Below are 55,817 nucleotides of genomic sequence, written 5' to 3'. Positions count from 1 at the left end.
AGCCAGACTGCCTGTGAAAGCTGCGACGGACACGGCTCGCAGCGCGGTGTTGAGATGTGACATTTTCCTGACTCCCTGCGGTTGATGGAAATAAAGACGGGCGAACGTTTCTCGGTTACTGTTCAGATTGGTTGCGGCCCAGCGGGACTGTCACCCGTTGGCGCGCCACCATTGGTAGAGGGCCGCAACGTCGGTGTTGGACGCGCGCAGGTAGCTCAACGTGTTCTTGGCGTCCGTGGTCCAGATGATCTCGGCTCCGTTCTGGTATGTGCCGCACGCCGCCTGCCCGGCGCTGGCGGTCGAACCGTCCTTATGCCAATTCGACGGCGACTGGTTGGCGTCCCCGCATGGGGTCAGGACGTCCTCTTTGATGGTGGCCCTGAACGAGGTCGCCAAGTTGTCGGCGTTGGTGAACAGGACGTACTTGGCCTGGACCGGACCGCTCGGGTCGGGGCTGTGCCCGCAGGTGAGCACCGCCAGTTGCGTGCTGCGGTCGATGTTCTGGGCGGTGCAGTTGTTCAGGCCGTAGCCCTTCGACAGCGAGGCCGCAAGCTTGTTGATATCCGACGGGCTACCGGCGGCGGGATCCGCGCTCGCCGTAACGCTGCCCGCTAAGGCCACACCGCCCGTCAGCGCGGTTGCCGTCGCCGCCCGCAGCACGTTGCTGAAATCAGACATGAATGGCTCCTTAACGGCCGCTTCTAAATACGGATAGTAGGGCTATGTCGTGGTAAAGCAACACATTCCGCAGGCAATTATCTGTGTGGGCATCCTTCCCGACTTAATACGCAGAGGTCCAGGCAAATCATAGTGGCGCGGCACTGATCGCGCCGGATCTCGAATTATGTTGACGCCCGGCCGTAAACCAGCATTTCGGCGACCCGCAGCGGTATCGCCGATACGTCGCGCCCGGGGTGCCCTAAACCAGATCTTTTTATTGCTAGTGCCGATCAGAGTCCACTCGGGTAGGGTTAGCAACGCTTTACGCCAGCTAACTTCCATTGACTGGAGAATCCATGACACAACCCCCTCCCCCGCCGCCCGGGTATCCGCCGCCGCCTCCGCCGGGATATCCGCCGCAGCAGCCGGCCGGCCAAGCGCCGAATAACTATCTGGTGTGGTCGATCCTGGTGACCCTCTTCTGCTGTCTTCCCTTCGGAATCGTGGCGATTGTCAAGTCGAGCCAGGTCAATGGGTTGTGGGCGCAGGGCCGTTACGCCGAGGCGCAGGCATCGGCCGACAGCGCCAAGAAATGGGTGATCTGGTCGGCGGTCATCGGCGTCGTCGTCGGCGTCATCTATGGAATCTTGATGGCGGCCGGTGCGCTGAACACGAACACCAACGCGGCACTCGCCGCGATGTTCTAAAGTCGTTCGATCATGGTGACCCGCTGGGGGGCGGCGGCGCACGCGAATCTGGGTGCGCCGCTGGTGGTGGCCGCATCCTCAACGCTGATGTGCGCTGCCATCTGGGCGAGTGACCCGACCACCCCGAACGGCCCGCTGCCGGTATGCCCCACCAAGGCGTTGTTGGGGATCGACTGTCCCGGCTGCGGCAGCTTACGCATGCTGTATTCGCTCATGCACGGCAATGTGTTGGCGGCTGCCAGGTTCAATGCGTTGGGCCTGGTGGCTGTCGTGCTGTTGGTGTGGACGTACTTTTCCTGGACTTACGGGCGCCTGGTGGGTCGGCGGATCCGCGGTTGGCAGCACCGACGGTGGGCCGCCGTCGTGACACTGTCATTGGTGCTGGCCTGGTTCGTGGTGCGCAACATCCCTTTTGCGCCCTTCAGCGCACTGCACGTCTGATACCCGCCGTGTCCTGATCCGGGCCGCTCGGGCCGCGGTCTAACCTGGGGCGCGATGGTGAACAAATCCACGACGATTCGGGCGTTGCTCGCGGTAATCGCCGTAACCGTATTCTCAGCCGCCTGCTTCCATCGGTCGTCTGACTCGCAGCAAACGAGCGGGGACCCCGCCGCCGGAAAGTTTGCCTCCGCATTGCGGGGCAAGGTCACGGCTGACGCGATGATGGCTCACCTGTCCAAGCTGCAAGACATCGCCAATGCGAACAACGGCACCCGGGCGGTGGGGACGCCCGGATACGAGGCCAGCGTCGACTACGTGGTAAACGTCCTGCGCGGCAGTGGATTTGACGTGCAAACCCCTGAATTCTCGGCGCGAGTGTTCCACGCCGAAAAGCCGGTGCTCACCGTAGGTGGCAGGCCGGAGGAGGCGCGGGCGCTGGACTTCAGCCTGGGCACCGGGCCGGACGGGGTGAGCGGGCCACTGGTCGCCGCGCCGGCGGACAACCTCGGCTGCGCGCCGGCCGATTACGCCAACCTGCCGGTGCGGGGCGCCGTGGTGCTGGTGGATCGGGGCACGTGCCCGTTCGCGCAGAAGGAAGACGCTGCCGCACAGCGTGGCGCGGTGGCGATGATCATCGCCGACAATGTCGACGAACAACAGATGGGCGGCACGCTCGGGCCGGCCACCGAGGTGAAGATTCCGGTGCTGAGCGTGACCCGGTCGGTGGGAGTGCAGTTGCGCGGGCAGCCGGGGCCCACGACGATCAAGCTCAATGCCAGCGCCCAGAGTTTCCGCGCCCGCAATGTGATTGCGCAGACCAAGACCGGATCGGCGACCGACGTGGTGATGGCCGGGGCGCACCTGGACAGCGTGCCCGACGGACCGGGGATCAACGACAACGGATCGGGTGTGGCCGCCATACTGGAAACCGCTGTGCGGCTTGGAAGTTCGCCGCAGGTGCACAACGCGGTGCGGTTCGGCTTCTGGGGTGCAGAGGAGCTCGGGTTGATCGGTTCGCGCAACTACGTCGAGTCGCTGGACCTGACGGCGCTGAAAAACATTGCGCTGTACCTCAATTTCGACATGCTCGCGTCGCCGAACCCCGGCTACTTCACCTACGACGGCGACCAGTCGCTGCCCGTGGACGCTCGCGGGCAGCCGGTGGTGCCAGAGGGGTCGGCCGGTATCGAGCGCACGCTGGTCGCATACCTGAAGTCGGCCGGAAAGACCGCGCAGGACACGTCATTCGACGGCCGGTCCGACTATGACGGATTCACCCTGGCGGGCATCCCCTCCGGCGGCCTGTTCTCGGGCGCCGAGGGGAAGATGTCTGCCGACCAGGCCAAGTTGTGGGGTGGCACCGCCGACCAACCGTTCGACCCCAACTACCACCAGAAAACCGACACCCTCGACCACATCGACCGCACCGCACTGGGAATCAACGGTGGCGGCGTGGCTTACGCGCTCGGCCTCTACGCGCAAGACCTCGGCGGCCATAACGGCGTCCCCATCATGGCGGACCGCACCCGACACGTGCTCGTCAAATCATGATCTCCCGGCTGGCTGCGACTCTGCTGCTGATCGCCGCGGTGGCCGGTTGTTCGTCGACTCGGCCGGGGCTGCCGACGGTGGCCCCGGACCTCGGGCACAGCCTGGCCAAACGAGTGAACGCCGAGGGCATGCTGACCCATCTGCGCGCCTTGCAGAACATCGCCAACTCCAACGGCGGCAACCGCGCGGACGGGACACCGGGTTTCAACGCCAGTGTCGACTACGTTGCTAAAGCGTTGCACGACAAAGGTTTCGACGTACAGACGCCCCAGTTCGACCGTCTCTACACCGTGTCGCTGGGCAAGCCTTCGCTGACCGTCGCGGGCCGCACCTATCCCGTGGACCAGGCCTCGCTGCTGGTTCAGACACCGCCCGGCGGACTAACCGGACCGCCGATCCGGCCGACACAGCCGTCGGGTTGCGCAGCAGGCGATTACCCAGTGACCGTGCCCAAGGGGGCGATCGCCATCGTCGACGACGCGCACTGTTCGGTGGTCGACAAACAGAACAGCGCAGTGGCCAGGGGCGCGAGCGCGCTGATCGTGCTCAGTTCTCCCACCGGGCGGGGCGCTCCGCCCACGCTGTTCACCCCCGGATACTTCAAGCAGCTGACCGTGCCGGTCGCCGTGCTGGGTTCGTCCGGCGCTGGGGCGTTGACCGGTGTCACCGCGCCGATACGTCTGGTGCTGGACACGCAGAACGTCAAGATCACATCCCGAAACATCATGGCGCAGACCAAGACCGGGTCGGCGCATGACGTCGTCGTGGTGGGCGCGCATCTGGACGGCTCGCGCGCCGGGCCCGGGATCAACGACGACGGTTCCGGGGTGGCGGCCGTGTTGGAGACGGCGCTGCAGCTGGGCCCGCTGGCGCCGGTGAACAACGCGGTGCGGTTCGTGTTCTGGGGCGCCGAGGAGGACGGGCGCAACGGCGTCATGGACTACGTGTTCGGCATGGACCGCGACCAACTCAACGACATCGCGCTGTATTTGAACTTCACCATGCTGGGTTCGCCCAACGCGGGATTCTTCACCGACGACGGCGATCAATCCGGTCCGCCCGGGCCGGGCGTCTCCGCCGCGGACGTGCCGGAAGGCTCGGCGGGCATCGAACGCACCCTGGCCGGTTATCTGAACCTCGCCGGCAAGCGTCCCGCGGACATGCCGCTGGACACCAGGGCCGACTACCACCCCTTCATGGTTGCGGGCGTGCCCATCGGGGGCATGACCACCGGCGCGTCGCAGCCGAAAACCCCCGTGCAGGCCCGATTGTGGGGCGGCCAGGCCGGCGTGCCGTTCGATCCGAACTTCCAGAGCCCCCGCGACACCGTCGACAACATCAACCGGGAAGCGTTGGCGGTCATGGGTTCTGGCGTCGGGTTCGCCGTCGGTAGCTACGCGGAGTCGATCGGCGGGGTCAACGGTGTGCCGCCGCACAACAAGAGACATCGCACCCGGGTTCCGTAACGTGTCGTAGGCATCTGGCATGATCGAATGTATGTTCGAAGAGGCGATTGCTCGGCTGGACGAGTTGTTCGAGCGACAGCATCCGTCGGTGACGCCGGTCTCGGCGGCCCTGTTGGAGCGGATCGGCGTGTTTTCGCGGGTCGAGAACCGCGCGGCGGCTGAGCAGTTGACGGCGATCGGCGACTTGTTTGCGCATCGGCTGTCGCGCTGTTCGGAGTGCGAGGAGTGGGCGGTCGACACCGAGGCGGCGGTGAGCGCGGAAGTGGCCGCCGAGCTGCGCATCGGTCAGGGGCTGGCGGGCAGCAAGGTCCGCTATGCCCGGGCGATGCGGGAGCGGTTGCCGGAGGTCGGCGCGGTGTTCGCGGCCGGGGATATCGACTACTCGATGTTCCAGACGATCGTGTTTCGCACCGGTCTGATCGATGACCCCGAGGTGCTGGCGAGGGTGGACGCCGAGCTGGCGGTGAACGCGGCGCGCTGGCCGTCGATGACCCGGGGGCGGCTGGCCGCGCAGGTGGACAAGATCGTGGCGCGGGCCGACGCGGATGCGGTGCGCCGCCGCAAGGAGTTGGTGGCCGACCGGCGGGTGTGGGTCGTCGACGTCGAGGGTGGCTGGTCGCACATCGAGGGCAGCCTGCTCGCCCGGACGCGCACGCGCTGGACAAACGGCTGGATGCACTGGCGGCCACGGTGTGTGCCCACGATCCGCGCAGCCGTGAGCAGCGCCGCGCCGACGCGTTGGGGGCGTTGGCGGGCGGGGCGGACCGATTGGGATGTCGCTGCGGGTGCCGCGATTGCGCGGCAGGCACGCGGCCCGCCGCGGGACCGGTGGTGATCCATGTGATCGCCGAGGCGGGATCCCTTGACGGCCGCGGCGGCGGCGCACCGGCCTGCGAGGTGGGCGCCGAGGGTTTGATCCCACCGGACCTGGTCGCCGAGCTGGCCGCGTCGGCGAGGCTGGCACCGCTGGTCCACCCGGGGGCTGCGCCGCCCGAGCCGGGCTATGTGCCGTCGAAGGCGCTGGCCGATTTCGTGCGCTGCCGCGACCTGACGTGCCGCTGGCCCGGCTGCGACCAGCCCGCCGTCAACTGCGACGTGGACCATACGATCCCGTACGCCGACGGCGGGCCCACGCACGCGTCGAACCTCAAATGTTATTGCCGCACACATCATTTGGTGAAAACGTTCTGGGGCTGGCGGGAACAACAGCTGCCCGACGTGACGCTGATCCTGACCTCACCGGCCGGGCTTACCTATGTCACCACGCCGGGCAGCGCCCTGCTGTTCCCGAGTCTGTGCCGCGGCCTCGGCGGGGCGCCGGCCACCGAGGCCGACGTGGTGCCCGATTACTGCGCCGACCGCACGGCCATGATGCCCAAACGACGAAGGACCCGCGCCCAGAACCGCGCCGCGCGAGTGACCACCGAACGCCGCCACAACCGCGACACCCGCCTGGGCCGAGCCGGTCCGTCGGTGGGCTGTGCCTGGCCCACCACCTGGGAGCCTGACGACGAACCGCCGCCATTTTGATTGCGGGGCAATAACTTACGAAGAAGCGACGACGAACAGGCGCCATTCGCCAGGCACGCCCTCGAGTCCTGACCCGAGCACGAGGCCGCGAAACCTGTGCCTAGTTGGTAGCCGGAAGCACACCAATCTGAGTTATTACCGTGGGCTTGTCGAGATAGACCTTCTCGCATAGGAGTCGGTCCTCGTCGAACTCGAAAATTCCGACTGCAGAAGAAGCGCATAGCTGCACGCCGTTGGACTAATTTCCCTAAAATCCTGTGCAGTCAGCCATATCAACCGACATCGTCCACAAACAGGTACCGAACATGACTAGTCCCGGCCCGCCTCGGACTCCCATCACGCTTGTCATATACCGTGACTTACGCGTCGGCATGGTCGTAATACTGGTGACGCTCGCTGCGGCCGTGATCATGGAGAGATTACCGGCAACCTGCTGGCAAACGGCCATCAGCTCTTACTATTACACCTCCGCGCACAACATCGTCACCGCCGCGCTCATGGCACTCGGCACGCTATTCATCGTCTACAAGGGCAGCAGCGACACCGAGGATGTCTTGCTGACTTTGGCCGGGGTGTGCACGTTCATCGCCGCGATGGTGCCGCAGCTGCCTCGACCCAAGCCGCTGTGCTGGCCGGAAGGTGATCTGCCGGAGGAATACACAGTCGAGCCCGCCATGCTGCTCAATGTCAAGGCGCTCGTCATCGCACTGGGTCTGGGCTGGGTCGTGACGCGGCTGGTGCAATGCTGGCGCGGCAGAACTTCGCATCCACGAACCGCGGTGAGCATGCTTTTGTCGCGGTTTGTTTTCTGGCCGATTATGGCGCTCGGCCTTATTACCCTGATCTTCTTTCCGGACACGTTCAAGGGCTTGGCACACGGCACAGCCGGGATACTGATGCTCTCCGCCTTCATCGCTACCACGTTCTGCACCGCATACATCGTCGGGCGAGAGGACGTGTCGTTGTCACCGCATCTGCGCGGTTATCAGCTGTGGTACTGGGGAATTGCCTTTTTAATGCTGGTGACGTTGATTTTTGTTGTCTTCCTGCATCTCGTACAACACAGTTGGGCGCAGACAGTTTGGGGCCTTGTGATCGAAGCGGTGCTGATCCTCGAGTTCGCCGCATACTGGGTGGTTCAAACTTTCGAGCTGTGGAATACGGCTGACCGGACGGAGTTACTTGCCCCAGCCACCCGAAATCAGACGAAATATGTCCTAACGCTAAGGGAAGCATTATCCGACCTGGCCGCAGCATGGCGAAACGGTCGGGGGAAAAAAGGTGGGGGCAAATTTTGGCCGTTTCTGTAGTGCGGGCGGTCGCGGACGCATTGTCGTTCCGGCGTCAACGCAAGCTGGCCTGCGTCGGTGGAAGGTGTGGTGTTCATCGGCGGTGTCTGTAATCGAGCCAGTCGGTAGCACCATTCGATGAAGACTTTCTAGGGCTGGGGGATCAGCAGCTGCAAGACGGGACGGTCATCTGGACCCTGCCCGACGAACACACCTAGGTGACCACCCCGGGCAGCGCGCTGGTGTTTCCCGGTTTGTGCACCCCGACCGGTGACGCGCCCGCAGCGTCCGCGCCCAGACCCGACCCCTGCGCCGAGCGCACCGCCATGATGCCCACGCGCACCCGCCCCCGCGCCCAAAAAACCGGGCCGCCCGCATCGCCACCGAACGCCGTCGCAACCGGCAAGCACGGTTAGCCGCCTCGGCAATACATGTGGGGCAGCCGGTCGAAGGCGGCGGCGAACCACCGCCTTTCCAGCGACTCCGCGCCCGCAGCGTGTTTGCTGGGTACCTCAATTTCTACTGCCGCGTATCGCCAATGCCTCTAGAATGAGTTGCTTTGGTGCTGTCCTGTAGCCGGTCGGGATGAGGTTGGTCATGAATTGCCATGCGCTCAGGTCGGCACTCGTGTGGGCAGCGACGGTACTCGTGGCGGCCGGCTGCTCGACGTTCGTCGAGGGACGCGCGCTGTCGATGCTCAACGACCCCTTTCTGGTCGGGGGCCTCCCCGCGACCAACGGGCCCAGCGGGATCCGTTCCAACGCACCCAGTCCCACCGGCAAGGTGCTCAACACCGACAACCGGCCGATCGACGCCTTGGCCCTGCTTTCGGTCAACGACATCGAGGACTACTGGCAGTCGGTCTACGACCAATCGCTGCAGGGCAAGTTCGTTCCGGTCAGCAAGATGGTGTCCTACGACTCGACCAATCCGAGCAGCCCGATCGTGTGCCACAACGACACCTACAAACTGGTCAACGCCTTCTACACCGGCAAGTGCAACCTGATCGCCTGGGACCGCGGCGTATTCATGCCCATGGCGCAGAAGTACTTCGGCGACATGTCCGTCACCGGTGTGCTGGCACACGAATTCGGACACGCGCTGCAGCAGATGGCGAAGCTGGTGACCAGGCGGGACGCGACCATCGTTCGCGAGCAACAGGCCGACTGCTTCGCGGGCGTCTACCTGTACTGGGTCGCCGACGGCAAGTCGCCCCGTTTCACGCTCAGCACCGCCGACGGGCTCGACCACGTGCTGGCCGGGATCATCACCACCCGTGACCCGGTGATGGACAGCGAGACGGAAAACGACGACGCGCACGGGTCGGCACTGGACCGCATCAGCGCCTTCCAGATGGGTTTCCTCAACGGCGCGTCGGCCTGTGCGGCGATCAACCGCCACGAAATCGAGCAGCGCCGCGGCGATCTGCCCAACGCCTTGCGGGTCGACTCCACCACCGGGTCACCCGAGACCGGTGAGGTGTCGACCAACAAGGACACCCTGTCGAATTTGATGGAGCTGCTGGGAAAGATCTTCTCCCCGACCAGCCCGCCGGCGCTGTCCTACCAGCCGGCCGATTGCCCGGACGCCAAGGCCACCCCACCGGCGTCCTACTGTCCGGGGACCAACACCATCGTCGTCGACCTGGCCGGGCTCGCCGCCTTGGGCGCGGTCGCCGACGAGAAGCAACAGACCCTGCCCCAAGGCGACGACACCGCGCTGTCCGTCGTGATGTCGAGATACGCGCTGGCGGTGCAGCATGAACGCGGCCTGCCGATGCAGAGCCCGTGGACCGCGTTGCGGACCGCATGCCTGACCGGTGTCGTGCACCGCAAGATGGCCGAGCCGATCGACCTGCCCTCACACAACCAATTGATCTTGACCGCAGGTGATCTCGACGAAGCGGTTGCCGGTCTGCTCACCAACCATCTGGTCGCCAGCGACGCGGACGGCACCAGCGTACCGGCCGGTTTCACCCGGATCGCGGCCTTCCGTGGTGGCGTGACCGGCAACGCGGACGCCTGCTATTCGCGCTATCCCGGATAGCGGTATCAGTCAGGGGTACTAGTCCTCGCCGACGACATCGGTCGCGTCATCAAGCCCACGGGACTAATTCGTAAACCTTCGCGGTTGAGTGAGCTGTCTGCCCGGGCGCCGGACTGCCGACATGCAGGGGAACCCGGGGGCTTGAGAGGAGAGCTGATATGAAGGCGTGGCTGTGGGACGGACAAGCGGGATTGGACCATCTGCGCCTAGAGGAAGTGCCCGATCCGGTCGCGAAAGAGGGCGAAGTGGTGATGGAGATCCATTACGCCGCCTTGAATCCGGCCGACCGGATGATGGCAGAGAGGCGCTACCCCTACCCTGTCTACCCCCCGGTGCCACACGTGTTGGGGCGGGACGGCGTGGGGACCGTGGTTCAGGTCGGTGACGGCGTGGAGGATGTTCACGTGGGGGACCGACGTGTCCTGCTGCGCAGCGAGGTCGGGCTTTTCCGCTGGGGCATGTTCGCCGAGCGAATGTCCTTGCCGGCCAATGCCTTAGCCGAGATCCCCGTTGGCTGGAGCGAAGACGAGTCGTCGGGCGCCGCTGTCGTCTATCTGTCGGCGTATCGCGCGCTGACCATGTGGGAGCCGCTGAAGCCGGACTCGGTGGTGCTGGTCACCGGAGCATCGGGAGGGGTGGGAGTCGCGGCGGTCCAACTGGCGGCGGCGTGGGGCCACACGGTGGTAGCGCTCTCGCGCAGCGAAGAAAAGCAGCGGCGTCTGCAGGAGCTCGGCGCCACCTTCACGTTCAATCCCGACGACCCGCAATGGCTGGCCGGCGCGAAGGACGCGCTGGGTTCGCGTGGCGTGAACCTGGCGGTCGACACCATCGGGGGCAAGCTGCTGCCCGACGTCATCGACACCATGGGCGATTTCGGCAGGATCAGCTTGGTGGGCGAGCTCGGCGGTCCGGTGCCCAATTTCTATACCGGAACCCTCTTTTCGCGCTGGCTGAGGATCGGGGCGATGGCCCTGAGCCAGTACGCACCGGAGGAACATCGCGCCGCCTGGCACGATCTGCTGGCCATCTTGGCCCGCTCCGGGGCGCGCCCACTGGTAGACCGCGCGTTTCCGTTCGAGCAACTGCCCCAAGCCTTCGAACGCCTGGCCGCCGGCCCGATGGGGAAGGTGACGCTCAGGGTCAAGCCCTGAGGCGGGTCGGGGCCCCCGTCAACCTATCTCGGCAAGCCGGGGAATCACTTCGTCACCCAGGCGGCGAACAAAGCCGACCGGATCCGGATTGCCCGGCAGCGGACCGATATTGATCATGTCGACACCGAGCCCGGCGTAGCGTTCGACCGTCTTCAGGAACTCGTCGGTGTTCTCGAAGGGGTCGGTTCCGGCGAGGCCGCCGGACGTCAATCGGATATCAGCGCGGTCCCTGCCCACCGTGTCGCAGTGCCGGTTCAGCACCTCGATCTTGTGCTCGAGTTCGTCGACGTCGGTCGACATGCTGTTCCAGATGTCGGCGTATCGCGCGACCAGGCGCAGCGTCTTCTTCTCACCGTCCCCGCCGATCAGGATTGGGGGACGCCGAATCGGTTGCGGCGCGCAGATCGTCTCGTTCAGCCGGTAGTGCTCACCGTGATAGGGCCCGTCGTTGTCACTCCACATCTGCCGGCAGATCTGCAGCGTCTCTTCGAGCATCTCGAAGCGGGTGCTCAGCGACGGATACGGGATGCCCAGGGCGGTGTGCTCGCGTTCGTACCAGGCTGCGCCCAGCCCCAGCATCGACCGGCCCTGCGACAGCACGTCCAGGGTGGTGACCGCCTTGGCGAGCACGCCGGGGTAGCGATAGGTGACCCCGGTGACCAGCAGGGCCAGGTCGATCGTGGTGGTCTGGGCGGCCAGGAATCCCAGCGACGTGTAGCCCTCGAGGAACGGATTCTCTGCGGGTGCAAGCTCTTCCATCTGAAAAAAGTGGTCGGCCAGGGTGAACAGTGTGGCGCCGCCCTGCTCGGCCGCGGTGGCCGCACCGGCCAGCGTTGGGCCCAGTCGGGCTGGGTCTCCCGGCAGAAAGTCGATGAAGTGCAGTCCTACTTCCATTGTGGCACCTGTCCTTTCATTGCTCAGTCAAGCGCTCGAGTAATGACAACGCGCGGACGATGACGCGCCGCTCCGCCTCGGTGTAGCGCTCCTGGATGGCGCGGGCCAGCCACTCCTCACGCGCGCGCCGGTCGCTTTCGGCTCGCTTCTTGCCGGCCGAGGTCAGCGAGACCACTTGGCGCCGACCATCATTCGGGTCCGCCGCGCGCTCGATGAGCCCGCGCTGGCGCAGGGCGGCCAGGATGGTGGCCATCGACTGGGGACGCACCTGCTCCGCGCCGGCCAATGCGCTGGCCGACGACGGGCCTTCCTTCCACAGCCGGGTGAGCACCGCCGTCTGTGACGGCGTCAAACCGTCGACAGCGATGTCTTTCAACCGGCGCCGTAGCCGGCTGAACACCACCCGGATATCGCGTGCCGCCGCTACCGCGGAGTCGCTGACGCCATCCACGCCACCACTCTAAATTGGACAGTTAAAACTGTCCAGTTGTGGCTGTCTAATTCCGCCCGAGTAGCTGCAGCGCGGCGTCGACGGCCAGCGCCGGCACGTTCAGGGTCTTGGATCGCAGATCGTGCCGGGCACCGGCGATCTCGACGACCGCGGTCGTTCCGGTGACCAACGCGGCCGCGGCGCGCAGTTCGTCGGGCGAGCCGAACGGATCCGACGTCCCGTGGGTGAACACCGTCGGCACGGTGATGTCGGGCAGGTGCTCGGTGCGGGCGCGTTCGGGCTTACCCGGGGGATGGACCGGATAGGAGAACAGCGTCAGCACGTCCACCGCCGCCTCTCCGGCCGCGACGACCATGGATGTCTGGCGACCGCCGTAGGAATGTCCGCCCGCGATCAGCGGCCCGCCGGCAAGGCCGCGGCACAATTCGATGGCCTCGACGATGCCGGCCCGGTCGGTGGCGGCCGAACCGGACGGCGGTCCGGTGGGCCGGCGCCGCCGGTAGGGCAGGTTGTAGCGCACCGCAAGCCAGCCCCGCTGCGCCCATTCGTCGCACACCTGTTGCAGCAGAACGGAATCGCGGTTGCCGCCGGCGCCATGCGTCAAGACGACCACACCCTTGGGGCTACCCGAGGGTTCGTGCGCGATACCCGCGATCTGATCGAGGAGGCGGGCGTTCATGACAGCCGAAACAGCGGGGAGACGGGGCCGTGGCCGTGGCCCAACGGGTAGGCGGCGCGCAGACATTCGGTGACCCACCGCTTGCCGAACGCGACGGCATCCGGCACCGTGAAGTCGTGCGCCAGCGCGCACGCCACGGCGCTGGCGAGCGTGTCGCCACCGCCGTGGTCGTTGCCGGTGGCGACCCGCTGCGCGTCGAACTCGTGGAAATCGGCGCCGTCATAGAGCAGGTCGCAGCTGCGATCCGACGTCCGCAGGTGGCCGCCCTTGACCAGAACCCACTGCGGGCCCAGCGCGTGCAGGGCCTTGGCCGCCGCGCGTTGTGAATCGCCGTCCACCACATCGATGTCCACCAGCAGTCGCACCTCGTCGAGGTTCGGTGTCGCCAGCGTCGCCAACGGAAATAGTTGAGTGCGAAGCGAATCCAGGGCCGCCGGCGCCATCAGCGGATCGCCGTGCATGGAGGCTGCCACCGGGTCGACGACCAACGGAACGGTCAACCCCAGCCGGCGCCACGTGGTGGCCACGGTGTCGATGATGCGCGGCGACGCCAGCATCCCGGTCTTGGCCGACTGGATGCCGATGTCGCCGACGACGGCTTCGATCTGGCCGGCGACGACATCGCCGGGCACCTCGTGAAAACTCTGCACGCCCAACGTGTTCTGCACGGTGACCGCGGTAACCGCGATGCACGCATGCACACCCAGCAGCGCCATCGTGCGCATGTCGGCTTCGATGCCCGCGCCGCCCCCGGAGTCCGATCCGGCGATCGACAGCACCCGCCGCGGCGTCATTCCCGGCGCGGGCAGCGGCAGGAACGTCACTGGGCCAGCGGTAGATACACCCGGTTGCCGTGCTCGGCGAACTCGCGAGACTTCTCCGCCATGCCCTCGCTCATGGCCGCCTCGATCGCCTCCTCGCTGTCCAGGCCGTGTTTGGCGGCGTAGTCGCGGACGTCCTGGGTGATGCGCATCGAGCAGAACTTCGGCCCGCACATGGAGCAGAAGTGCGCGGTCTTGGCGGGCTCGGCCGGCAGCGTCTCGTCGTGGTACTCGCGTGCGGTGTCCGGGTCCAAAGACAGCGCGAACTGGTCGTTCCACCGGAACTCGAAACGCGCCGTGCTCAAAGCGTTGTCGCGTTCCTGCGCGTGCGGATGCCCCTTGGCCAGATCGCCGGCGTGCGCGGCGATCTTGTAGGCGATCACCCCGTCCTTGACGTCCTTGCGATCCGGCAGCCCCAGGTGTTCCTTGGGGGTGACGTAGCACAGCATCGCCGTGCCGGCCTGGGCGATGATGGCCGCGCCGATCGCCGAGGTGATGTGGTCGTAGGCCGGCGCGATGTCGGTGGCCAGCGGGCCCAGCGTGTAGAAGGGGGCCTCCTCGCACCACTCCTCTTCGAGCCGCACGTTCTCGACGATCTTGTGCATCGGGACGTGGCCCGGGCCCTCGATCATCACCTGCACGCCATGGGATTTGGCGATCTTGGTCAGCTCACCCAGGGTGCGCAGCTCGGCGAACTGCGCGGCGTCGTTGGCGTCGGCGATCGAGCCCGGCCGCAGGCCGTCACCGAGGGAGAAGGTGACGTCGTAGCGGGCGAAGATCTCGCAGAGCTCGTCGAAGTTGGTGTACAGGAACGACTCCCGGTGATGCGCCAGGCACCAGGCCGCCATGATCGAGCCGCCGCGGGACACGATGCCGGTGACGCGCTTGGCGGTCAGCGGCACGTAGCGCAGCAACACCCCGGCGTGCACGGTCATGTAGTCCACACCCTGCTCGCACTGCTCGATCACGGTGTCGCGGTAGATCTCCCAGGTCAGTTCGGTCGGATCCCCCTTGACCTTTTCCAGCGCCTGATAGATGGGCACGGTCCCGACGGGCACCGGCGAGTTACGCAGGATCCACTCGCGGGTTTCGTGGATGTTCTTGCCGGTGGACAGGTCCATGATGGTGTCCGCACCCCACCGGGTGGCCCACACCATCTTGTCGACCTCCTCCGCGATCGAGGACGTCACCGCCGAGTTGCCGATGTTGGCGTTCACCTTGGTCGCGAACGCCTTACCGATGATCATCGGCTCGATCTCGGGGTGGTTGTGGTTGGCCGGGATCACCGCGCGTCCGCGGGCCACCTCGTCGCGCACCAGCTCGGCCGGCATGCCCTCGCGGGCGGCGATGAACGCCATCTCGGCGGTGATCTCGCCCGCGCGGGCGCGCTGCAGCTGGGTGCCGCGATCGCGGACCACGCCCGCCCGCGCCGGCAGCCCGGCCGTCAGATCGATCGTCGCGTCCGGATCGGTGTAGGGCCCCGAGGTGTCGTACAGGTCGAAGTCGTCGCCGGTGGACAGGTGCACCCTCCGCAGCGGCACCCGCAGGGTGACCCCGTCCGGGCCGTCAATCTCGCGGTAGGCCTTGCTGCTGCCCGCGATGGGGCCGGTGGTCACGGCGGGCTCGACGCCGGGCGAGTCCGTGCCCGAAGCGGTTCCGGAAAGGACATCAGTCATTTTTCATCTCCCTACGCCGGCATTACCCGGTCAGGTTCGTACGGTCGACGGCCCCGAGCCGTCCTCTCAGCGCACTCGGCGTGCGCTCCCGTGTCTTATGGATGGGTCCGCACGCGACGTTACCCCCACCCCGGACCGCATGGCATGGTGACGGCCTTTTCACCCGGGACGGTAGCCGAGGGCCTTCCCTTAGTGGAAAAATGCAAACGTGCAACAGCGCAGGCGAACAGGGGAATCGTCATCCAATGGGGGCGGCGTGCGATTTTCCGAGGCAATCGATCCAGCCCCCGGATACCTGAACGTCGGTGCCTTCCGCTTCTGGTTCGTCGGTCAACGCTGGGAATGGTCCGACGAGGTGGCCAGGATGCACGGCTACGAACCCGGGGAGGTCCAGCCGACGACCGAGCTGCTGTTGTCGCACAAGCATCCCGACGACCGTGCGCATGTTCAGGAGTTGCTCGACTACGCCTTGCAGTCCGAAGAGTCGTTCTCGAGCCGACATCGGTTCATCGACACAGCGGGCACGGAGCACGACGCGATCGTCGTCGCCGACCGGATGCTGGACGACTCGGGCGCCGTGCTGGGCACCGCCGGCTACTACATCGACCTGACAAACACGTTCGACGAGACGCGTCAAGCGGTGCTCGACACGGCGTTGCCGGACCTGTTCGAAAGCCGCGCGGCCATCGAACAGGCCAAGGGCGTGCTGATGTGCATCTACCGGGTCAGCGCCGAGCAGGCGTTTCGCGTGCTGCAGTGGCGGTCGCAGGAGACCAATGTGAAACTGCGTGCCCTGGCCAGGCAGCTGCTGACCGAAGTGCCCACTCTGCCGCCACCGACGGCCGCCGTGCAGAGCCAGTTCGACCATTTGCTGCTGACGGTGCACGAGAGGATTCCTCCCGAGCACATCGGGTAACCAGCGAATCGGCAAACGAGCAGTTCGGGTACAGGTTAATCTCTGGTGATCTGCGATGCGCGACCGCGCATTCCTGCCGCGTCGTCGGGCTTAGCGGCTGCAGATCCCCGTTGGCTGCGGCGAAAGGCACGAGGTTGTTGGCGGTCGAACACGAGGCTCACGAAGACGTGGTGATCGTGAGCGTCAAAGGCGATGTCGACTCCAGTAATGTCGGTGAGCTGTCCGCTCATCTGACCACCGCGCTCGAGCTGGCCTCGGCGCAGCCGGTCCGACCGGTGGTGATCGACTTGCAGGCTGTTGATTTCTTCGGGAGCGCGGCGTTGAACGCCGTGCTCGACTGCCACGAGGACGCGAAAGCCGGCGGGACGTCGGTTCGGCTGGTCGCCGATCACGACCAGGTGCTGCGGCCGATCCGGGTCACCGAATTAGACCGGGTCTTCGACGTCTACCCGACGTTGTCCGCAGCCTTGCAACGAAGACGGCAGTGATCAACTCGCGACTGCCGGCTGATCTGGCCGCTGCTGTTTCATTGGGCGGCGAGATGGGCCGGCGGTTCGCCGAATACGACTGGGACGCGCACCCGCTGGGACCACCGAGTGACTGGCCGGCCGAATTCCGCGCAGCGGTGGCGACCGCGCTGACGTCGCGGTTTCCGATCGTCCTGTGGCTGGGGCCGCAGGATCTCTTCCTGGTCTACAACGATGCCTACATATCTGCCCTGGCGGACAAACATCCCGCTGCACTGGGCCGGCCCGGCCGGGAAGTGTGGTGGGACATTTGGGACTCGATCGGCCCGATGCTCGCCGGGGTCGTCGCGACGGGCGCGGCCACCTGGTCCCGCGACCTGTTGCTGTCAATGGTGATGGAAGGCCGGCGGCAGGACCGATATTTCACCTTCACCTATGGCCCGATGATCGCCGCTGGCGGAGAGGTCTCCGGCATTTTCTGCGCGGTCACCGAGACGACCGAGCGGGTGATGGGCGAACGGCGGCTGCATGTGCTCAATGCCGTCGCGTCCGCGGTCATGGAAACACAGACCATTGATGAGGCGGTCAGCGCGACCGTCGAGGTATGTGCGGCACAGCCGGCCGACCTCCCATTGATCGCCATGTATGTCGCCGACGCGGAGGGTGACACCACTCTGCGGGGCGCTACCGCCTCCGCGCTGGCGATCCTGCCGAATTCGCTCGCTCAGTTGACCGACTCGGACCCGGCTTCGCGGTCTCGGGGCGACGTACAAGAAATCGGTGATATCGCGGCAAGGGTCCCCGGCATCAAGGTGGCTTTGGGCGACGACTGCCCGGACCGCGTGCTGGTGCTACCGGTGGGTGAGGGCGCGACCGCCGGCGCCTTAGTCGTCGGCACGAATCCGCGCTGTCCCCTGGACACGCAGTACCGCGGTTTCTGCAAACTGTTGGCCGACCAGTTGACGTCGACATTCGCGTCGATCGTCTCCTACGAGCAGCAGCGGCACCGCGCCGACGCACTGGCCGAACTGGACCGGGCCAAGACCGCGTTTCTGACCAACGTCAGCCACGAGTTCCGGACCCCGCTGACGCTGCTGCTCGGGCCGCTGGACGACGCGCTGTCCGATGCGGCACCGGAAAGCGTTCTCGCCGAGCGGCTTACCACCGCGGGACGCAATGCGCGGCGTCTGCAGCGCCTGGTCGACTCGCTGCTCGACTTCTCCCGCATCGAGGCCGGCCGGGCCAACGCGAAGCTGGTTTGCACCGACGTCGGCGCGCTCTCCGCCCAGATAGCGTCGTCGTTCACCGAGCTGTGTCACCGGGCGGGGCTCGAGCTCGCGCTGGACTGTGCGCCGGCGCTCGCCGACGTCGACCCGGGCATGTGGGAGACGATCGTCCTCAACCTGCTTTCCAATGCGGTCAAATACACGCTGCAGGGCACGATCTCGGTGCAGGTGCGGACCGACTCCACGCACTGCGAGCTCGCCGTGCGCGACACCGGAGTCGGTATCGGCGCCGAGGATCTGAACATGCTGTTCGAGCGCTTCTACCGGGCCGACAACGCGCGCGGCCGCAGTGTGGAGGGCACCGGGATCGGACTGTCTCTGGTGCGGGGGCTGGTCGACCTCCATCGGGGCACGGTCCAGATCGACAGCGAACTGGACCGCGGCACCACCGTGACCATCCGGGTGCCGCGATCGGTCTCGGACGCGGCGGTCCACCCGGCGCCCGCCGGGCTGGACGAGACCAATCCTTACGTTGCCGAGGCCAGCCAGTGGGTGATGTCGGTTGCCGAACCGGTCGCCGCCGCGCCCCGGACCAACCGCCAGCTGGTGCTGATCGCCGACGACAACGCTGACATGCGAGCCCACCTGGACCGGGTGTTGTCCAATCGCTGGGAGACGGTTCTGGTCGCCGACGGCGAGTCGGCGCTGGCCGCGACCCGAAAGCTGCGCCCGGACGCGATCGTCACCGACGTGATGATGCCGGGGCTCGACGGTTTCGGATTCGTGGCCGCCGTTCGTGCGGACCCGGACCTGGCGGCGACGCCGATCCTGATGCTGTCCGCCCGGGCGGGCGCGGAAGCCGTCAACGAGGGCTACGCCGGTGGGGCGGACGACTACCTGCCCAAGCCGTTCCGGTCACAGGAGCTGATCGACCGGGTGGCGTCCAGGCTGTCCGCGGTTGGCCGCGAGCGCGACCGGCAGCGCCGCGAGGCGCAGTCGAGCCTGGCCTCGGACCTGGTGCACCTCGACTCGGCGCTGCAGACGACCAACTCGATCTCCGGGATCATGGACGCCCTGCTGGGCTCCTCGTTCGGCTCGGGAGACGCCGGCGCCGTCGCGATCGGAGTGGTCGACGGCGAGCAGTATCTGCGGTTCGAATACGCCGGCGATCTGCCCGCGGAGTTCCGCGACCGCTACCACATCGTCGCGCTCGATGCCCCGCTGGTCGGCGCCGACGTCGCCCGCACCGGCGAGTCGATGATCGTCACCGACACATTCGAACTGCCGGAGCGCTACGAACTCGCCGTGGCGGACAGCGCGGCGAGCATCCGCGCGTGCGTCACCCACCCACTGCGGGACGGCTCCGGCCGCATCCTGGGCGTGCTGGCTTTGCTGTGGCCGGCGCCGCGCCAGTTCGACCCCGCCGAACTCGATGCCTTCGCCGGCATGGCCGAGCTGACGTCCTCGGCCCTGGACCGAGTGCGCCTGATGGCCCGCGAACACGAGATCGCCGTCGACTTCCAGGAGCACCTGCTCGACCTGGACCGCGGCTCCACCGCGGCCGTCGTGGCGGCCATCTATCAGCCGGCCGGGGAGGCGATGCGGGTCGGCGGCGACTGGTATTCGGTCACCCCCCTGGACCAGGGCGGCAAGATCGCGATATCCGTCGGTGACGTGGTCGGACACGGCCTGCCCGCGGCGATCGTGATGAGCAGACTGCGCGCCGCGGTGGCCGCCGCGGCGCTCACCGCGGGGGAGCCGGACGCAGTGCTCGGCGCCCTGGACAGATACGGCGCCAGCGTCGACGGCGCGCGTTGCGCGACGGTGGCCTACGCGCTGATCGATACTGAAGGCCCCGCCGGGGGCGCCACCATCAGCTACAGCTGCGCCGGCCACCCATATCCGCTGCTGGTGCTGCCCGACGGGCAGGCGATGTTCTTGGAGTCCGGTCGGCGTACGCCGGTGTCGGTGACCGGCCACCCTGTCGCCGCCACCGCGGACGACCCGCCCGGCGCCACCGCAAGGGCCGAGCTGCCACCGGGCGGGCTCCTCCTGCTCTACACCGACGGACTCATGGAACGGCCCGGCGAAACGCTTGACGACGGCTTCGCCCGTCTGCAAGCGGCGGCGGCGCAGTGCGCCGGCCAGCCGGTGGAATCGATCTGTGCGGAGTTACTGTCCCGGATGGCCCCGCCGTCCGGCTACCGCGATGACGTGGTTGTGCTCGCGTTGCGGCCAAGCCACCTCGCCGCGGGTAGCTTCGCCACCGTGGTGTCGGCCGCGCCCGCTCAGATCCCCGTCGCACGCGAACAGCTGCGGGACTGGCTGCGCAGCATCTTCGTCGTGCCGAGTCGCGAAACGGACATCCTGTTGGCCACCGGCGAGGCGGTCACCAACGCGATCGAACACGGCAGCCGCAACGAGTCACGTCAGACGGTGTCCGTCGAGGCCTTCCTGCATCGCGACACCGTCGTCATCACCGTCAGCGACACCGGCCAGTGGATCGGCGATTCGTCGGCCAGCCTGCGCAGCCGTCGCCGCGGGCGCGGGCTCACCCTGATGAGCGGATTGGCCGACGACGTCGAAACGCTGCGCACCCCGGCCGGCACCCGGGTCACGCTGCGATTCGCCAGTGCGGTCGCGGGGAGCTCTGCGGCGAGCTGACCGGCTAGGCCTCCTCCATCGCCTCGCCGAGCTCCTCCAGGATCTTGTTGTGGTGGCTGCTGGCCAGTAGGTGACCGGCGGCGATGACCACGGCCACCGGCCAGTCGATGAGTTCGAGGGCCGCCAGGGCTGCGAGTCCGCCGAAGTACGCCAACTGCTCTGGCCGGGGGATTTCCACCTGTCCGATCGCCGGCAGATTCACCACAAAGGTCTCGCCCTCGCGGATCTTTTGCACCGCCTCGCGCTGGGGAGTGCCGCGCCGCGACTTCTTTTCCGCCATCATTTGCCTTTCGGTAACGAAGGGTTTCCCGTCTCGCTGGGTCGAGCGTTCACCGTCGGTCTTATGTCGACGATGACCGACGCCGGGGGCGATCCGCTAGTTTCATCGTTCGCTTTGGTGCTGAAAGTGCCGCTACTCGAACTCTATGCGTTGTTGTGGCGCGTCGGGGTCGTCGAGATTCGGCACAGCGATGGGGCGTCTCGTCGCGGTGCGAAGGCGCCGTCCCGGACGGTTCGGGGTCCGATCTGCCCGGATCCGTCCGCTCACGAGACGGATCGCGTTGCGCGATGGACATCGCGGCAGGTAGCCCCGGCATGTGGGACCAAACGACCGGCTGATCAGCGGCGGCTCGCCTAGTTGGTGCTGCGCAACCCCGTGGTGCCCGCCCGGCGTCCGGCTGTTTTCTTGGCCGTCGACTTGCTGGCGGCTTTCGCGGCCGCCGGTTTCTCCGGCGCCGGCTCCACCGGCACCGCTTTCAGATTCGCCTTGACCGCACGCGACTCGCCGTTTTGTCTGTGGCTCAATCTCTGAATCAGCAGGGCGCTGCCCCCGACCGCCAGCAGCACCGGCCACTCGACCAATCCGGCGACGCCGAGCGCGCCGAAGGCCAGGGCGGCCGCGGGCGCCGAGTGGCTCCCGCTGCTCATGCCGCGCTTGACGCCCTCCGCCGCTCCGGTCACGCCGCCGATGACTCCGTTGACCGCCGCGCCACCCACGGCACCGGCGGCCGCGGTCGTCGCGGTCGCCGCGCGGTTCACCGCCTGACTCACGCCCCGGACTGCTCCGCCGATGACACTCATGATGACTCCCTGCTTGTGCTGCTGAATATCCAAAGCCTGCCACCTTGCCATCGCGCTGACAACGAGAAGCCTGATCAAATTTGCCTGAGGTTAACGCGATGTCGGGCCCGGCCCGGCGGCCATGATCGCGGTCAGTCGCGCCTCACGTCGATGAGCACTGGTGCGTGATCGCTGGCCGCCTTGCCTTTACGTTCTTCGCGGACGATCTGCGCGTCGGTCACGCGGCCGGCCAAAGCCGGTGAGCCCAGGATGAAATCGATGCGCATGCCTTGCCGTTTCGGGAACCGCAGCTGGGTGTAGTCCCAGTACGTGTAGACCCCGGGGCCCGGCGCGAAAGGACGCACCACATCGGTGAATTGCGCCTCGACGATGGCGGCGAACGCGCGGCGCTCCGGCTCGGAGACGTGGGTGGCGCCGGCAAAGAACTCCATGCTCCAGACGTCGTCGTCTTGCGGAGCGATATTCCAGTCGCCGGCCAGCGCGATCGCGGCCGTGGGATCGTCGCGTAACCATCCTGCCGCCGAATCACGCAGTGCGGCAAGCCATTCAAGCTTATAGGTATAGTGCGGATCGCCCAGGGCGCGGCCGTTGGGCACGTAGAGGCTCCACATCCGGACGCCGCCGCACGTGGCGGCCAGGGCGCGAGCCTCCGCGGTGGCGGCGACTTCCGGCTTGCTGCTCCAGGTGGGCTGGCCGTCGAATCCGACCTGTACATCGTCGAGACCGACGCGTGAGGCGATCGCCACGCCGTTCCACTGGTTGAAGCCGACGTGGGCGACCTCGTAGCCGAGTTCAAAGAACGGCAGGGTGGGGAACTGGCCGTCGGCGCATTTGGTCTCCTGCATCGCCAGCACGTCGACGTCGGCGCGGGCGAGCCAGTCGACCACGCGGGGCAGTCGGGAGCGAATCGAGTTGACGTTCCAGGTGGCCAGCCGCAGTGGCGCTCGCGAGGGCGGCGCTGCCGGGCGCAGCGGATCGCCGCCATCAACTCCGCGTTGCGAGTCGTTCCCGTCGGGCATGGCTAGACGCTATCCCAGCCGCCCGGGGGCACCGGGACGTAGCGGCGGCGGTGGTGCAGCCGGAATCCCAGCGCCCCGGCAAGCGTCGTCGCGCCGGTGTCCGGCACCGCCATGTAGCCGCGCGTCGCGCCGCAATCGGCGCCCCACGCCAGCAACGCCTCACACAGCTGCGCTGCCGATCGCTCGTCGGCATGCTCGGTGGAGCGCACCGCCGCGATGCCCAGCCACCGCGCGCCATCGGGTGCGTCGGTCACCGCGGCACGCGCGACCGCGGCCTCGCGGTGCGTGCCGAATGCGAGCTCGCCGTCGATGACGGCGGTCAGCACCTCGACGGGAAACTCACCGCCGGATATTTGCAGCCACGCCTCGTCGGGGCGCGGTGACAAGGTGATGGACGGATTGGCCTCGCGGGCGGCCAAGCCGGAAAGGTCGCGCACGACAACCTTTTCCGTGCGCTCGCCGGTCACCCCCGGCGGCAGCGCCAGCAGCCGATCGGGCACGGCCAGTCGCGGCGGCAGGTCGCGGCGCTCATACCAGTCGACGATCGCCGGTATAACACTGGGTTGAGCCGAAAAATCCAGTGGTACAGCGGAATTCGCGGCCAGCCCGCCGGCGTTGCCGGTCGGGGTGCCGGCCCGCAGCAGCCAGCCGTCCAGCCAAACATGCTGCGCGCCCGGCCAGGCCGCGGCCGCGGCATGCTCGAGCGCGCGGATCTGCGAGGTACGGACGGGGGTGTCGGTCAGCACCCGCAGCGCGACCGCTTCGGAGGGCGCGAATTCGACGACCGCGCCGGTCTTCGTCCGCACCCGCACCATCGGGTCGACCGCCAGCAGGTGCCCCACCGCATCGGTCAGCGGCGGCACGGAACCGGCCGGGCGCCGGTAGCGAACCGTCACCCGCGTTCCCGGGTCGGGCCACGAGAACATCAGTTACCGAACGGGTCCGGCCCCTCGCCGGGCATCCAGGAGAGGCCGGGGACACCCCAGTTGTGGGATTTGACGGCGCGTTTCGCGCTGCGCGCGTGCCGGCCGATGAGGCGGTCCAGATAGAGAAAGCCATCCAGGTGCCCGGTCTCGTGCTGCAGCATCCGCGCGAACAGGTCGTTGCCTTCGATGGCGACCGGCTTGCCGTCGGCGTCGAGTCCGGTGACGCGTGCCCACTTGGCGCGGCCGGTGGGGAACGACTCGCCGGGCACCGACAGGCAGCCCTCATCGTCGTGGTCCGGGTCGGGCATGGTCTCGGGAATCTCGGAGGTCTCCAGCACCGGGTTGACGACGACACCGCGCCGCCGCTCGGTGCGACTCCGGTCGTCGGCGCAGTCGTAGACGAAGACCCGCAGGCCGACCCCGATCTGGTTGGCGGCCAGCCCCACCCCGTGCGCGGCGTCCATGGTGTCGTACATGTCTGCGATCAGCTCGGCCAGATCCGCCGGCAGCGAACCGTCGGCAGCGACCGGCACCGGCTGTGTCGGGGTATGCAGGACGGGATCTCCCACGATGCGGATCGGAACGACTGCCATGGTCGGCTAAGCTACCGCACGCCCGCGGGCTGCTCGGCCGGCGATCTTCAGTCCGGGCAATCTAGGTCAATCCGCCGACTCGCGGGTCTGGATGACGGCTTGAGGGTTTGCAGCGTGTTTCAATATTCGCCGAAACACGCCCTTAGCTAAGTCAAGTCATTCGAGCAGTTCGGAATTCGCCGGAAGGGTCCAGGGGAAGCGATATGGACAGCGCCATGGCGCGGGCAAATCGATCGGGGGACGACTCTGAGATCGCAGATGGGCTAACCCGCCGCGAGCACGACATCCTGGCCTTCGAACGCCAGTGGTGGAAGTTCGCCGGTGTGAAGGAAGAGGCCATCAAAGAGTTGTTCTCGATGTCGGCGACGCGTTACTACCAGGTGCTCAACGCGCTTGTCGACCGGCCCGAGGCGCTGGCCGCCGACCCGATGCTGGTGAAACGGCTGCGCCGGCTGCGCGCCAGCAGGCAAAAGGCACGCGCGGCGCGGCGCCTCGGCTTCGAGGTGACCTGACTCGTTACAGTAGGGCTCGATGAAAGAACGAGTTCCCGACTCCACCGGGCTGCCCCTGCGGGCCATGGTGATGGTGCTGTTGTTCCTCGGCGTCATTTTCCTGCTGCTCGGTTGGCAGGCGCTGGGGTCATCCGGGAGCTCTGACGACGATTCGGCGTCGCCGGCGTCTAGTGCGAGCACCACCACCTCGGCCTCCACGTCGCCCACCAGCAAGCCGCCCAGCACCCAGGCCGAGGTGCAGATCTACAACATCTCCTCGAAAGAGGGTGTCGCCGCGCGTACCAAGGACCAGCTGACGTCCGCCGGATTCAAAGTCACCAAGGTCGACAACATGACGGTGCCCGACGTTTCGGCCACCACGGTCTACTACACCGATGCCGGCGACGAGCACGCCACCGCCGACGCGGTGGGCAAGAACCTGGGCGCACCCGTCGAACCACGGATCCCCGCGCTCAGCGGCGAGCCGCCGGGCGTCATCGTCCTCGTCGCGGGTTAGTCGCGCCGGGGTGATCGCCCGACTCCTCAGCGAGCCGTTCCGGCTCGCATTGTCGCCGGGCTAGGCTGCTGGCTATGCCTAAGCTGCCCCCATTGGTTCTGGCCGGTTGCGTCGTGCTGCTGGGCGCCTGTTCGTCACCCGAGCACGTGTCGTCGGTTCCGGGTACCACCCCCGCGGTCTGGACCGGATCGCCGTCGCCCTCGGGCGCCAAAGCCCCGGAGCCCGGGCCCGCGGCGGCACCGAGCATCACCACGCACCTGAAGGCTCCGGACGGCACCCAGGTCGCCACCGCGACGTTCGAATTCAACAACGGCTATGCCACCGTCACCATCGAGACGACCGCCAACGGTGTGCTCGCGCCCGGCTTCCACGATGTGCACATCCATAAGGTCGGCAAGTGCGAGCCCAACTCGGCAGCCCCCAGCGGCGGCGCGCCGGGGGACTTCCTGTCCGCCGGCGACCACTTCCAGGCGCCCGGGCACACCGGTGAGCCCTCCAGCGGAGCCCTGCCCTCCCTGCAGGTGCGCCAGGACGGCTCCGGAACGTTGATGACCACTACGGACGCGTTCGCCATGGAGGATCTGCTCACCGGGCAAAAGACCGCGATCATCATTCACGCCGGGGCGGCCAGCTCCGCCACCCCCGCATCAGGGGGCAACACTCAGACCAGTGGCACGCCGGGCGCCAACGACATGACGATGAGTACCGGTGACGCCGGCAAGCGGGTGGCGTGCGGTGTCATCGGTGCCGGCTAAAAAGGCCATCACACACATCGATTTCGCCCGTTCGCCACGGCCGACCCTCGGGGTGGAATGGGAGTTCGCACTCGTCGACGCGCACACCCGCGACCTGAGCAACGAGGCCACCGCGGTGATCGCCGAGATCGGCGAAAACCCGCGCGTACACAAGGAATTGCTGCGGAACACCGTCGAGGTCGTCACCGGCATCTGCCAATCCGCCGGCGAGGCCATGGAGGATCTGCGGCAGACCCTCGGGCCGGCGCGCCGCATCGTCCGGGATCGCGGCATGGAGCTGTTCTGCGCCGGTGCACACCCGTTCGCGCAGTGGACTTCTCAGAAGCTCACCGACGCCCCGCGCTACGCCGAACTGATCAAGCGCACTCAATGGTGGGGACGGCAGATGCTGATCTGGGGTGTGCACGTGCACGTCGGCATCTCCTCGCCGAACAAGGTGATGCCGATCATGACGTCGCTGCTCAACTACTACCCGCACCTGCTGGCCCTGTCGGCGTCGTCACCGTGGTGGACCGGCGTGGACACCGGGTACGCCAGTAACCGGGCGATGATGTTCCAGCAGCTGCCCACCGCCGGGCTGCCGTTCCAATTCCAGACGTGGGCGGAGTTCGAACGCTTCGTCTACGACCAGAAGAAGACCGGCATCATCGACCACGTCGACGAAGTCCGTTGGGACATCAGGCCTTCGCCGCACCTGGGCACGCTGGAAATGCGAGTCTGTGACGGCGTTTCCAACCTGCGTGAGCTGGGCGCGCTGGTCGCGTTGACGCATTGCCTGGTGGTCGATCTGGACCGCAGGCTGGAAGCCGACGAGTCGCTGCCCAGCATGCCGCCCTGGCATAACCAGGAGAACAAGTGGCGCGCGGCCCGCTACGGCCTGGATGCGGTGATCATCCTGGACGCCGACAGCAACGAGCGGTTGGTCACCGAGGACCTCGACGACGTGCTGAACCGGCTGGAGCCGGTGGCCAAAAAATTGAACTGCGCCGACGAGCTGGCCGCGGTGGCCGACATCCCCCGCCAGGGCGCTTCGTATCAGCGGCAGCGCCGAGTGGCCGAAGAACACGACGGCGATCTGCGGGCGGTCGTCGACGCGCTGGTGGGCGAGTTGGACATCTGATGACGGAACCCCTTGAGCTGGCGATGTTTCCGCTGGAGTCGGTGCTGCTGCCCGACCAGGATCTGCCGCTGCGGATCTTCGAGCCACGCTACGGCGCGCTGGTGCGGCACTGCCTGGACACCGGGGACCCGTTCGGGGTGGTACTGATCTCGCGCGGACGTGAGGTCGGCGGCGGTGATGCGCGTTGCGACGTCGGCGTCTTGTCCCGGATCGTCGAATGCGCCGACCAAGGTGCCGGGCGTTACGTGCTGAATTGCCGTACCGGGGAACGAATTCGGGTGTCCGAGTGGCTGCCCGACGACCCCTATCCCCGGGCGCGGGTCACCCCGTGGCCCGACGAGCCCGGCGATGAGGTTTCGGACGCCCAGTTGCTCGAGGTCGAAGACCGGGCCATGGCGCTGTTCGAGCGCATCGCGCAGGCGCGCGACATTCAGCTCCCGGGCCGCGAGGTGATCCTGGGCCACCCGGCGACCGACCCGGCGGGAAAGCGCCTGTTCGCCTTGGCGTCTCGCATCCCGATCGGCACCGCCGACCGCTATTCGGTGCTGTCGGCGCCGACGCCCGGCACCCGCCTTGTGGCGCTGCGCGAAGCCGTGGACGCGGTCGCAGAAGTCGTAGAGTTTCAGCTTTCCGAATGACCGGGCGTGTTAAGGACGGGCGCATGAAGGTTCAGCTTCAGGTCAGCGGCTCACCGGCGGAGGCGGCGGCGAGTGCCGCCGACATCGCCGCGACGGGTGCGGACGGGCTGTTCACCTTCGAGGGCCAGCACGATGTCTTCTTCCCGCTGCTCATCGCCGCCGGAGCGACCGGCCTGGACTTGATGACCAACGTCGCGATCGCCCCGCCGCGCAGCCCGCTGCACTTGGCGCACTCCGCCTACGACCTGCAGCTCTACAGCGGCGGCCGGTTCCGGCTCGGCCTTGGCTCGCAGATCAAGGTGCACATCGAAAAGCGTTACGGCAGTAGCTGGGACAGGCCGGCGGCCCGGATGGCCGAAGCCATCGCCGCGATCAAGGCGATCTTCGCCGCGTGGGAAGGCCAGGCCCGGTTGGACTTTCGCGGCGAGTTCTATACGCACACCATTATGGCGCCCAATTTCAACCCCGGCCCCAACCCGTTCGGGCCGCCGCCGGTGCTGCTGGGTGCGCTGGGCCCGGTGATGACGCGCACCGCCGCCGAGGCTGCCGACGGCCTGTTGGTGATGCCGTTCAACAGCGCCCGCCACTTCGCCGAACGCACCGTGCCCGCCATCGGCGAGGGGCTGCGCCGCTCGGGGCGGGCGTTGGGTGAGTTTCAGATCATCGCCCAGGCCATGGTCGCAGTCGGCCGCGACGAGGCCGACCTGACGACCGCGGTCAACGGGGTGGCTTCCCTCATCGCGTTTTACGGCTCGACGCCAGCGTATTTGCCCGTCTTGCAGGTCGAGGGCTGGGCCGACGTCCAGCCCGAGCTCAATGCGCTGTCCAAGCAGGGCCGCTTCGCCGAGATGCGCCGGCTGATCACCGACGAGATGGTGGCCCGGATCGGGATCGTCGGCACGCCCGAGCAGTGCGCAGAGCAGATCGCCGCGCGGTTCGGTGAGCACGCCGGCGAGGTGTGCTGTTACTTCCCGGGCTATACCCCCCGTCCCGCGGACGTCGCCGACATGATCGGCGCCCTGCACCGGGTGCCGGCGCTGCGATGAGCACCGACCTGACGGTCGACATCGATTCGGGCGTGGCGGTGCTCACGCTCAATCGGCCCGACCACCTCAATGCCTACACCGCCGAGATGGGCACACTGCTCAGCCGCGCATACCGGGACTGCGACGAGGACGACGACGTCCGGGCCATCGTCCTGACCGGCGCCGGCCGCACCTTTTGCGCCGGGGCCGACTTCTCGGGCGGCGCAAGCCCATTCGACGCACCCCCGGACCCCGGCCCAAAAGGCACATTCTCGGCCTCGCCGATCACCCCCGCGGCGTTCGAGTTGCGCAAACCCGTGATCGCCGCGGTCAACGGCCACGCCATCGGCATCGGGCTGACCATCGCGCTGCAGGCCGACATCCGCATCGTCGCCGAGGACGCGAAATACGGTGTGGTGCAGGTCCGCCGCGGCGTGCTACCCGACTGCATGGCGCACTGGACGCTGACCCAGCTGACCAACCTGGGGGTGGCCGCCGACATCCTGCTCACCGGGCGCACGTTCGGCGGGACGGAGGCCGCCGCGCTCGGCATCGCCAACCGGGCCATGCCCGCCGGGCGGGTGCTCGACCACGCGCTGACCGTCGCCCGCGACATCGCGGTCAACGTGGCGCCGATGTCGGCGGCGCTGTGTAAACGCCTGTTGTGGGACAGCGCGATCAATCGCTACACACCGCGACAGGTCGCCGTGCTGGAAACCCTTCTGCACGAACGGGTGATGGGCGGCGCCGATGCGGCCGAGGGCGTCGCCGCGTTTCTCGATCGCCGGCCGCCGCGCTTCACCTCGCGGTTGTCCCGCGAATGGATGCCGCTTCCCGAGCCGTAAGGCGGCGTGCGATCAGGTTGTGGCACAAAGCCTCTCGGAGAGCTCCCACAGTTCGGCCGCGCGCCCCGGGTCGCGAGCGTGGGGTGCGGCTTCACTGATTCGGCAGTCTTCCAGGTAGAGACCGCCCCAGTCGGCCAGCTCTGGGCCGACCGCGGCCCACACCTGCGTCGCCGCGCCGTGTTCGGGCATCACGAAGTCAAGGAAGCCGTCGGAGGGTTCGGGACTGTTCTGCGCGGCGAGCTTACGCAACTGCGAGAAATCCGTGCGCGACATGTACCGGGCGAGCGAGGTGGCCACGGTGCCGGGATGCACCGCGTAGGCGCGGATTCCGAATTCGCGCAGGCGCCGGTCGGCCTCCATCGCGTGCAGGACGTTCGCCGTCTTGGAGGCTCCGTAGGCGGCGAACTTGTCGTATTCGCGTCGTTCCCAATTAGGGTCGTCGAAGTCGACGTCGCCCATGACGTGGCCCCCGGAAGACAGGGCGACGATCCGGGCTCTGCCGGTGGCGGTGAGCTGGGGGAACGAGCAGCCGGGCGAATTCGAAGTGCCCGAAATAGTTTGTCCCGATTTGCAGTTCGAAGCCATCCCGGGTGCGGGCGAACGGCGTGAACATGACGCCGGCGTTGTTCATCAGCACGTCGACGACCGGGGTGATGCCGCCGATTGCGGCGGCCGCCGCGCGAACACCGGACAACGCGGTGAGGTCGAGCTGCACCGTGGAAGTGCGGGCTCCGGGTACCTCGGCCGCAATCCACCGGGCCGTCTCCGCGAGCGCCTCGCGGTTGCGGGCGGCCGCGATGACGTGGGCGCCAGCGGCGGCCAGCGCCCGGGCCGACTCGCGGCCCAGACCCGACGACGCGCCGGTGATCACGAATGTCTTGGCGGACAAATCGATTCCCTCGACGACCTGCAGCGCGGTCGGATGTTCAATCATGTGGACTAACTTATCTCCGCCAGGGCACCACCCTTGTGAGCGCTGCGCTGCATCAGCCGCGGCGCCACGGCCCGGTGTAGAGGGCCGATCAGCGCCCAGACCGCCCGGGCGGCGATCCGGTGGCGGTAGTGCAGCCGGGTGGTGAGCACGGCGCGCCGGCCGTCTTGGCGGCGCAGCGTCAGCTCGCCGCGCATCAGCGGTCCGCGCGTCGAGAGCACCAGCTCGTCCGGATCCGACCGAACGATCGGCCAACCGATCAGGTGATCGGGGGAGCGGGGCGGGCCCAGGCGCAACCTCAGCACGTTGCGGTGGATCCACAACACCAGGCGTCCGCCGGCACCCGGCATGTCGCCGAGGCCATCGCGAAACGCTTGCTCGGCGGTGCGCACGTCGCCGGCGGAGATGGGGACTTCGAAGACGTCCACGTAGTCGGCCGCGGTCTCACCGGTTTGCGTGCGGTCGTCGAGCACCGCCGCGGCGACGCGTTTCAGGGTTCGCCGCACGACGACACGGTGCCCGCCGGTGCCGATCACCAGCGCCCGATAGGCCTTGCCGTGCAGGCCGGGGAAGTCCGCCCAGGTGGCCGCGCGCAGCCGGGTGCGGGCGGAGTCGAGGGCGTCCAACTCGAACACCCAGCGGTAGACCGCGAACGGGTGTCGGCCCTTGAGCGCGAACCGCTCCGGTGGCCGGGCCTCGTCCAGGACGAAGCCGAAGGGCACGGGCGACGGGTCGTGCGGGTCGCGGCACATCACCCGCAGCAGCGCCGACCACGTGTCGTCGCGCGTGGCGTCGATGGTTATGGCATGCTCATCGATATAGGGTAATCGTTCCATATAGAAGGAATGTACTAGATCGTGGCACCTCCGCGGAAGCACGGAACCGATGTGATCCTCGACGCAGCCCGAGGGCTGGTGCTCGACGGCGGACCGCGCGCGGCCAGCGTGGCCGCGATCGCGAAAGCCAGCGGCGCACCGGCGGGCACGCTGTACCACCGGTTCGGCAACCGGGACGGGATTCTGACGGCGGCGTGGCTGCGCGCGCTCGAACGCTTCCAGCAGCGCGCGCTGGCCGCCGACGGCGGCACCCCTCTTGACACCGCCGTCGCGATGGCCGTCGCCGCCGTCGGCTTCGCGCGCGCCCTCCCCGAAGACGCCCGGCTCTTGTTGACGATCCGCCCGAACGACCTACTCGACGACGAGCCCGACGCGGCATTCCAGCAGACGCTCGCCGCGATGAACGCCCCACTGACGCAGCGCATAGCGGTGTTGGCCCGGCAGCTATACGGCAACAGCAAGCCGCGATCCGTCGACGCCGTCGCGCGGGCGGTCGCCGACCTTCCCTACGCCGTGGTGCGGCGCCACGCGCGGGACGACCCGATGCCGACCTGGCTGGAAAAGGACGTCGCGGCGTCGGCCCTGGCCGTGCTACAGAGCTTTGGCGAACGCCCGTAGCGACTCGATCTCTACGGGATCCAAAGAGGGCCGGACGTTTTCGCGCGCCGCCGCGAGGTCGGCGGCCGTCACGTCGGTGGCGTCGATCGACCGGCGCATCGCCGTCAGCGCGGCCTCGCGCAGCAGCGCCACGCAATCGGCGGCGCTGTACCCGTCGAGTCCGGCGGCCACGTCGTCGAGGTTGACGTCGGCGCTCAGTGGGATGGATTTGCCTGCGGTGCGCAGAATTTCGCGGCGGGCCGCGGCGTCGGGAGGTTCGACGAAGACCCGGCGCTCCAGCCGGCCCGGGCGCAGGAGTGCGGGGTCGATGAGATCCGGCCGGTTGGTGGCACCCAGCACGACCACGTCGCGCAACGGATCGACACCGTCGAGCTCGGTCAACAGCGCGGCGACCACCCGATCGGTCACGCCCGAATCGAAGCTCTGTCCGCGTCGCGGCGCCAGCGCGTCCACCTCGTCGAGGAAGATCAGTGCGGGCGCCGAATCCCGGGCGCGCCGAAACAGTTCGCGCACGGCCTTTTCCGAACTGCCCACCCATTTGTCCATCAGCTCGGAGCCCTTCACGGCGTGTACGGACAGCTGCCCGGTGCTGGCCAGCGCACGCACGATGAAGGTCTTGCCACAGCCCGGCGGCCCATACAGCAGCACCCCGCGCGGCGGCTGCACACCCAGCCGGGCGAAGGTGTCCGGGTGTTGCAGCGGCCACAGCACGGTCTCGGTCAGCGCCTGTCTGGCTTCGGCCATGTCACCGACGTCGTCGAGCGTGATGTCGCCGACGCTGACTTCCTCACTGGCCGAGCGGGACAGCGGCCGGATGACGGTCAGCGCGCCGGCCAGGTCCTCCTGCTTCAGCGCGGGCGACCGGCCGTCGGTGCTGGCCCGCGAGGCCGCCCGCAGTGCCGCTTCGCGAACCAGCGCGGCAAGGTCAGCGACGACGAAACCCGGTGTACGAGACGCGATCTCATCGAGATCGAGATCGCGAAAGGGAACGTTTCGCAGGAGCGACTCCAACAGTGCCTTGCGGGTGCCGGCATCGGGCAGCGGCAGGCCCAGCTCGCGGTCGCACAAATCGGGGGCCCGCAGCCGGGCGTCGAGCTGGTCGGGCCGCGCGGAGGTGGCGATCAGGGCGACGCCCTCGGTGGCCACCGCGGTCCGCAGCTCGCCCAGGATCAGCGAGGCCACCGGCTCGGCGATGGCCGGCAGCAGGGCATCGACGTCGGTGATCAGCAGGACGCCCCCACCGTCGCGGACCGCCTGCACCGCCGAGGCGACGGCCTTGAGCCGGTCTTCGGCGCCCAGCGCGCCGACCTCCGGGCCGTCCAGGGTGACCAGCCTCCGGTCGCCGCACACCGCGCGCACCAGGGTCACCTTGCCCACGCCGGCCGGGCCCGAAACCAGCACGCCGAGGTTGGCGCCGGCGCCCAATGTCTTGAGCAGGTGCGGTTCGTCGAGCGCGAGCTTGAGCCATTCGACGAGCTTGGCGGCCTGCGGCTGGGTGCCCTTGAGTTCCTCGACGACCATCTCCGGCCTGGCGACTTCGACGGATATCCGCGACGAGGCGCCGGACGGGACACCGGTGCCCCACGTGACCAGCGAGTTGGGCTGCACGCTGACCGGCCCCTCGGGGTCGACGCCGGTGACCGTCAGCAACTCCGAGGTCCAGCTGATGCCCACCGCGGTCGCCAGCGCGCGGGTGGCCTCCGACGTCGAGGTGCCCGGACCCAGGTCGCGGGGCAGCAACGACACGGCGTCGCCGACGGTAAGCACCTTGCCCAACAACGCTTGTCGCAGCGTGACCGGCATGACCGACTGGGTGGCCAGCGCCGAGCCGGACAGCGTCACCGACCGCGCGCCGTAGACGGTGACCGCGCCGACGATCACCGCCGTGCCCTCCCGCAGCCCCGCGTTGGACAGTGTGACGTCGTCGAGCAGCACGGTGCTGACGGGCGTGTCCGGGCCGGCGAGGCCGGCGACAGCCGCCGTGGTGCGCGACCCGATCAGGGATACCGCGTCCCACTCCCGAATCCCCAGTGCGGCAACGGCGTTCGGATGCAACCGGATGACCCCGCGGCGGGAGTCGACGGCGGAGGCGTTCAGCCGCGCGGTCAGCGTGAGCTGACGGGCCGGGCCGGAGCCGAGGGCCCCGCCGCTGCCCGGGCCGGAGCGGCCCGCATCGTCGCCGGAGCGACTCACGGCAAGCGCCTGCCCGGCTTGTGCAGGCCCAGCCGCGCCACCGACCGGCGGTGGGGCTCGGCCCGGCGGATCGCCCGCCGGGTGGCGCGGCGCTGCTTGGGTGCGTCATCCCACGCCTCGGGGTGCGCGGCCAGCCAGCGCGAGTTGCGGATGGCGAACGGCACGTGGCACAGGTAGGCGACGATGATCACCCAGATCAAGACATACGGCGCCAGCACCGCCGCCGCCGCGCAGATCGCCAGCACCGCCAGCAGGGGTGCGGCCCAACTGGGCGGCACGGCGACCGCGTGCATCTTGCGCATCGGGATCTTGCTGACCATCAGGATCGAGGTCCCGGTGATCCAGATGCACAGGAACAGCGGCGACGTCCACCAGCCGTCACCGAACTGCAGCTTGAGTCCGATGAGACCGATCATCGAGATGGCGCCGGCCGGCGCGGGCATGCCGACGAAGAACTCGTGCGCGTAGGACGGCTGGCTGCCGTCGTCCTGCAGCGCGTTGAATCGCGCCAGCCGCAACACCACGCAGACTGCGTAGAGCAGGATCACCACCCAGCCGGCCGGCGACTTCGTCAGCAGCGTCACGTAGAGCACGATCGCCGGGGTCACGCCGAAGTTCACCGCATCGGCCAGCGAGTCGATCTCCTCGCCCATCCGCGACTGGGCGTCCAGGATGCGGGCCACCCGCCCGTCGAGTCCGTCCAGAATGGCGGCCGCCGCGATGAGCGCCATCGCGGCCTTGGGCTGGTGTTCGAGAGCGAACCGGATCGAGGTCAGTCCCGCGCAGACGGAGAGCACCGTCATCGCGCTCGGCAGGATCTGCAGATTGACCGCCGGCCGCCCGCGCGGCTTGCTGATCATGGCAGCTCGGCCAACACAGTCTCGCCGGCGATCGCGCGCTGGCCGACTTTCACCAGCGGCTCGGCGCCCGCAGGCAGATAGGTGTCCAGGCGGGAACCGAACCGGATCAGGCCGTAGGTGTCACCGATGGACAACTTGTCCCCGACGTGCGCGTCGCAGATGATGCGTCGGGCCAGCAACCCGGCCACCTGCACCGCGACGATGTCCGCGCCGCCGGCGGTGCGGATGCGCAGGCTGGTGCGCTCGTTTTCCGAGCTCGCCGCGGCCAGATCGGCCGAGCCGAATCGGCCCGGCCGGTGCTGCACGGCGATCACCTCGCCGCTGACCGGGGCGCGCTGCACGTGGGCGTCCAGCAGGGACAGGAAGATGCTGATCCGTGGGAGGGGCGCGTCGCCCATGCTGAGTTCGGCGGGCGGGGCGGCGAAGTCGATCACGCAGACCTCGCCGTCGGCCGGTGCGACGACCGCACCGGGCCGGGTGGGTGGCACCCGAGGGGGGTGACGGAAGAAGCCCGCGCAGGCGCCCGCCGCCAGCAGGCCCGCGCGTCGTATCCATCGGTGCCGGCGGCCGACGAGGGCCAGCGCCAGCCCGGCGCCGATGAACGGTCGCCCGGCCGGATGCACTGGTGGGACGGCCGAGCGCACCAACTCCAGCGCATGCTGCGGGCTGAAGCCCGGGTCCGAAGCCGTGGGGCCGATAGTGCGGGGGCGTCGTGCCACGCGGCCATCTTACGGAGCGCGCGGCTGATTCGTAGACGCCCGCAGAGGGAACGCCCACCTTCGACATGCAATCCCAGAGCGCCGATCGGCCGGCAACACACGTGGGCCGGGCGAAAGTCGCGGTCACCACCGTATTCATCGCGCACGGTGTGGTGTTCTCGTCCTGGGCCGCCCACATTCCCCACGTCAAGGCCGGGCTCGGCCTGTCCGACGCGGCACTCGGCACGGCGCTGTTCGGCGCGCCGCTGGGATCGGTGGTGGCCACGCTGCTCAGCCACTGGGCGCTGCCCCGCTGGGGGAGCCACCGGCTGATCCCGGTCACGGTGGCCGGTTATGCCCTGGCCGGAATGACGGTAGGCCTGGCCGGATCCGCGGCCTCGCTGTTCGGTGCGCTCGCGCTGTGGGGGCTGTTCCAGGGGGCGCTGGACGTCGCGATGAACACCCAGGCGGGCACGGTCGAGCGGCTCGCCAAAGCCCCGATCATGGCGCGATTCCACGGCATGTGGAGCGTCGGGGCGTTGGTGGGGGCGGTGATCGGTGCGGCGTGCGTCGGCGCGGGTGTCGGCCTGGCCGTCCAACTGACGGTGCTCGGGCTGGTGGTCCTGATCGTGGTGGAAACCCTGTCCCGTCGCCTGATCTCCGACGCGGTGGACGCCTCGGCCGCGTCTCCGGAGCCGACCCCGGGGAGGCGGGCCTGGATGACGCCGACGGTGGCAATCCTGGCGGCGGTGTCGTTCGCGTCGTTCCTGTGCGAAGGCGCCGCCACCGACTGGTCGGCCAATTACCTGCGCAACGTCATCGGCGCCGGCCCGAGCGTCTCCGCGCTGAGCTACGCCGCCTACACATGTGCGATGGTCGTCACCCGGTTCGGCGCACCCCGGCTGCACGCGCGGGTGTCCAGTCGCCGGCTGCTGCCGGCGCTGGCGCTGGTGGCCGTCGTGGGCATGAGCGTGACCTTGGCCGCCGCCAACGCCTGGGTCGGCGTGCTCGGTTTCGCGGCGCTGGGCGCCGGCGTGGCGCTGCTGGTGCCCACCGCGTTCAGCGGGGCCTACGGCGCGAGCGACGGCAAATCGGCGGTCGCCATCGTGGCAGCGACCGGGTGGCTGGGCTACCTGCTGGGGCCGCCGCTGATCGGCCAGCTGTCCGGTCGGGTCGGGCTGGCGGCGGCGCTGGTCACCATCCCGGTGATGATGTCGATCGTCGGCATCGCCATCCGCTGCACCCCGGCCTTCGACAAGGCCGACGAATTCCATCGGGACGTGGCCACGCCCGCGGCCTGAACGCGGTCGGCGCTAGCGCAGATCCCAGACCTGCAGCTGGGTTCCCTCGGGCACCTCGACGACGTCCTCCGGGATGTCCAACAGCCCGTTCGCCGACGCCAGCCAGCGCAGGTGATGCGATGCCGGCGGCCCGTAACTGGTGACGCTCCCGCCGTCGTCGCTGAGCACCGCGCGCCGGAACTGGCGCTTGCCGCGCGGCGAGGTCAGCGACTCGGCGAGCACCGCGGTGCGGTGCGGGCGTTCCGGGTCCGGCAGGCCCATGGCTTTGCGCAGGGCGGGCCGGATGAACACCTCGAAGGACACCAGCGCGCTGACCGGGTTGCCGGGCAGCGTGACGATGGTCGCGCCGGCCACCCGTCCCACGCCTTGAGGCATCCCCGGCTGCATCGCGACCTTGACGAATTCCACGCCCTGGTCGCCCTCGCGCCCGAAGGCGTCCTTGACCACCTCGTAGGCACCGGCGCTGACGCCGCCGCTGGTGATGATCAGATCCGCGTCGCCCGCGTATCGCTCGATGATCGAACTGAATTGGGCCACTTCGTCTTCTGCGGTTGCCACGGCGACCAGCTCGGCGCCCGCATCCCGAACGGCGCCGGCCAGCATGATCGAGTTGGACTCGTAAATCTGCCCCGGCCGCAGCGCGGTGCCCGGCGTCACCAGCTCCGACCCGGTCGAGATCACCAGCACCCGCTGGCGTGGGATCACCGGCAACTCGGCGATGCCCAGCGCCGCCACCAGCCCGAGCACGGCCGGCGTCACCACCTGGCCCCTGCGCAAGACCGTGGTGCCGGGCGAGACGTCCTCGCCCGCGCGGCGAATGTGCTTGCCGGCCTCGCGGGGCGCGCGGATCGACACGGTCTCCACGCCGCCGTCGGTGTCCTCCACCGGCACGACGGCCGTCGCGCCGGCCGGCAGCGGCGCGCCCGTCATGATCCGGTGGGCGGTGCCGGGTTGCAGCGTGAGTTCGTCGGTGCGCCCGGCCGGAATGTCCTCGGCGACGGGCAACACCACCGGATGTTCGGGCGTGGCGCGCGACGTGTCCTCGGCGCGCACCGCGTAGCCGTCCATCGCGGAGTTGTCGAAGACCGGAAGCGCGAGCTGCGCCACCACGTCTTCGGCCAGGACCAGGCCCTGGGCCTCGGCCACCGGGACCGCGACCGGGGGCCGGGCACGAATCAATTCGGTGACGACCCGTTGATGTTCGGCGACTGAGCGCATCGGAGCCATTATCCGCGCGTCAGACGGGGAAGCTGACGCCGGTGAGTTCTTCTGAGACGGCCCAGAGCCGGCGCTGCAGCTCCGGGTCGTGGGATTGGGCGCTCGACTCGACGAGCTTGGGGCGGCCGCGCTGCTCGAGGAAGCCGGACGGGCCGTAGTACTGGCCGCCCTGGACGGCTGGATCGGTGGCGGCCCGCAGCGTCGGCAGCGCGCCCATGGCCGGGCTCTGGAACAGCACCGGCCCCAGCACGGCCTTCACCGGCCGGAAGACGCCCGGCAGGTTGCGGGCCAGCTCGGTGTTGGAGCCGCCGGGATGGGCGGCGACGGCGATGGTTCTCGCGTCGGGCTTGGCCGCCAGCCGGCGCTGCAGCTCATAGGTGAACAGCAGGTTGGCCAGCTTGGACCGCCCGTAGGCGGCGATCCGGTCGTATCGGTGTTCGGACTGCAGGTCGTCGAAGTCGATCGCGGCCCGCAGCCGGTGACCGAGACTGCTGACCGTCACCACCCGCGAATCCCGCACTACCAGCAGGTTGTCGAGCAGCAGCCCGGTCAGGGCGAAGTGGCCCAGATGATTGGTGCCGAACTGCAATTCGAAGCCGTCGTGGGTGACCTGCTTGGGCGTCCACATCACCCCGGCGTTGTTGATCAGCAGGTCGATGCGCGGGTAGGCGGCGCCCAGCGCGGCGGCGGCCGAGCGCACCGAGTTCAGGGAGGTGAGATCCAGCTGCTGCAGTGTGACATCCGCGCGGGGACTCGCGGCGACGATGCGCGCCAACGCCGCGTTGCCCTTCTCCAGGTTGCGAACCGCGAGCACGACGTGGGCGCCGCGGTAGGCCAGCACGGCGGCCGCCTCGTACCCGATGCCGGTGTTGGCGCCGGTGATGACGACGACGCGGCCGCTCTGATCCGGGACGTCGCCCTCCGACCAACTGCGGTTCTCTCTGTCGTTGGAAGCCATGGCCCAAAAGATACTCATCGACGACCGGCGGCGCCGGGTTGGGCGAGACCTTTCGACGGTCCGGTCGCGGCACGCTTAGGGAGAAAAAACCGTTATCCAGACTGCGATTTCCTCCGGATTCGGCAAATAAGGCGCGTGCGTTATCGCACTGGCGTCGACGCGAATTGCGCGCGCAGCCAGGCGATGATCTTCGGCACCACCTCGGGCGCCTTGCTCATTGCGACGTGGCCGGTGCCCTCGATCAGGTGCACCTCGGTGTCGCGGCGGCCCTGGAATACCAGGGTGTCGGACTGCGGGATGAAGTAGTCGTCGGCCCCGTTGATCACCAACATCGCCGAATTGTCATGCCGGGCAAGCAGATTCTCGCGGTTCAGGTGATTCATACCTGCGCTGAGCTCGTCGAGGGTGGGGGAGTGGTCCCGGTGCATGGCGTTGCCGAGGATGTCGTGCATGCCGTAGGGCAGCCTGTCGAGATTCTCCGGACCGAAGGCGGCGACGACCGGACCGCCGAGATCGACTGCGGCATCGACGATTCCGGACAGCCCGGACATCGCGGCGAAGTTGCCGCCGAACGACGCACCGAAGTGGGCGACCCGGCCGTCGCCCAGTGTCCGGGCGTAGTCGGCGAGCCCACGGATCACCTCGTCGGCGTGTCCGTCGAGCGGGATCGCGGTCTCACCGGTGCCGGGATGGTCGAAGGCCATCGTGGTCACGCCCGCGCCCTGGGTGAACCCGACCCACCATGGGTGGATGTCCATCTTCCAGGTGTCGACACCGCCGCTGGCGATCAGCACCGGCCGGGTCGCGTAGGTGCCGTCGGCGGAATACAGGTGCACCGGCACCTCGACGGACCCACCGCGATGCGGGACGGTGACGATGCGCCGCTCGAAGTGCACCGGAAAGTCGCCGGCCGCCAACTGAAATTGCTCGAGTTGGTGCTGCATCGCCTTGACCCGCGCCGGGTCGGTGAGGCAGGGGAACTTGGCGCACCCGTAGACCAGGGAGGCCATCGGGTGCTCTCCGCGCTCGACGTATTCGCTTGCCAGGCAAGACCATTCATAGACCCATCCGCCGGGTGTATCGGCCCACATGTTGTCGACGGCCGCGCGGACCCGCTCGATGTCGCCCAGTGGGATGCCGAACTTCGCGAACTGATCGGTGCGGTCGTCGAACATGGCCGCGGTGTCGATGTCGTAGATGTACATGGTGGCACTGCTCCTCAATTTTCACGGCCCGTTGAGACTAGTCTCACGCTACGTTGAAACAAGTCTCAACGCAAGAGGAAATTCACGCTAGGATGAAACTCATGGCGAAGAAACCGTTAACTCCCGGTCCGCGGGATGAACGCGGGGTGCTGGCCGCGCGGATCGTGGCCGCCGCCCGCGACGAATTCGCCGAAAACGGTTGGGCGGGAACCACAATCCGCGCGATCGCCCGGGCCGCGGACGTCGATCCCGCGCTGGTCTACCACTACTTCGGATCGAAGGAGAAGTTGCTCGACGCGGCGACCAACCCGCCGCAGAAGTGGTTGGACAACGTCGCCAAGGTCTGGACCACGCCGGTGGACCGGCTCGGCGCCGCCGTGCTGAGGCTGATGCTGGACAGCTGGGCCGACGAGGAGATCGGGCCGACGTTGCACGCCATCCTGCAAACCGCGGCGCACGAACCGACCACGCGCGAGAAACTGCGACGCGTGGTCGCGGGCAGCCTGATGGGCGTCGCGCAGCTCGGCAGCGACGAACACGAGCGCCTGGTCCGCAGCGGCCTGATCGCATCGCAGACCATCGGCCTCGCGCTGATGCGCTACGTCTGGCAGATCGAGCCGCTCGCGTCGATGACCGACGACGAGGCGATCGCGGCCATCGGTCCCAACCTGCAGCGCTACGTGGACGGCGACCTGAAAGGCGTGCGTTAGCCGCCGATTCTCGCAGTGCGCTGTTACCGAATGGGCGACGGGCGCCGGCCCGACGTGCGCGGCACGCGGGGCCTTCGGGTCATCGCGGGCGGTGCCAGGGACAGGCGTGCCTGGGCCCGATCGCGGTATCCCCGGCCGCCGCGCTGATAGCCGCTAACCCGGATACCGCGTTCCCGCACGGCGACCGGCGCCGGTGGGCGCGGCCGAAAATCCGGTGTGCTCCGGGGTTTCCGGCGTTTGACGCGCAGGCTGATCATCACCGGGGCGCTCATCGACCAATCGATTCTCTGCCGCATCCAGGCCGCAGCCCGCTTCGACGGCTTCCTCGTCCGCACGGCCACACCCTACGCCGGTGGCCAGCGCTCGAGGCGAGCGACCAGAAGCGTTACGGCAGAGGAAAATCCGGATTAATGGAAGGGTTTACTGCACCCAGAAATTATCGTGGCGGATGAACCATTCCCGGCGCTCGTCGTCGGTCATGTCGGCCAGCGCCGCGAAGCCTTCGAAGTAGGCCTCGCGGGGCGCGCCGGGCGCGAACAACATCAGGATCGATGCCGGGTCGTTCGCCTCGTTGCGAAACCCATGCACGCCCCCGGGCGGCACGTAGAGGAAGTCGCCTTGCCGCCCGTCCGTCCACTCGGTGCCGTCGTAGAGCTTCATCGTTCCGGACAACACGAAGAACGCCTCGGACATGGCCCGGTGGAAATGCGCGGGCGGCCCGCCGCCGGCCGGGGCGATGTCGACCCGGTAGAGCCCGTAGTCGCCGGCGGTGTCCTGTTGGTTGGCCAGGTAGTGGTACTTGACCCCGGACGTCTCATAGTCGGGTGGCTGATCGGCCCGCTTGAGCCAGGCGCTGATCTCCGGTTCGTCTTTGGTGTATCGGGCTGGCGGATAGGGCGGCACGACAAGGGACATGGTTCCAGTGTGCGCATAGCATCGCCGATGTGGACCGATCGACCGCCGAAGATGTTCGCGTGCAACGACTGCTGGACGCCGAACGCAAAGCCGCGCAACTGTTCGACGAGATCGAGCGGCGGGCCATGATTCGCCCCGGGCTGGCCGAGAAGGAACTGTCCGATGACATCCACCACCTCGCCGGCGAGATGTTCGGGGTGACCCGGCACTGGCACCGGCGGATCGTGCGGGCCGGGGCGAACACGCTGCAGCCGTTCCACGAACGCCCGCCGGATCGGCTGATCGTCGAGGGCGACATCGTCTTCCTCGACCTGGGTCCGATCTTCGAGGAGTGGGAGGCCGACTTCGGGCGGACGTTCGTGCTCGGCGCCGACCCGCACAAGACGGCCGTTCGCGACGCCCTGCCGCGGGTGTGGGAGGCCGGCCGCGAGTACTTCGAGGAACGTCCCGACGTCACCGGGGCCGAGCTGTTCGACTTCGTTGTCGGGGTGGCGCACGCCGAGGGCTTCGAGTGGGGCAGCCGCATCGCGGGCCATCTGATCGGCGAGTTCCCGCACAAGAAAATCGCCGGCCCGGGCGTCGAGTGGTACATCATGCCCGGGTCAAACAAACCGATGCGCCGCACCGATCCGCGCGGCCGCACCTGCCACTGGATCCTCGAGATCCACCTCGTCGATCGCTCGCGCGGTTTCGGCGGGTTCTACGAGCAGCTGCTCGATCTGCCCTGATCGGGGACGGCTCGACCTGCCGGTGCTGATCGCAAGCGCGGCGCTTGCGCCGGGCGCGGCGGGTCGGCACCATCTGCCCTAGTCGAGCGGGTAGACCACCCCGGTGAGCTCCTCGGAAACCGCCCACAGCCGCCGCTGCCGGTCGACGTCGTGCGACTTGGCGCTGGAGCCCACGATCTTCGGATAGCCCCGCGTCTGGCCAGGGCCGTCGGGTCCGTAGTACTGCCCACCGAGCACCGCCGGGTCGGTGGCCGCGCGCAGGGTGGGGAGCGCGCCCATGGCCGGGTTCTGGGCGACGAACGGTGCGATCCGCTCGAACGCGAATTGCAGCGGGCCGGGCATGTTGCGCATCAACTCGGTGTCGGACATGCCGGGGTGCGCGGCCGCGGCGATCGTCGTGCCATGTGGGGCGAGCCGCCGTTGCAGTTCGTAGGTGAACAGCAGGTTGGCGAGCTTGGCCTGCCCGTAGGCGGCGACCCGGTTGTAGCGGCGTTCCCATTGCAGATCGTCGAAGTGGATGTCGGCGAGGATGCGGTGACCGACGCTGCTGACCGTGACGATCCGCGATCCGGCGACCGGGAGCAGCCGGTCCAGCAGCAGGCCGGTGAAGGCGAAGTGGCCCAGGTGGTTCGTGCCGAACTGCAGTTCGAAGCCGTCCTTGGTGTTCGACTTCGGCGTGTACATCACCCCGGCGTTGTTGATCAGCAGGTCGATGCGGTCGTGCGCGGACCGCAATTGGTCGGCCGCGGCCCGGACGGACTCCAGCGAGGTCAGGTCGAGCTCCTGCAACGCGACGTCGGCGTGCGGGCTGCGGGCGGTGATCCGGGCCGCCGCGTCTTTGCCCTTGTCCAGGTTGCGCACCGCCAGCACCACGCGGGCGCCGTGTCCGGCCAGCGCCTGGGCGGTCTCGAAGCCCAGGCCGGTGTTGGCTCCGGTGATGACGGCGACCCGGCCGGACTGGTCGGGGATGTCCGCGGTGGTCCACTTGGCCATGGCAGGCTCCTTGAACTTGTAGAGTAAACGGGGCGAGCGCTCCGGTTGATTGGAACTATACGGAACGCTCGCCCCGCTTTGTCAACTGCGGAGGAATGAACAGATGGCGCAGCCCGATCGCCCGCTGCGCGCCGACGCGGCGCGCAATCGCGCGCGCGTGCTGGACGTCGCCTACGAGACCTTCGCGGCCGAGGGCCTCGCGGTGCCCATCGACGAGGTCGCGCGCCGCGCCGGCGTCGGGGCTGGCACCGTCTACCGGCACTTTCCCACCAAGGAGGCGCTTTTCCAGGCGGTCATCGAGGACCGGATGCAGCGGCTCGTCGACGACGGGCGCGCGCTGCTCGAGTCCGTCGGCCCCGGCGAAGCGCTGTTCGCCTACCTGCGGTCGATCGTGCTGCAGTGGGGCGCGGCCGATCGCGGCCTGGTCGACGCGCTCGCCGGGTTCGGGATCGACGTCGCCACCGCCGCGCCCGAAGCCGAGGACGCGTTCCTGGCCATGCTCGACGAGCTGCTGCGGGCCGCGCAGCGGGCGGGCACCGCGCGCCAGGACATCGGGGGGCGCGAGGTGAAGGCGATCATGGTGGGGTGCCAGGCCATGGAGGCCTACGACTCGGCGTTGGCCGAGCGCGTGACCGACGTCGTCATCGACGGTTTACGCGCTGGGCGAGAGCGCTGACCTCTTTCTTGCACTCGACATAGGCGAGTGCTAAGAATGACATTGGCACTCGCAGTGGGTGAGTGCTAGGTCGGGACGGTGAGGCCAGCTCTGGTCGTCCGTCGCGGGCACTGCGCCCGGCCAGCGTAAGTAGCGGGGTTGCCGTAACCCGGTGACCCGCGTTTCATTCCCAATCCGGAGGAATCACTTCGCAATGGCCAAGACAATTGCGTACGACGAAGAGGCCCGTCGCGGCCTCGAGCGCGGGCTAAACGCCCTCGCCGACGCGGTAAAGGTGACGTTGGGTCCCAAGGGCCGCAACGTCGTCCTGGAGAAGAAGTGGGGTGCCCCCACGATCACCAACGATGGTGTGTCCATCGCCAAGGAGATCGAGCTGGAGGACCCCTACGAGAAGATCGGCGCCGAGCTGGTCAAGGAAGTCGCCAAGAAGACCGACGACGTCGCCGGTGACGGCACGACGACGGCCACGGTGCTCGCCCAGGCGCTCGTCAAAGAGGGTCTGCGCAACGTCGCGGCCGGCGCCAACCCGCTGGGCCTGAAGCGCGGCATCGAGAAGGCCGTCGAGAAGGTCACCGAGACCCTGCTCAAGTCCGCCAAGGACGTCGAGACCAAGGAGCAGATCGCGGCCACCGCGGCCATCTCCGCGGGTGATCAGTCCATCGGCGACCTGATCGCCGAGGCGATGGACAAGGTCGGCAACGAGGGCGTCATCACCGTCGAGGAGTCCAACACCTTCGGCCTGCAGCTCGAGCTCACCGAGGGCATGCGGTTCGACAAGGGCTACATCTCGGGCTACTTCGTCACGGACGCCGAGCGTCAGGAAGCCGTCCTCGAGGACCCCTTCATCCTGCTGGTCAGCTCCAAGGTGTCCACCGTCAAGGACCTGCTGCCGCTGCTGGAGAAGGTCATCCAGGCCGGTAAGCCGCTGCTGATCATCGCCGAGGACGTCGAGGGCGAGGCTTTGAGCACCCTGGTCGTCAACAAGATCCGCGGCACCTTCAAGTCGGTGGCCGTTAAGGCTCCCGGCTTCGGTGACCGTCGTAAGGCGATGCTGCAGGACATGGCCATCCTCACCGGTGGTCAGGTCATCAGCGAAGAGGTCGGCCTTTCGCTGGAGAGCGCCGACGTCGCCCTGCTGGGCAAGGCCCGCAAGGTCGTCGTCACCAAGGACGAGACCACCATCGTCGAGGGCGCCGGTGACTCCGACGCCATCGCCGGCCGGGTGGCCCAGATCCGCAGCGAGATCGAGAACAGCGACTCCGACTACGACCGCGAGAAGCTGCAGGAGCGCCTGGCCAAGCTGGCCGGCGGTGTTGCGGTGATCAAGGCCGGAGCCGCGACCGAGGTCGAGCTCAAGGAGCGCAAGCACCGCATCGAGGACGCGGTCCGCAACGCCAAGGCCGCCGTCGAGGAGGGCATCGTCGCCGGTGGTGGCGTGGCCCTGCTGCAGTCGGCACCGGCCCTGGAGGAGCTCAAGCTCACCGGCGACGAGGCCACCGGTGCCAACATCGTCCGCGTGGCGCTCGAGGCTCCGCTGAAGCAGATCGCCTTCAACTCCGGGCTGGAGCCCGGCGTTGTCGCCGAGAAGGTCCGCAACTCGAAGGCCGGCACCGGCCTGAACGCGGCCACCGGTGAGTACGAGGACCTGCTGAAGGCCGGCGTTGCCGACCCGGTGAAGGTGACCCGTTCGGCGCTGCAGAACGCGGCGTCCATCGCGGGGCTGTTCCTCACCACCGAGGCCGTCGTCGCCGACAAGCCGGAGAAGGCGGCCGCACCCGCGGGCGACCCGACCGGTGGCATGGGCGGCATGGACTTCTAAGTCCGCCTGCGAAAAAGCCCGGTCCCCACAAGGGGCCGGGCTTTTTCGTGTGCGGCGGACGAACGTCCGGCGAGCGTGAAGCTAGCCGCACATTCGACGCCGAGCGTGCGGCCAGCTTCACGTTCGGCGGTGATGAGTGCTGCCCACGCTCGGCGTTCTAGGGTAAGCGCGTGGCCCTTCCGTCTCCCTCAGCCACCAGCACCGCCGTCGTGACCGGCGCATCGTCGGGCATCGGCGCCGACATCGCCCGCGAACTGGCCGACCGCGGCCACGGCGTCACGCTGGTCGCCCGCCGCGAAGAGGCGGGTGCTGTTGCCGCTGCTGAAGAACCAGCATCCGGGACTGCGCAGGGACCGCTCAGCGCCCTGACTCCGGCCAGGGCCGCATCCAGCCCTCGACCGGAAGCGCGAGCGCGTTGCACAACGTGCAGATCGTGCGGTACCAGCCGACCGCGGTAAGCAATTCGATCCGCTGCTCGTCGGTCAGGTCGCGGCCCAGCGCGTCCCACGTCGCCTCTGACCACGAGCCGGTGCGCTCGAGTTCGTCCACCGCCTCGATCAGCGTCCGCTCGGCCGGGCTCCAGCGTGGGTCGTCCGCGCAGCCGGTGACCGGCGCGTCGCACTCGTTGTCGCTGACCCCCGCGATCGGCCCCCAGAACGCCGCCTGTCCGCCCCACTCGTACCGACAGCCGACCAGGGCGCAGATGCGAAGGATGGCGATGGTCCGCGTCCGTCCGGGCAAAAGCGCTGCGACATAAAGGGATTCGCCGAGCTTGCGCAGCCGGGAGGCGAGCGCGGGATGGCGCTGCAGGCAACGCACCAAGAGCAGCGGCTCGTAGGTGCGGTCGGGGTGACCCCAGCTGTTGATGCCAGCGGCATCTTCTTCGCTCCACGGCGGGGCGAGCGGTGCGACACGGCTCACGGATGAGACTGTACGGCCTCACGCCGGCAGCGAGAACACCACGCAGTCGTGCAGGCAGCCCTTGGCCGCGTCGGGGGAGTCGGCGTCGCGGTGCAGCAGCGCGCGGGTGGGAACCACGCTCAGGCGGGCGGTTTCATCGCCGGCGTCGGTCACTTCGGCGCTGCCGTCGACGATCAGGGAGTAGCCGCCCGGTTCGGCGGGCGGCCACAACAGGGTCACGTCGGCGCGGTGGGCGAGATTGTTCCGGGTGCGCCCACCGATGAGTCCGACATCGAGGGTGGCTTCACGCAGCTGCGGCTCGACCGTCACGGTGTGCACCCGGTACCCGTCGTCGACCGTGATCAGGTACGCGTAGGGGAAGTCGACAAGCGCGTCGGCCAGCGCCTTGAGATCGACCTTTTTCTTGGTGCGCATGATCTCCCAGGATAGGTGCGGCCCGGGACTACTGCGGTCCCGTCGGCCGCAGGAACCCGGCGATGCGCGACGTGTAGCCGCGGGCGACCGCGCCGGAGCTGGCCGGGCGTGTGACCGCGGTGCTGGTGTTGGAGAAGCCGAGGTTCTGCAGCACCTGATTCCAGGGCGGCAACTTGGCCACGGCCGCCGACGCGTCGGCGTGATAGCCGAACATCGCCGCCACGTCCGAGGCCCACATCTGCTCGTAGGCGGCCTCGATGTCGGCGATCGCCGGGGTGTTTTGCCCGAGGTGATTGTTGGCCGCCAACGCCGACACCAACGCCCGGTTGGCCGTCACCACGGCGGGCTGCACCGTGGCCGCCAGCGCCACCTCGAACGCGGTCGCGATGGCCGAGGCCTGGTGGGATACCTCTTCGGCCTGCGCGGCCGCGGCGCTGAGCCAGCTCACATACTGGCTGGCCACCGACATCATGGCCGCCGACGACGCGCCCTGCCAGGATCCGGTGGCAAGATCTGTCGTCACCGAAGAAAACGACGATGCCGACGATGCCAACTCCCCGGCCAGCCCGTCCCACGCCGCCGCGGCAGCAAGCAGCGGCCCGGGACCTGGACCGGAGAATATTAGTGCCGAGTTGACTTCTGGCGGCAACCACGCAAAATGCGGGTTCGTCACGGACCCAACTTAGCTGGTATATGCCACTTTTGGGGGCGTTATCGCGAGGCTGCGGGGATGGGCTGGCGGCCACGGACCAACTTGCCTGGGCGGGCGTCGGTGGGAACGCCGTTCTCCGCGATCACTTCTCCCGCCACAATCGTGGCGACATACCCATCGGCGGTCTGGTCCAGGCGCCGCCCCCCGGCGGGCAGGTCGTAGCTGATCATCGGCTTATGCAGCCGCAATGCGGCGTGGTCGATGACGTTGAGATCGGCCTTGTGGCCGACCGCGACCCGCCCGCGATCACCCAGCCCGGCGATGCGGGACGGCACCGACGTGAGCTCGCGAACCGCCTCGGACACCGTGAACCGTCCGGCCTTGCGGTCCCGCGCCCAGTGCGTCAGGAAGTACGTCGAGTAGCTGGCGTCGCAGATCATTCCGTAGTGGGCGCCGCCGTCGCCGAGGCCGAGCACCACGTCGTCGCGGTGCAGTAGCTCGCCGACGGTATCCAGCGAGTTGTTCTGCAGGTTGCTGGTCGCGACCAACAGCATGGCCCGGCCGTCGTCGTCGAGCAGCCGGTCGTAGGCCTCCTCCATCGGATCCACGCCGCGGGCGCGGGCGCGGGCCCCGATGCTGGTCGACGGGTCGGGCTCGTAGTCGGGGGTGTCGCCCAGCGGGAAGATCCAGTCCCACATCTGCGCCACGTAGAGGATCGGGTGTCCCTGCCCGGGCTTGTCGGCCAGGATGCGGGCGCGGACCTCGGGCTTGCGCATTTCGGCGACCCGCTCGGCCAGCGGCAGGTGCGCTATCTCCCGGTAACTGGGGTAGAGCACGAACGGGTTGGCGGTCAGCTGCAGGCCGATGATCAACCCGACCGGGCGCGGCAGCAGCTGCGCGGTTACTCGGATTTCGCCGCCATCGGCGGCACTGTTCGCCTTCTCGATCATGGTGATGGCGTCCGGCCAGGTCGGGTCGCCCGAGTTGGCGACGACGAGGGTGAAGGTGACCGGCAGCCCGACGTCCTCGGCGACGTCGAACACCATCTGCAGCACGGGCTGGTAGCCGCCCGACGGGATGTCGGGAACGAACTGCAGCAGCCCGCCGCCGCCGTCCACGACGCCGCGGGCGATCTCCTCGATCTCCTCCCGCGCGGCCTCGTAACTCGGGATGGGCGAGCCGCTTTCGGTCTTGTGGATGGTCAGCCGCGACGACGCGAAGCCCAGCGCGCCGACCTCGATCGCCTCCTTGGCCAGCGCCCGCATCTTCGCCAGATCCTCGTCGGTGGCCGGCTCGCGGTCGGCGCCGCGCTGGCCCATCACATACACGCGCAGCGGCGAGTGCGGCAGATACGCCGCCACGTCGATGTCCCGCTTGCCCGCCTCGAGCGCGTCCAGGTATTCGGGGAAGGTCTCCCACGTCCACGGCAGGCCGTCGGTCATGACCACGCCGGGAATGTCTTCGACACCGGCCATCACGTCGACCAGCACGTCGTGGTCGGACTGGCGGCAGGGGGCGAAGCCGACCCCGCAGTTGCCCATCACCACCGTCGTCACCCCGTGCGCCGAGGACGGCGTCAGGCGCTCCGACCAGATGGACTGGCCGTCGTAGTGGGTGTGCAGGTCGACGAAGCCGGGCGTGACCAGCAACCCGGTGGCGTCGATCTCCCGCGTCGCGGCCTCTCCGTTCACGTGCCCGACAGCCTTGATGACGCCGTCTTGCACCGCCACGTCACCGACGTACGGCTCACCCCCGAGCCCGTCGACGATGGTGCCATTGCGGATGATCAAGTCGTAAGTCATCCAAACAATCTACGACCGTTTCGGTAGGTCGTGCCAGGTCATTTAGCTCCCGTAGTGTCGGAGACATGGCGAATCCCGACGCATGCGTTCAAGAACTGCTCCGCGACGCGTTCACCCGGTTGATCGAACACGTCGACCAGATCACCGAGGGGTTGACCGACGAGGTGTCCGGCTATCGGCCGGCCCCGAACGCCAACAGCATCGCCTGGCTGCTCTGGCACAGCGCGCGGGTGCAGGACATCCAGTTGGCCGATGTCGCCGGCGTCGGGCAGGTGTGGTTCCGCGACGGCTGGGTGGACCGGTTCGGACTGGACCTGCCGCGCGACGACAGCGGTTATGGCCACGGGCCCGACGACGTGGCCAAGGTGAAGGCGCCCGCGGATCTGCTGTCCGGCTACTACCACGCGGTGCACAAGCTCACCCTCGAATACCTCGCCGGGGTGACCGCCGAGGAGTTGGCCCGCGTCGTGGACACCAACTGGGACCCACCGGTGACGGCCAGCGCTCGCTTGGTGAGCATCATCGACGACTGCGCCCAGCACCTCGGGCAGGCCGCCTATGTGCGGGGGATTGCGTAGATTCGCAGGCGTGCGATTCGCGGCGACCGCGCTGTTGTGGCTCATCACCACGCTCGCGCTTGCGGTGGCGGTTCCCGCCGCGTGGACGCAGCTGCATGTCGTTGACCCCGACGGCTACGCGGCGATGGCGCAGCGCGCGGCGACCGATCCGGCTCTGCAGTCGGCCATGGCGGCCGAACTGAGCGCCCGGGCAATGGCTCTCATCGCCGAGCACGGCGGCCGTTATCCGGTCGACAGTTCGGAGGTGCACGAGGCCGCCAGTGCCTTCACCGCCGGGCCCGCGTTTCCGCCGCTGTTCGCCCAGGCGAACCGCGCGGCACACGGCTGGTTGTTCAGCGACCCGGGCGCCGGCGGGGACGGCAACCAGTGGGCGGTCGACGTGGCACCGATGCTCAACGACGGCTCGATTCAGCCGCTGCTGAGCCGCCACAACGTGACGGTCCCCGCGAAACTCACTGTCCCGCTGACTGTTTCGGTCCCGCAATGGAAAGGACGGCTGAGCCGGCTGTCCACCTGGGGCCCGTGGCTCAGTGTGGGGGCGGCGGCGCTGTGCGGTGTCTGCGCGCTGCTCACGGTGGCCGCCGCCCGCCGCCGCGGCAAGGCGCTGAGCAGTCTGGGGGTCTCGGCGCTGCTCGTCGGTGCGGGCGGATGGGCGGGCATCGAGGTCGCCGCTCGCTACCTCAACGATGCGCTTAACCGCACCACCGGCAACGTCCGGCGCGTCGCCGAGGTGATGGTCGAACACGCCGAATCCGGTCTGCACCAATGGCTCAACGCCACGTTGCTCGCCGGCACCGCCCTGGTCGCGTTCGGTGTGATCACCGCGATGCTGGGCGGTCTGGTGAAGAAGTCGTGAACCCGGCGCCTAGCCGAACGTGAACGAGAACACCTGCAGGCCCTTGCTAACCCCCATGTCCAGCTGATCGCGGTGCGCGGAGTCGTCGGCGACGATCCGGTGCAGCGTGGGCGCTCCGCCGATCGGCGTCGTGGTGGTCTTGCCGTCGCGGGTCACGGTGAGGGTGCCGGTGCCGCCGACGACGGCGTAGACGTCTTTCGCGGTGTAGTTCAGCCGAACGGCGGAGTCGTCGCCGTCCGCCGTCGCCCCCTGGTCGTCCAGGGTCCAGCGGCCGCGCAGGGCGAACTTGCCGTCGGTCAGGTTCGGCGGGAAGCTCAACGTGGCGGCGCCCTCCTTATAATCCCCGCCGCCGCCGTAGTTTCCGGACTTGCCGACACCCAGGTAGGTCTCGGGCGTGAGCTTGGTCTGCGGCGTCATGTCGGGCGAGTTCGTCGGCGGGGGCAGCTGGACGCCGGGGTGGGCGTCGACCAGAAGCTTGCGGATCAGCTTCTCGGTTCCGTCGTAATCGCTCTCACCGAACTTGGTATGGCGCACTTGCCCATTCGCGTCGATCAGGTACTCGGCCGGCCAGTAGAGGTTCTGAAAGTTGTTCCACGTCGCGTAGTCGTTGTCCAGTGCGATCGGATAGGTGATGTGCAGGTCGGCGGCGCCGCTGGCCACGTTGGCGGGCACCCGCTCGAACGCGTACTCGGGCGTGTGCACCCCGACAACGAGGAACCCGCTGTCGCGATACCGGTTGTACCAATCGATTACGTGCGGGATGGCGCGCTGACAGTTGATGCACGAATAGGCCCAGAAGTCGATCAGGATCACCTTGCCGCGCACCGACGCCGGGTCCAGCGGTTTGCCGTCCGGGGTGTTGAGCCATCCGGTGACGCCCGTCAGCGCGGGGGCCGGTCCGCACTGTTGCAGGTCGGAAGAGCCGCTGGAGCAGTCGCTCAACGCCCCGTCGACGGTGGTGCTGGGCGGGCTCAGCTGCAGCCCGCTGCCGTGGTTGGGCTGCTGGGTGGGGGCCGGGCCCAGGTTGCGCTGAATGTCGTTGGCCCCCAGCTTGTTCTGCATTGCCGTCGTGTAATCCGGGACGGCACGCTGCAGCATCGCGGGCAAGTTGAACACCAGCGCCACGGCCAGCACGATCATCGCGATCCCACCGGAGATCTGTATGGCGCGCTGCCGACGGCGGAATGCGGCCACCCGTTCGGCCACGCGCCGCCCGGCCAGCGCGAAGGCCAGCAGCGGAAGCGCGTTGCCGATGGCGAACGTCGCGGTCAGCACGAGCGCGCCGGGGCCGATCGACGAGGTCCCGCCGGCCACCACGATGGCCGCCAGCACCGGCCCCGCGCACGGCACATACAGCGCGCCCAACGTCAGCCCCAGACCGAAACCATCTGTGCCCGAGCCGATTTGGCGCTGCGGGAAATACGCGAACGGCCGCTCGATCAGGTGTTGCATCGGTGGGAAGATCAATCCCAGCCCGATCAGGATCAACACCACCAGCGCGGCCCACCGGATCGCGTCCTGCGGCAGGTGCAGCGCCGTCAGCAGCGCCGAGCCGATCAAAGTGGCCAGGCTGAAGCTGCACACCAGGCCCGCGATCACCAGGTACGGTCGCGCCGCGGAACTCACGCTGCGCCTGCGGGCTCCGGTGCCCATGCCGGACAGCAGGATCACCGGAAGCACCGGCAGGATGCATGGCGAGATGCCGGTGATCAGCCCGCCGAGAAACCCGATCAGGGCGATGGTTTGCACGGGCTACTCGGAGGGGCTCGATGGGCACCGGACGATGAGCATGGCTACACCTTTACCTGTTTCGGGGTCGGAGAGTGACCCGCCACAAATCATGTGACGTGCGTTATACAAATCACGCAACGTGCGTTACGCTCAGCCGGTGGCGCAACTAACATTCCAGCGCGCCCGCACTGAGGAAAAAAAGCGCCAACGTGCGGAGGCCCTCGTGGAGGCCGCACGCTCGTTGGCGATAGAGGCCGGCGTCGCGTCGGTCACCCTGACGGCGGTCGCCAGCCGCGCCGGAATTCACTACTCGGCGGTGCGCCGCTACTTCACCTCGCACAAGGAAGTTCTGCTGCACCTGTCCGCCGAGGGCTGGGTGCGATGGTCGAATACCGTGTCGGAGAAGCTGGCCGAACCCGGCGCGAAGTCGCCCTCGCGCATCGCCGAGACGCTCGCCGAGGCCCTGGCCGACGACCCGTTGTTCTGCGACCTGCTGGCCAACCTGCATCTGCACCTGGAACACGAGGTGGATGCGGAACGGGTCATCGAGGTCAAGCGGATCAGCACCGCGGCCACGGTCTCGCTCGCGGATTCCATCGAGAGTGCGCTGCCCGAGCTCGGGCGGTCGGGGTCGCTCGACATCCTGCTGGCGGCGTACTCGCTGGCGGCCACGCTCTGGCAGGTCGCCAACCCCCCGGAGCGTCTCACCGACGTCTATGCCGAGGAGCCCGAAGTGGTTCCGCCGGAGTGGAATCTGGACTTCGCGTCCGCGCTCACCCGCCTGCTGACGGCCACGTGCATCGGCCTCATCGCGCAATCCTCATGAACTCAGGAAGGGGGCCGGAGCGCTGTGGCTTGGCGAACTGTAACCGGTGAAAGACTTGAAGGGCCCATGACGACGACTGAGCCAAGGACCGAGCCACTAATGAAGCAGGGCTCCGCGGGCAGCGAGGGCGACAAGGTCGCCCCGCAGCGTGCTAGGAAAAAGGGGCTTCTGGGGCGTTTTTGGCTGGTGCTCACGATCGCAGCTGTCGTCGCGGTCTCGGGATTCGTCGTATACCGATTGCACGGGGTCTTCGGCGTTCACAAAGGTTCGTTCGGTGGTGGCACCTCGGGCGAGGTCCTCGATGAGTTCAACGCCAAGACGATCACGCTCGAAGTCTGGGGGCCACCGGGCAGCACGGCAACCATCAACTACCTCGACGAGAACTCCCATCCGCAGCAGGCCCTCAACGTGCCCTTGCCCTGGAGCAAAGTATTGAGTTCAACGAAACCCGGCATCCCGGCAAACCTGGTGGCGCAAGGAGACGGCAGTTGGATCGCCTGCCAGTTCGTGGTGAACAAGCACGACGGGAGCGGTGACGTCATCAAGACTCCGAACCGCTCAGATCCCAGCCAAACCGTGAACGCCTTCGTCTACTGCCTGGACAAGTCCGCATGAGCGAGCCGAGCGAGGCTCCGCCGCGCGTGGATCAGCCGCTGATCCCGCCGTTCCTGCCGCGAATGATCCATAAGCTGGCCCTGCCGATCGTCCTGGTGTGGTTGGGCATCGTGTTCGTCACCAACACCGTGGCCCCGCAGCTGGAGGTCGTCTCCAAAACCCACGCGGTGTCGATGAGTCCGACTGACGCGGCATCCTTCCAGTCGATGATGAAGGTCGGGTCGACGTTCAAAGAGTTCAACTCTGACAACTCGGCCATGATCTTGCTGGAGGGCGACAAGCCGCTCGGGGCGGAGGCTCATCGCTATTACGACGAGATCGTCAGGCGCATCGAGCAAGACAAGAAACACGTTCAGCACGTTCAGGATTTCTGGAGCGATCCGCTGACAGCGGCGGGTTCCCAGAGCCACGATCAAAAGGCCGCGTACGTCCAGGTCTACCTCGCCGGCAACATGGGCAGCGGGCTGGCGAACGAGTCTGCCGCGGCCGTCCGCAAGATTGTGGACTCGGTGCCCGCGCCGCCGGGAATCAAAGCCTATGTCACCGGGGCGGGTCCGCTGTTTGCCGATCAGTCCCACGCGGGTGAGAAGGGCGTAGCGAAGGTCACTCTCATCACTTTTTTGGTGATCGTGGTGATGCTGCTGTTCGTGTACCGGTCGGTGAGCATAGTTCTGATCATGCTGGTCATGGTCTTCATCGAGTTGGCAGCGGCCCGCGGTGTCGTCGCGACGCTCGGCAACTACGGCGTCATGGGGCTGTCGACCTTCGCCAACAACATGCTGGTGCTGCTGGCGATCGCCGCCGGGACGGACTACGCGATCTTCGTGGTCGGCCGTTACCACGAAGCCCGCGGTTTGGGCGAGTCGCGCGAAAAAGCGTTCTACACCATGTTCCACAGCACCGCGCATGTCGTGCTCGGGTCGGGATTGACCATCGCCGGCGCGATGTACTGCCTGAGCTTCTGCCGGCTGCCGTACTTCCAGTCGCTGGGGGTGCCCTGTGCGGTCGGCATGCTGGTCGCGGTGTTGGCGGCTTTGACGCTGGGCCCGGCGGTGCTGACGGTGGCTTCGTTCTTCAAGCTCATGGATCCGAAGCGCGTGCTGCAGACCCGGGGCTGGC

The 55,817-nt window shown here is 68.0% G+C and carries 54 protein-coding genes, 5 pseudogenes and 1 riboswitch (2 of these 60 cut by a window edge); of the genes and pseudogenes, 31 read left to right on the top strand and 28 right to left on the bottom strand.

What is annotated here, in order from left to right; all coding sequences use genetic code 11:
• Positions 1 to 63 carry the 5' portion of a serine/threonine protein kinase gene (locus G6N50_RS17110; protein WP_083099936.1) on the bottom strand. 459 nt of this gene lie to the left of the window's left edge, so the window shows 63 of its 522 coding nt (coding positions 1-63); it begins with the start codon at positions 61 to 63; its stop codon lies beyond the left edge, outside the window.
• Positions 64 to 150: 87 nt separating this feature from the next.
• Entirely contained in the window at positions 151 to 678 is a 528-nt protein-coding gene (locus G6N50_RS17105) for a serine/threonine protein kinase (protein ID WP_083099934.1), read from the bottom strand.
• Between the two features lie 338 nt (positions 679 to 1,016).
• On the opposite strand from G6N50_RS17105, the gene G6N50_RS17100 reads away from it, so the two are divergent.
• The 6 genes and pseudogenes from G6N50_RS17100 to G6N50_RS17075 all read left to right on the top strand — a co-directional run bounded on the left by G6N50_RS17100 (position 1,017) and on the right by G6N50_RS17075 (position 7,665).
• Positions 1,017 to 1,367 (top strand): CD225/dispanin family protein, encoded by a 351-nt coding sequence (locus tag G6N50_RS17100; protein ID WP_083099932.1) that lies wholly within the window; start codon positions 1,017 to 1,019, stop codon positions 1,365 to 1,367.
• Between the two features lie 12 nt (positions 1,368 to 1,379).
• Entirely contained in the window at positions 1,380 to 1,808 is a 429-nt protein-coding gene (locus G6N50_RS17095; protein WP_083099930.1) for a DUF2752 domain-containing protein, read from the top strand.
• Between the two features lie 54 nt (positions 1,809 to 1,862).
• On the top strand, positions 1,863 to 3,359 hold the full coding sequence (locus G6N50_RS17090) for a M28 family metallopeptidase (RefSeq protein ID WP_083099929.1): 1,497 nt from the start codon (positions 1,863 to 1,865) through the stop codon (positions 3,357 to 3,359).
• Positions 3,356 to 4,825, top strand: a complete 1,470-nt coding sequence (locus tag G6N50_RS17085; protein WP_083099927.1) for a M28 family peptidase — start codon at positions 3,356 to 3,358, stop codon at positions 4,823 to 4,825. Before G6N50_RS17090 ends, G6N50_RS17085 begins: the two co-directional genes overlap by 4 nt.
• A 31-nt stretch (positions 4,826 to 4,856) precedes the next feature.
• A pseudogene (locus G6N50_RS17080) lies at positions 4,857 to 6,355 on the top strand (HNH endonuclease signature motif containing protein).
• Between the two features lie 386 nt (positions 6,356 to 6,741).
• Positions 6,742 to 7,665: a hypothetical protein gene (locus G6N50_RS17075; protein WP_142275530.1), complete on the top strand. Its 924-nt coding sequence runs from the start codon at positions 6,742 to 6,744 to the stop codon at positions 7,663 to 7,665.
• Positions 7,666 to 7,858: 193 nt separating this feature from the next.
• Here the strand turns inward: G6N50_RS17075 and G6N50_RS30140 are convergent, their stop codons facing one another.
• The gene (locus G6N50_RS30140) at positions 7,859 to 8,050 is read right to left on the bottom strand and encodes a hypothetical protein (RefSeq protein WP_142275531.1); all 192 of its coding nucleotides are present in this window, start codon (positions 8,048 to 8,050) and stop codon (positions 7,859 to 7,861) included.
• Positions 8,051 to 8,241: 191 nt separating this feature from the next.
• Here G6N50_RS30140 and G6N50_RS17065 point away from each other — a divergent pair, with 191 nt between their 5' ends.
• Together G6N50_RS17065 and G6N50_RS17060 are read left to right on the top strand one after the other, a co-directional pair.
• Complete coding sequence (locus G6N50_RS17065) at positions 8,242 to 9,690, top strand: neutral zinc metallopeptidase (RefSeq protein WP_083094959.1); 1,449 nt, start codon at positions 8,242 to 8,244, stop codon at positions 9,688 to 9,690.
• A 158-nt stretch (positions 9,691 to 9,848) separates the two neighbouring features.
• Positions 9,849 to 10,841: a quinone oxidoreductase family protein gene (locus tag G6N50_RS17060; protein ID WP_083094960.1), complete on the top strand. Its 993-nt coding sequence runs from the start codon at positions 9,849 to 9,851 to the stop codon at positions 10,839 to 10,841.
• Positions 10,842 to 10,859: 18 nt separating this feature from the next.
• On the opposite strand, the gene G6N50_RS17055 is transcribed toward G6N50_RS17060, so the two are convergent.
• From G6N50_RS17055 to thiC, 5 genes are all read right to left on the bottom strand, one after another.
• Entirely contained in the window at positions 10,860 to 11,735 is an 876-nt protein-coding gene (locus G6N50_RS17055) for an LLM class F420-dependent oxidoreductase (RefSeq protein WP_083094961.1), read from the bottom strand.
• A gap of 16 nt (positions 11,736 to 11,751) precedes the next feature.
• Positions 11,752 to 12,186 carry a MarR family winged helix-turn-helix transcriptional regulator gene (locus G6N50_RS17050; RefSeq protein WP_083094962.1) on the bottom strand — a complete coding sequence of 145 codons (435 nt, stop codon included), beginning with the start codon at positions 12,184 to 12,186 and terminating at the stop codon, positions 11,752 to 11,754.
• Positions 12,187 to 12,232: 46 nt separating this feature from the next.
• Complete coding sequence (locus G6N50_RS17045) at positions 12,233 to 12,865, bottom strand: alpha/beta hydrolase family protein (RefSeq protein WP_083094963.1); 633 nt, start codon at positions 12,863 to 12,865, stop codon at positions 12,233 to 12,235.
• Positions 12,862 to 13,689 (bottom strand): bifunctional hydroxymethylpyrimidine kinase/phosphomethylpyrimidine kinase, encoded by an 828-nt coding sequence (thiD, locus tag G6N50_RS17040; protein WP_083094964.1) that lies wholly within the window; start codon positions 13,687 to 13,689, stop codon positions 12,862 to 12,864. The genes G6N50_RS17045 and thiD overlap by 4 nt, the downstream gene beginning before the upstream one ends.
• Positions 13,686 to 15,362, bottom strand: coding sequence for a phosphomethylpyrimidine synthase ThiC (gene thiC, locus G6N50_RS17035; protein ID WP_083094965.1), 1,677 nt, complete (start codon positions 15,360 to 15,362; stop codon positions 13,686 to 13,688). Before thiC ends, thiD begins: the two co-directional genes overlap by 4 nt.
• A riboswitch (TPP riboswitch) is annotated at positions 15,354 to 15,464 on the bottom strand. It overlaps the preceding gene by 9 nt.
• A 154-nt stretch (positions 15,465 to 15,618) precedes the next feature.
• On the opposite strand from thiC, the gene G6N50_RS17030 reads away from it, so the two are divergent.
• The 3 genes from G6N50_RS17030 (at position 15,619) to G6N50_RS17020 (ending at position 20,635) form a co-directional block, all read left to right on the top strand.
• Complete coding sequence (locus tag G6N50_RS17030) at positions 15,619 to 16,278, top strand: PAS and ANTAR domain-containing protein (RefSeq protein ID WP_142275532.1); 660 nt, start codon at positions 15,619 to 15,621, stop codon at positions 16,276 to 16,278.
• Positions 16,279 to 16,412: 134 nt separating this feature from the next.
• Positions 16,413 to 16,766 (top strand): STAS domain-containing protein, encoded by a 354-nt coding sequence (locus G6N50_RS17025; protein WP_083094967.1) that lies wholly within the window; start codon positions 16,413 to 16,415, stop codon positions 16,764 to 16,766.
• Positions 16,763 to 20,635, top strand: a complete 3,873-nt coding sequence (locus G6N50_RS17020; protein ID WP_083094968.1) for a SpoIIE family protein phosphatase — start codon at positions 16,763 to 16,765, stop codon at positions 20,633 to 20,635. Before G6N50_RS17025 ends, G6N50_RS17020 begins: the two co-directional genes overlap by 4 nt.
• 4 nt (positions 20,636 to 20,639) lie before the next feature.
• Here the strand turns inward: G6N50_RS17020 and G6N50_RS17015 are convergent, their stop codons facing one another.
• A complete protein-coding gene (locus G6N50_RS17015) occupies positions 20,640 to 20,915 on the bottom strand; it encodes a hypothetical protein (protein WP_120312372.1) in 276 nt (91 codons plus the stop codon).
• Positions 20,916 to 20,987: 72 nt separating this feature from the next.
• Here G6N50_RS17015 and G6N50_RS29730 point away from each other — a divergent pair.
• Positions 20,988 to 21,200: pseudogene (locus G6N50_RS29730) on the top strand (Rv1535 domain-containing protein); the annotation flags it as partial.
• A gap of 68 nt (positions 21,201 to 21,268) precedes the next feature.
• On the opposite strand, the gene G6N50_RS17005 reads toward G6N50_RS29730, so the two are convergent.
• The 4 genes from G6N50_RS17005 to G6N50_RS16990 form a co-directional block, all read right to left on the bottom strand.
• A complete protein-coding gene (locus G6N50_RS17005) occupies positions 21,269 to 21,715 on the bottom strand; it encodes a hypothetical protein (RefSeq protein ID WP_083095073.1) in 447 nt (148 codons plus the stop codon).
• 131 nt (positions 21,716 to 21,846) lie between these two features.
• Entirely contained in the window at positions 21,847 to 22,653 is an 807-nt protein-coding gene (locus tag G6N50_RS17000) for an exodeoxyribonuclease III (RefSeq protein WP_083095074.1), read from the bottom strand.
• Positions 22,654 to 22,736: 83 nt separating this feature from the next.
• Positions 22,737 to 23,660 (bottom strand): N-acetylglutamate synthase, CG3035 family, encoded by a 924-nt coding sequence (locus G6N50_RS16995; protein WP_083094969.1) that lies wholly within the window; start codon positions 23,658 to 23,660, stop codon positions 22,737 to 22,739.
• Positions 23,660 to 24,253 carry a peptide deformylase gene (locus tag G6N50_RS16990; RefSeq protein WP_083094970.1) on the bottom strand — a complete coding sequence of 198 codons (594 nt, stop codon included), beginning with the start codon at positions 24,251 to 24,253 and terminating at the stop codon, positions 23,660 to 23,662. Before G6N50_RS16990 ends, G6N50_RS16995 begins: the two co-directional genes overlap by 1 nt.
• Before the next feature lie 203 nt (positions 24,254 to 24,456).
• On the opposite strand from G6N50_RS16990, the gene G6N50_RS16985 reads away from it, so the two are divergent.
• From G6N50_RS16985 to G6N50_RS16955, 7 genes are all read left to right on the top strand, one after another.
• On the top strand, positions 24,457 to 24,765 hold the full coding sequence (locus tag G6N50_RS16985; protein ID WP_046185798.1) for a DUF3263 domain-containing protein: 309 nt from the start codon (positions 24,457 to 24,459) through the stop codon (positions 24,763 to 24,765).
• A gap of 19 nt (positions 24,766 to 24,784) precedes the next feature.
• Positions 24,785 to 25,261, top strand: a complete 477-nt coding sequence (locus G6N50_RS16980) for a LytR C-terminal domain-containing protein (RefSeq protein ID WP_083094971.1) — start codon at positions 24,785 to 24,787, stop codon at positions 25,259 to 25,261.
• 74 nt (positions 25,262 to 25,335) lie between these two features.
• Positions 25,336 to 26,016, top strand: a complete 681-nt coding sequence (gene sodC / locus G6N50_RS16975) for a superoxide dismutase[Cu-Zn] (protein ID WP_083094972.1) — start codon at positions 25,336 to 25,338, stop codon at positions 26,014 to 26,016.
• Positions 25,997 to 27,136, top strand: a complete 1,140-nt coding sequence (locus G6N50_RS16970) for a glutamate--cysteine ligase (RefSeq protein WP_372509968.1) — start codon at positions 25,997 to 25,999, stop codon at positions 27,134 to 27,136. Before sodC ends, G6N50_RS16970 begins: the two co-directional genes overlap by 20 nt.
• Positions 27,136 to 27,774, top strand: coding sequence for an LON peptidase substrate-binding domain-containing protein (locus G6N50_RS16965; RefSeq protein ID WP_083094974.1), 639 nt, complete (start codon positions 27,136 to 27,138; stop codon positions 27,772 to 27,774). Before G6N50_RS16970 ends, G6N50_RS16965 begins: the two co-directional genes overlap by 1 nt.
• Before the next feature lie 23 nt (positions 27,775 to 27,797).
• Positions 27,798 to 28,820, top strand: a complete 1,023-nt coding sequence (locus tag G6N50_RS16960) for a TIGR03617 family F420-dependent LLM class oxidoreductase (RefSeq protein WP_083094975.1) — start codon at positions 27,798 to 27,800, stop codon at positions 28,818 to 28,820.
• On the top strand, positions 28,817 to 29,644 hold the full coding sequence (locus G6N50_RS16955) for an enoyl-CoA hydratase-related protein (RefSeq protein ID WP_083094976.1): 828 nt from the start codon (positions 28,817 to 28,819) through the stop codon (positions 29,642 to 29,644). Before G6N50_RS16960 ends, G6N50_RS16955 begins: the two co-directional genes overlap by 4 nt.
• Before the next feature lie 12 nt (positions 29,645 to 29,656).
• Here the strand turns inward: G6N50_RS16955 and G6N50_RS16950 are convergent.
• Positions 29,657 to 30,578: pseudogene (locus G6N50_RS16950) on the bottom strand (SDR family NAD(P)-dependent oxidoreductase).
• 5 nt (positions 30,579 to 30,583) lie between these two features.
• Positions 30,584 to 31,411, bottom strand: coding sequence for a DUF2867 domain-containing protein (locus G6N50_RS16945; RefSeq protein ID WP_083094977.1), 828 nt, complete (start codon positions 31,409 to 31,411; stop codon positions 30,584 to 30,586).
• A gap of 21 nt (positions 31,412 to 31,432) precedes the next feature.
• On the opposite strand from G6N50_RS16945, the gene G6N50_RS16940 reads away from it, so the two are divergent.
• Positions 31,433 to 32,029 (top strand): TetR/AcrR family transcriptional regulator, encoded by a 597-nt coding sequence (locus G6N50_RS16940; RefSeq protein ID WP_083094978.1) that lies wholly within the window; start codon positions 31,433 to 31,435, stop codon positions 32,027 to 32,029.
• On the opposite strand, the gene G6N50_RS16935 is transcribed toward G6N50_RS16940, so the two are convergent.
• The 3 genes from G6N50_RS16935 to G6N50_RS16925 all read right to left on the bottom strand — a co-directional run bounded on the left by G6N50_RS16935 (position 32,003) and on the right by G6N50_RS16925 (position 35,801).
• The gene (locus tag G6N50_RS16935; RefSeq protein ID WP_142275547.1) at positions 32,003 to 34,138 is read right to left on the bottom strand and encodes an AAA family ATPase; all 2,136 of its coding nucleotides are present in this window, start codon (positions 34,136 to 34,138) and stop codon (positions 32,003 to 32,005) included. The two genes, G6N50_RS16940 and G6N50_RS16935, sit on opposite strands and share 27 nt — an antisense overlap.
• An 80-nt stretch (positions 34,139 to 34,218) precedes the next feature.
• A complete protein-coding gene (pssA, locus tag G6N50_RS16930; RefSeq protein WP_083094980.1) occupies positions 34,219 to 35,082 on the bottom strand; it encodes a CDP-diacylglycerol--serine O-phosphatidyltransferase in 864 nt (287 codons plus the stop codon).
• Complete coding sequence (locus G6N50_RS16925; RefSeq protein WP_179970025.1) at positions 35,079 to 35,801, bottom strand: phosphatidylserine decarboxylase; 723 nt, start codon at positions 35,799 to 35,801, stop codon at positions 35,079 to 35,081. Before G6N50_RS16925 ends, pssA begins: the two co-directional genes overlap by 4 nt.
• Positions 35,802 to 35,866: 65 nt before the next feature.
• Between G6N50_RS16925 and G6N50_RS16920 the strand changes: the two genes are divergently transcribed.
• A complete protein-coding gene (locus G6N50_RS16920) occupies positions 35,867 to 37,081 on the top strand; it encodes an MFS transporter (RefSeq protein ID WP_083094981.1) in 1,215 nt (404 codons plus the stop codon).
• A gap of 12 nt (positions 37,082 to 37,093) precedes the next feature.
• Here G6N50_RS16920 and moeA read toward each other — a convergent pair whose 3' ends face one another.
• From moeA to G6N50_RS16905, 3 genes are all read right to left on the bottom strand, one after another.
• Complete coding sequence (moeA, locus tag G6N50_RS16915; RefSeq protein ID WP_083094982.1) at positions 37,094 to 38,299, bottom strand: molybdopterin molybdotransferase MoeA; 1,206 nt, start codon at positions 38,297 to 38,299, stop codon at positions 37,094 to 37,096.
• Between the two features lie 19 nt (positions 38,300 to 38,318).
• The gene (locus G6N50_RS16910; protein ID WP_083094983.1) at positions 38,319 to 39,257 is read right to left on the bottom strand and encodes an SDR family NAD(P)-dependent oxidoreductase; all 939 of its coding nucleotides are present in this window, start codon (positions 39,255 to 39,257) and stop codon (positions 38,319 to 38,321) included.
• A gap of 140 nt (positions 39,258 to 39,397) precedes the next feature.
• Positions 39,398 to 40,462, bottom strand: a complete 1,065-nt coding sequence (locus G6N50_RS16905; RefSeq protein WP_083094984.1) for an alpha/beta hydrolase — start codon at positions 40,460 to 40,462, stop codon at positions 39,398 to 39,400.
• Between the two features lie 101 nt (positions 40,463 to 40,563).
• Here G6N50_RS16905 and G6N50_RS16900 point away from each other — a divergent pair, with 101 nt between their 5' ends.
• The gene (locus G6N50_RS16900) at positions 40,564 to 41,172 is read left to right on the top strand and encodes a TetR/AcrR family transcriptional regulator (RefSeq protein WP_083095076.1); all 609 of its coding nucleotides are present in this window, start codon (positions 40,564 to 40,566) and stop codon (positions 41,170 to 41,172) included.
• 420 nt (positions 41,173 to 41,592) lie between these two features.
• Here the strand turns inward: G6N50_RS16900 and G6N50_RS16895 are convergent, their stop codons facing one another.
• Entirely contained in the window at positions 41,593 to 42,087 is a 495-nt protein-coding gene (locus tag G6N50_RS16895) for a cupin domain-containing protein (RefSeq protein WP_083094986.1), read from the bottom strand.
• A gap of 29 nt (positions 42,088 to 42,116) precedes the next feature.
• Here G6N50_RS16895 and G6N50_RS16890 point away from each other — a divergent pair, with 29 nt between their 5' ends.
• Positions 42,117 to 42,815, top strand: coding sequence for a M24 family metallopeptidase (locus tag G6N50_RS16890; protein WP_083094987.1), 699 nt, complete (start codon positions 42,117 to 42,119; stop codon positions 42,813 to 42,815).
• Positions 42,816 to 42,893: 78 nt separating this feature from the next.
• On the opposite strand, the gene G6N50_RS16885 is transcribed toward G6N50_RS16890, so the two are convergent.
• The gene (locus G6N50_RS16885; RefSeq protein ID WP_083094988.1) at positions 42,894 to 43,808 is read right to left on the bottom strand and encodes an SDR family NAD(P)-dependent oxidoreductase; all 915 of its coding nucleotides are present in this window, start codon (positions 43,806 to 43,808) and stop codon (positions 42,894 to 42,896) included.
• A gap of 103 nt (positions 43,809 to 43,911) precedes the next feature.
• Here G6N50_RS16885 and G6N50_RS16880 point away from each other — a divergent pair, with 103 nt between their 5' ends.
• The 3 genes and pseudogenes from G6N50_RS16880 to G6N50_RS16870 all read left to right on the top strand — a co-directional run.
• Entirely contained in the window at positions 43,912 to 44,484 is a 573-nt protein-coding gene (locus G6N50_RS16880) for a TetR/AcrR family transcriptional regulator (RefSeq protein ID WP_083094989.1), read from the top strand.
• 193 nt (positions 44,485 to 44,677) lie between these two features.
• Positions 44,678 to 46,303: a chaperonin GroEL gene (groL, locus tag G6N50_RS16875; RefSeq protein ID WP_083094990.1), complete on the top strand. Its 1,626-nt coding sequence runs from the start codon at positions 44,678 to 44,680 to the stop codon at positions 46,301 to 46,303.
• Between the two features lie 170 nt (positions 46,304 to 46,473).
• Positions 46,474 to 46,629 (top strand): annotated as a pseudogene (locus G6N50_RS16870) (SDR family NAD(P)-dependent oxidoreductase); the annotation flags it as partial.
• A 31-nt stretch (positions 46,630 to 46,660) separates the two neighbouring features.
• On the opposite strand, the gene G6N50_RS16865 reads toward G6N50_RS16870, so the two are convergent.
• The 4 genes and pseudogenes from G6N50_RS16865 to G6N50_RS16850 all read right to left on the bottom strand — a co-directional run bounded on the left by G6N50_RS16865 (position 46,661) and on the right by G6N50_RS16850 (position 50,092).
• The gene (locus tag G6N50_RS16865; protein WP_083094991.1) at positions 46,661 to 47,224 is read right to left on the bottom strand and encodes a carboxymuconolactone decarboxylase family protein; all 564 of its coding nucleotides are present in this window, start codon (positions 47,222 to 47,224) and stop codon (positions 46,661 to 46,663) included.
• An 18-nt stretch (positions 47,225 to 47,242) separates the two neighbouring features.
• Positions 47,243 to 47,638 (bottom strand): hypothetical protein, encoded by a 396-nt coding sequence (locus G6N50_RS16860; protein WP_083094992.1) that lies wholly within the window; start codon positions 47,636 to 47,638, stop codon positions 47,243 to 47,245.
• A gap of 52 nt (positions 47,639 to 47,690) precedes the next feature.
• Positions 47,691 to 48,311: pseudogene (locus tag G6N50_RS16855) on the bottom strand (PPE family protein); the annotation flags it as partial.
• A gap of 38 nt (positions 48,312 to 48,349) precedes the next feature.
• Positions 48,350 to 50,092 (bottom strand): N-acyl-D-amino-acid deacylase family protein, encoded by a 1,743-nt coding sequence (locus G6N50_RS16850; protein WP_083094994.1) that lies wholly within the window; start codon positions 50,090 to 50,092, stop codon positions 48,350 to 48,352.
• Between the two features lie 65 nt (positions 50,093 to 50,157).
• Between G6N50_RS16850 and G6N50_RS16845 the strand changes: the two genes are divergently transcribed.
• On the top strand, positions 50,158 to 50,670 hold the full coding sequence (locus tag G6N50_RS16845) for a mycothiol transferase (protein ID WP_083094995.1): 513 nt from the start codon (positions 50,158 to 50,160) through the stop codon (positions 50,668 to 50,670).
• 10 nt (positions 50,671 to 50,680) lie between these two features.
• A complete protein-coding gene (locus tag G6N50_RS16840) occupies positions 50,681 to 51,526 on the top strand; it encodes a hypothetical protein (protein WP_083094996.1) in 846 nt (281 codons plus the stop codon).
• A 9-nt stretch (positions 51,527 to 51,535) separates the two neighbouring features.
• Here G6N50_RS16840 and G6N50_RS16835 read toward each other — a convergent pair whose 3' ends face one another.
• On the bottom strand, positions 51,536 to 53,275 hold the full coding sequence (locus G6N50_RS16835; protein WP_083094997.1) for a cytochrome c biogenesis protein DipZ: 1,740 nt from the start codon (positions 53,273 to 53,275) through the stop codon (positions 51,536 to 51,538).
• Between the two features lie 121 nt (positions 53,276 to 53,396).
• On the opposite strand from G6N50_RS16835, the gene G6N50_RS16830 reads away from it, so the two are divergent.
• From G6N50_RS16830 to G6N50_RS16820, 3 genes are all read left to right on the top strand, one after another.
• Positions 53,397 to 54,083, top strand: a complete 687-nt coding sequence (locus G6N50_RS16830; protein ID WP_142275534.1) for a TetR family transcriptional regulator — start codon at positions 53,397 to 53,399, stop codon at positions 54,081 to 54,083.
• A gap of 66 nt (positions 54,084 to 54,149) precedes the next feature.
• Entirely contained in the window at positions 54,150 to 54,698 is a 549-nt protein-coding gene (locus tag G6N50_RS16825; protein WP_083094999.1) for an MmpS family transport accessory protein, read from the top strand.
• Positions 54,695 to 55,817: the 5' portion of an MMPL/RND family transporter gene (locus G6N50_RS16820; protein ID WP_083095000.1), read on the top strand. 1,808 nt of this gene lie beyond the right edge of the window; only the first 1,123 of its 2,931 coding nucleotides appear in the window; its start codon is at positions 54,695 to 54,697; its stop codon lies off the right edge, out of view. The genes G6N50_RS16825 and G6N50_RS16820 overlap by 4 nt, the downstream gene beginning before the upstream one ends.

The sequence above is a fragment of the Mycobacterium mantenii genome (assembly GCF_010731775.1).
Lineage (GTDB): Bacteria > Actinomycetota > Actinomycetes > Mycobacteriales > Mycobacteriaceae > Mycobacterium > Mycobacterium mantenii.
The sequence above is the reverse complement of the archived record's forward strand: the minus strand, read 5'-3'. Positions and strand labels throughout refer to the sequence as shown.

Bases quoted from the DNA above. Each gene is read 5' to 3' on its own strand.
- G6N50_RS17105 (WP_083099934.1), bottom strand. From the start codon at position 678: ATGTCTGATTTCAGCAACGTGCTGCGGGCGGCGACGGCAACCGCGCTG.
- G6N50_RS17100 (WP_083099932.1), top strand. From the start codon at position 1,017: ATGACACAACCCCCTCCCCCGCCGCCCGGGTATCCGCCGCCGCCTCCG.
- G6N50_RS17095 (WP_083099930.1), top strand. From the start codon at position 1,380: ATGGTGACCCGCTGGGGGGCGGCGGCGCACGCGAATCTGGGTGCGCCG.
- G6N50_RS17090 (WP_083099929.1), top strand. From the start codon at position 1,863: ATGGTGAACAAATCCACGACGATTCGGGCGTTGCTCGCGGTAATCGCC.
- G6N50_RS17085 (WP_083099927.1), top strand. From the start codon at position 3,356: ATGATCTCCCGGCTGGCTGCGACTCTGCTGCTGATCGCCGCGGTGGCC.
- G6N50_RS17065 (WP_083094959.1), top strand. From the start codon at position 8,242: ATGAATTGCCATGCGCTCAGGTCGGCACTCGTGTGGGCAGCGACGGTA.
- G6N50_RS17060 (WP_083094960.1), top strand. From the start codon at position 9,849: ATGAAGGCGTGGCTGTGGGACGGACAAGCGGGATTGGACCATCTGCGC.
- G6N50_RS17055 (WP_083094961.1), bottom strand. From the start codon at position 11,735: ATGGAAGTAGGACTGCACTTCATCGACTTTCTGCCGGGAGACCCAGCC.
- G6N50_RS17045 (WP_083094963.1), bottom strand. From the start codon at position 12,865: ATGAACGCCCGCCTCCTCGATCAGATCGCGGGTATCGCGCACGAACCC.
- thiC (WP_083094965.1), bottom strand. From the start codon at position 15,362: ATGACTGATGTCCTTTCCGGAACCGCTTCGGGCACGGACTCGCCCGGC.
- G6N50_RS17015 (WP_120312372.1), bottom strand. From the start codon at position 20,915: ATGGCGGAAAAGAAGTCGCGGCGCGGCACTCCCCAGCGCGAGGCGGTG.
- G6N50_RS17005 (WP_083095073.1), bottom strand. From the start codon at position 21,715: ATGAGTGTCATCGGCGGAGCAGTCCGGGGCGTGAGTCAGGCGGTGAAC.
- G6N50_RS16995 (WP_083094969.1), bottom strand. From the start codon at position 23,660: ATGTTCTCGTGGCCCGACCCGGGAACGCGGGTGACGGTTCGCTACCGG.
- G6N50_RS16990 (WP_083094970.1), bottom strand. From the start codon at position 24,253: ATGGCAGTCGTTCCGATCCGCATCGTGGGAGATCCCGTCCTGCATACC.
- G6N50_RS16985 (WP_046185798.1), top strand. From the start codon at position 24,457: ATGGACAGCGCCATGGCGCGGGCAAATCGATCGGGGGACGACTCTGAG.
- G6N50_RS16980 (WP_083094971.1), top strand. From the start codon at position 24,785: ATGAAAGAACGAGTTCCCGACTCCACCGGGCTGCCCCTGCGGGCCATG.
- sodC (WP_083094972.1), top strand. From the start codon at position 25,336: ATGCCTAAGCTGCCCCCATTGGTTCTGGCCGGTTGCGTCGTGCTGCTG.
- G6N50_RS16965 (WP_083094974.1), top strand. From the start codon at position 27,136: ATGACGGAACCCCTTGAGCTGGCGATGTTTCCGCTGGAGTCGGTGCTG.
- G6N50_RS16960 (WP_083094975.1), top strand. From the start codon at position 27,798: ATGAAGGTTCAGCTTCAGGTCAGCGGCTCACCGGCGGAGGCGGCGGCG.
- G6N50_RS16955 (WP_083094976.1), top strand. From the start codon at position 28,817: ATGAGCACCGACCTGACGGTCGACATCGATTCGGGCGTGGCGGTGCTC.
- G6N50_RS16945 (WP_083094977.1), bottom strand. From the start codon at position 31,411: ATGGAACGATTACCCTATATCGATGAGCATGCCATAACCATCGACGCC.
- pssA (WP_083094980.1), bottom strand. From the start codon at position 35,082: ATGATCAGCAAGCCGCGCGGGCGGCCGGCGGTCAATCTGCAGATCCTG.
- G6N50_RS16920 (WP_083094981.1), top strand. From the start codon at position 35,867: ATGCAATCCCAGAGCGCCGATCGGCCGGCAACACACGTGGGCCGGGCG.
- moeA (WP_083094982.1), bottom strand. From the start codon at position 38,299: ATGCGCTCAGTCGCCGAACATCAACGGGTCGTCACCGAATTGATTCGT.
- G6N50_RS16910 (WP_083094983.1), bottom strand. From the start codon at position 39,257: ATGGCTTCCAACGACAGAGAGAACCGCAGTTGGTCGGAGGGCGACGTC.
- G6N50_RS16905 (WP_083094984.1), bottom strand. From the start codon at position 40,462: ATGTACATCTACGACATCGACACCGCGGCCATGTTCGACGACCGCACC.
- G6N50_RS16900 (WP_083095076.1), top strand. From the start codon at position 40,564: ATGGCGAAGAAACCGTTAACTCCCGGTCCGCGGGATGAACGCGGGGTG.
- G6N50_RS16895 (WP_083094986.1), bottom strand. From the start codon at position 42,087: ATGTCCCTTGTCGTGCCGCCCTATCCGCCAGCCCGATACACCAAAGAC.
- G6N50_RS16885 (WP_083094988.1), bottom strand. From the start codon at position 43,808: ATGGCCAAGTGGACCACCGCGGACATCCCCGACCAGTCCGGCCGGGTC.
- G6N50_RS16880 (WP_083094989.1), top strand. From the start codon at position 43,912: ATGGCGCAGCCCGATCGCCCGCTGCGCGCCGACGCGGCGCGCAATCGC.
- groL (WP_083094990.1), top strand. From the start codon at position 44,678: ATGGCCAAGACAATTGCGTACGACGAAGAGGCCCGTCGCGGCCTCGAG.
- G6N50_RS16860 (WP_083094992.1), bottom strand. From the start codon at position 47,638: ATGCGCACCAAGAAAAAGGTCGATCTCAAGGCGCTGGCCGACGCGCTT.
- G6N50_RS16850 (WP_083094994.1), bottom strand. From the start codon at position 50,092: ATGACTTACGACTTGATCATCCGCAATGGCACCATCGTCGACGGGCTC.
- G6N50_RS16845 (WP_083094995.1), top strand. From the start codon at position 50,158: ATGGCGAATCCCGACGCATGCGTTCAAGAACTGCTCCGCGACGCGTTC.
- G6N50_RS16825 (WP_083094999.1), top strand. From the start codon at position 54,150: ATGACGACGACTGAGCCAAGGACCGAGCCACTAATGAAGCAGGGCTCC.